We start from the raw sequence: 57671 nt of genomic DNA on the forward strand, positions 1-57671 counted from the left end.
GTCGGGTGCCGTTCTCAGAGCGATTCCGCAGGGAGGCGAAGGCCGGACGAGGACTTAGCGAACGAGAATGGCACCCGGCGGCTCCCCCTGCCTCGACGCAGAAAACGCGATGGCGAAGCCGAGCCGTGGTGTCCCGGCCCCAAAGGAAACGTTTTTCTTCAGCGCCCACCATGCGCTCAGTTGTACAGCGAACCGGCGTTGACCACCGGTTGCGTCGAGCGGTCGCCGCAGAGGACGACGAGCAGGTTGGAGACCATCGCCGCCTTGCGCTCCTCGTCCAGTTCCACGACGCCTTGTGCCCGAAGCTGGTCGAGTGCCATGGCCACCATGCCCACGGCGCCTTCCACGATGCGCTCGCGGGCGGCGACGATGGCGCTGGCCTGCTGGCGCTGGAGCATCGCCTGGGCGATTTCCTGTGCGTAGGCGAGGTGGCTGATCCGGGCTTCGATCACCTGGACGCCCGCCTTCGTGAGACGCGCTTCCACTTCCTGGCGCAAGTGGTTGTTGATCTCCTCGCCGTGGCTGCGCAAGGACGGCTTCGAATCGTCGTGGGCATCGTAGGCATAGCTCTGCGCCATCTGCCGCAGCGCCGACTCGCTCTGGATCTGCACGAAGTTCTCGTAGTCGTCGACGCAGAACACCGCTTCCGCCGTATCCACCACCTGCCATACGACGATCGCCGCGATCTCGATCGGGTTGCCGTCGTTGTCGTTGACCTTCAGGCGGCTACTCTCGAAGTTGCGCACGCGCAGGCTCACCGGACGGCGGGAATAGAACGGGTTGGTCCAGCGCAGGCCCTCGCGGCGTTCCGTGCCGGCGTATTTGCCGAAGAGTTGCATCACCTGGCCCTGGTTGGGCTGGACCTGGAAAAAACCCTTGGCGAGGAAGGCGAAGATGGGTATCAGGACCACGGCGCCCGCTGCCGCCGGGTTACCCCCGGGAGTCACCTGGGACAACACCCCCAAGCCCGTAAGTAAGACGATGACGATCAGTACGAGGGCGGCCGGGATTCCCGGCAGGGAAGAGGCGGGACGTTCGTTCATGACGGAATGACCCCTGGAATGGTGGGGTCATATGATATCAATGTGATATCAAAGTCAAGTGACCTGCGTCATGGGGCCCCGCGTCCGCCCCCCACCGGACCGGCTGCGTTGCTCGGGGGCGGCAGGTCGAGAAGCGCCGCGCCGGGCAGGGCGCGGTCGATCCTGATCTTGCCCAGCGCATTCATCGCGGCGAAGAAACGCCACGGTTCGCCGTTGCCGGTACCGAGGGCGATGTGGCTCGAATCGAAACGGCGCTGCGCGGAATCGAAGCTGATCCAGCGATTGTCGATCCACGCCTGGGCCCACGCGTGGGGCACGAAGACGCGGCTGGCGCCACCCATGCGATCGGCGTAGACGACGCCGGTCACCACGCGGGCGGGAATGCCCAGCGCCCGCGCCATCGCGGTGAGGAGGACGGCGTGTTCGGTGCAGTCCCCGCGCCGCGTCGCGATCGTCTCGAGGGCCGAGGCGTAGCCCACGTCGAGACCCTTCACGTTGATGTAGTCGGACAGGAAGGAGCGCAGCCGGCGCATGCGTTGCAGGTCGGTCGCCGCGTCGCCCACAGCGTCCCGGGCCAGCGAGCGCACCTCGTCGGAGTCCGATTGCACCCACGCATTGGCGGCCGTGTCCTCGGCCAGCGGGCCGGGTTCGTCGCCGTGCCGGGAACCGAACCCGACGTCGACCACATACACACCATCGCCCAGTGGCCTCACCCGTTGCTCGTCGGTGTCGATGAATGGGTTCGGGATCGCGCCACGCACGGTGATCGTGTAGCGGATGGGAGCCACGCGCATCGCAGCGAAGATAGGGCGGGGCGCCGTGATCATCGCGGCGCGCAGCAGGTCGATGTCCTGGTCGGGCGCCTGTGCGCAGGCGATGTCGCAGGCCGCCATTTCCAGGCGGAAACCGAGCAGGGGAGCGAGGCTGCGATGGATGAAGCCGTTGTCGTCGACCCAGATGTCGACGCTGCGATCGCTCCCTGCGCCCGCGATCGACTGGCGCAGGTGATGGAGGGTCCGCCGGGTCTCGTCCGGCATGACGACGACTTCGTCGCCGATGACTTCCACGTCGACGTTCGCCACCTGTTGCCTGATCGAGTCGAAGTTGCGCAGGCGATACGACGTGCCGGGCTTGAATCCATGGGTCGCCATGGTGAGGCGCTGGCCTTCCGCGAGCGTCGCCCCGGTCGGCCAGATGAGCAGGTTGACCTTCGATTGCCCGCCGACGGTATTCGCCACCTGGAACGTACCGTCGTCACGCGCCTCGCCGGTCGCCAGGTTTTCCTGGGTCGACATCCGGGTACTGGCGTAGAAGGCGAGGGGCGCTCCGCTTTGCGATTCCGTGGAGCGCAGTTCGGTGCGCAAGGCCAGCGGCGTGCGCGCCCGCGTCAGCCGGAAATCCAGCACCTGCGTGGTGACCACGCGATCGTCCTGGACCTGGCGGTCGATTCGCAGGCTCCCCACCTTCCGGCCGTCCAGCAGGACGGTCATCCAGCGCTCCTCCGCCAGGAGGGTCGAAGGGGCCAGGCACAGTACGGCGAGGACGGCAAGATAGCGTCTCATGAGCGTACTTCCGGATTGTTGGGGACGGCTCCATCACATCACGTTCGCGGCGCGAGTCAATCCCCCCTTTGGACGGGTGGCCGGGCGGCTAGAATGGCGGCTTCGTCTCCCCTGGATTCCCCCGCATGAAGACCTTCGGCACCCCGCATTCCCACACCGCGCTCAAGGTGCTCCTGCTGGGGTCGGGCGAGCTGGGCAAGGAAGTGGCCATCGAGTTGCAGCGCTTCGCCGTCGAGGTGGTGGCCGTGGACCGGTATCCGAACGCGCCGGCGATGCAGGTGGCCCACCGCAGCCATGTGATCGACATGCTCGATGGCGCGGCGCTGCGCGCCGTGATCGAGCAGGAGGAGCCGGACCTGGTGGTGCCGGAGATCGAGGCCATCCACACGCCCACCCTGGTCGCGATGGAGAAGGAAGGACTCAAGGTCGTGCCCACGGCGAAAGCCGCGTGGCTCACCATGGATCGCGAAGGCATCCGCCGCCTCGCCGCCGAGGAACTGGGCCTGCCCACGTCGCCTTACCGCTTCTGCGACACGCGCGAGGACTTCCTGGCCGCGGTCGCGGAGCTGGGCACGCCATGCGTGGTCAAGCCGGTGATGAGTTCCTCCGGCAAGGGGCAGAGCGTGGTGCGCTCGCCGGACGATGCCCCCGGGGCGTGGGAGTACGCGCAGTCGGGCGGACGCGCCGGGCGCGGTCGCGTCATCGTGGAAGGCTTCGTCGACTTCGACTACGAGATCACGCTGTTGACGGTGCGCCATCGCGACGGCGTCTCGTTCTGCGCGCCCATCGGCCATCGCCAGGAGGATGGCGACTATCGCGAGTCATGGCAGCCGCAGCCGATGAGCGATGCCGCGCGCGCCGACGCCGAACGCCAGGCCGACGCGGTCACGGCGGCCCTCGGTGGCTGGGGCGTCTTCGGCGTGGAATTCTTCGTGCGCGGCGACGAGGTGATCTTCTCGGAGGTGAGCCCGCGTCCGCACGACACGGGGCTGGTCACGCTGATCTCGCAGGATCTCTCGGAATTCGCCCTGCACGCGCGGGCCATCCTCGGCTTGCCGGTGCCCGAGATCCACGCCTTCGCTCCCGCCGCCTCGTGCGCGGTGCTCGTCGAGGGAGAGGGCAGTGCGCCGAGATACCACGGCATCGGCGACGCCCTGGCGGAAACGGGCACGATGCTTCGCATCTTCGGCAAGCCGGAGGTCCATGGCCGCCGGCGCATGGCGGTGACGCTGGCACGCGCGGCCACGGTGGAAGAAGCCCTGGAGAAAGCCAAGCGGGCGGCCAGCCGCATCCGCGTGGAACTCTGACGATCCCGCCTACAACGGCCGTTCACGCCCGAATGTTAAGCTGCGACGCTCCTATGGAAGATGCCTTGCCATGAGCGGACGCAGAGACAATAACGACCGCGAATCGCGCGGTCGCACCGAGCCCACGCTGGGCCGCCTCGACGACCTCGACGCACCGGTGCCGTCGGTCGACGACGGCTTGCCGCACATCGTCGTCGACGTGGAGCGCCGGCGTGGCGGCACGCCGCCGCCTTCCCCCCAGCGTCGCCCACCGCGCAAGCGCGGTTGGTTGATTCCGGTGCTCGTGCTCGTCCTGATCGGCGCCGCCACGGCCTTGTGGCTGCAACAGGACAGGCTGCGCAACATGGTGCCGGCCACCGAACTCAACGACACGCTCGCCCAGGCCAACCACGCGCTGGACGAGGGGCATCTCGACGGTACCCATGGCGATAGCGCCCGCGAACTCTTCGAGAAGGCGCGCGACCAGCAACCCGACAGCGACGCCGCCCGCGATGGCTTGCGCCGCGTCGGGCAGGCGGAAGTCTCAAGAGCGGACGCGGCGCTGAACGCGGGCAAGCTCGACGAGGCGGAAGCCGCTCTCAATGTGGCCCGCGAACTGCTCGGCGGTGGCAACGACGTGGAGCGCATCGCGCAGCGGCTGTCGGAGGCGCGCAACCCGCAAGGCCGCACGGAGTCGCTCATCGACCAGGCACAGCAGGCCTTCGCCGCCGGGAAATTCGATGGCGACGACGGTGCCGGCGCGCTGTACCGGCGCGTGCTGGACGCGGACAAGACCAATGCGGTGGCGGCGCGCGGGCTCGACAAGGTGGGCGACGCGCTCGCGGGGCAGGCGCGCCAGGCCATCGCGGCGGGCGACAAGGCCAAGGCCAACGCACTGGTGGATCGCATCGCCCTCCTGGTGCCGGGTTACGGCGACCTGCCGTCGCTTCGGGCGGCGCTCGCGGAAACCAGGAAACAGGACGACCAGGCGGTCAACGCGCTGATCCAGCAAGGCAACGACGCGATGCGTGCGGGCCGCTTCATCGGCGAAGGCGACGACAACGCCCTGGCGCGGTTCCGCGCCGCCCTCGCCGCCGATCCCGACAACGCCGACGCCAAGGCGGGGCTCGGCCGGGTAGCGCAGGCGCTCATCGTCCAGGCCAATGCCGCGCTCGACAGCGAGGACGACGTCCAGGCGACGCGCTTGCTCGACCAGGCGGCGAAGCTCGCGCCGAAGTCGGCGGAGCTGGCCGCGGCGCGGGCACGCATCGGTGGCGGCGAAGCGAAGACGGCGACGCCTGCCGTCGCCGGGCAAGCCGCTGGCGACGACACCGCCATGCCGGAAGCCTCCATGGCGGTCACGCCGGAGCAGAAGGCTAAGGTCGCCGATCTCGTGCGTCGCGCCCAGGCCGCCGCGTCGCGCGGCGACATCATGGACCCGCCGGGCGACAGCGCCTACGACCTGTACCGCAACGCCCTCGCCATCGACGGCAACGACGCCTCCGCACGCGCGGGTTTGCAGGGCCTGCCCACCCAGGTGGAAAAGCAGATGCAGCAGGCGGTGGCCAGCGGCAACGTCCAGCGTGCGGAGAACCTCTTCGCCACCTTGTCCGACCTCGCGCCCGGCGGCACCTCGCAGGCTGACCTGCGCCACCGGCTGGGCAGTGCCTGGATCGACAACGCCCTCCAGCGGGCCGGCCAAGGCGACCGCCAGGGCGCTTTCCAGGCGCTGGACCACGCCCGCCGCTACGCGCCGGACGATCCACGCCTGCAAAGCGCGTACGAGCGCATCGCGACCGGCCGTTGAGCGGTGGCATGACGGTTCTCGTTATCGGCGCCTCGGGTCAGATCGGCCAGTTCCTGCTTCCCCGGCTCGCCGATGCGGGTGCGGATGTCCTCGCGGTCAGCCGGCAGCCGCCGGCCGATTCCCGATGGCTCGTGGGCGCGCTGCCGGATGCCATGCCCGAATTGCCGGCGCTCGACGCCGTGATCAGCCTCGGGCCGCTCGACCACCTCGCGCCGTGGCTCTCGGCGACCCGGCTGGCGGGTACACCGCATGTCATCGCCACCTCGTCGATGAGCGCCGAGACCAAGCGCGATTCCGATGTGCCGGAAGAGAGGGAACTCTCGCGTCGCCTGCGCGATGCGGAAACGACCCTGATCGCCACCTGTGCCTCGCGCGGGATGCCGTGGACGCTGTTCCGTCCGACGTTGATCTACGGAGCCGGCGTCGACAAGAGCCTCACTCCGATCGTCCATGCGGCGTTGCGCCGCCGCGTATTCCCGATTCCCGCCGGCCGCGGCCAGCGGCAACCGGTGCACGCCGAGGACATCGCGGAGGCGATCATGGCCGCGCTCGGCTCGCCCTTCGCCCGCGGCCATACGTTCCCGATCGGTGGCGGCGAGCGCATGAGCGCCGCGGAAATGTTCCGCCGCGTCCGTCGCAGCGCGGGTGGGCCCACGCTGCCCGCGCCGATACCCCGCCTGGCCCTCGATCTCGCGGCCCTGGTCTCGCCGGCCATGCGCGGCCCGATCCGCCGGCTGGATAGCGACCTGATCGCCGACAATCGGGAGCTCGAGCGGGTCCTGGACGTCCATCCGCGACCGTTCCGGCCCCGCCCGGAGACCTGGTGGCCGCCGCGCTGACACGCGGCGCCACGGTCCTGCCAGCGTTCGTTCAGATGAGCGCCGGGGGAGTGCCCCTATCATCCGGGTACGTCTTCTTCCCCAGGATTTCCCCGCGTTGGCTTTCTTGACCCGTCTCGGCTCCCTCCTGCGCACCGCCTGGCCCTGGCTGCGCATTCCCTTCTGGCTGGTGATGGGCCTGGTGTTCGGCTTCCTCCTGCCGTACACGCTGATCCTCAACGCGCGCCTGCAGGAACGCTTCAACGACCTCGTGTTCGCCGTGCCCACGCGCGTCTACGCGCGACCGCTGCCGCTGGCGCAGGGTCTGCCGATGACGCCCGCGGCACTCGAACTGGAACTCACCTTCGCCGGCTACACCACCGAAGGTGGCGGCAAGGTGCAGGGCAGCTATTCGAAGAACGGCTCGCGCTTCGTGATCGCCTCGCATGGCTACGCCGGGCCCGACGGTGGCGAACTGCCGCATCGTATCCGCGTGGCGCTGTCCGACGGGCAGGTCGCCTCGGTGGTGGACGACACCAACAACAAGCCGGTCAAGTCGATCCACCTCGATCCCGCCCGCATCGCCACCCTGTACGGCGCGCAGCAGGAAGAGCGCCGCATCGTGCGACTCGAGAACGTGCCGCCGTTGCTCGTGCAGGGCCTGCAGGCCGTGGAAGACCGCGACTTCAAGAGCCACATCGGCCTCGACTTCTCCGCGATCGCGCGCGCGTCGTTCGCCAACCTCCGCGCCGGACACACCGTGCAGGGCGGTTCGACGCTCACCCAGCAGCTGGTGCGCAACCTGTTCCTCGATCGCAGCCAGAACATGCTGCGCAAGGTGAACGAGGCGATCCTGTCGCTGCTGATGGAGGCGCATTATTCCAAGGGCCGTATCCTCGAGGCCTACGTCAACGAGGTCTTCCTCGGCCAGCAAGGCAACCAGGCCGTGCACGGTTTCGCCGCCGGTGGCGAGTTCTTCTTCGGCCGCCGCCTCGAAGACCTGCGGCCGCAGGAGATCGCCTTGCTCATCGGCCTGGTGAAGGGTCCGAGCTATTACGATCCGCGCCGTTATCCGGACCGTGCGCTGGCGCGGCGCAATCTCGTGCTCCAGCAGTTCCACGATACGGGGCTGATGGACGATGCGCAGACCAAGGCCGCGCAGGCGACGCCGCTGGGCATCGCGGCCAACGCGCAGCTGCCGCACAACCGCTTCCCGGCGTTCATGCAGCTGGTCCGTTCGCAGATCACCGCCGACTTCGACGAAGCCGCGCTGCGCGACGGCAGCCTGTCGATCTTCACCACGCTCGATCCCTCCGCGCAGCTGTACACGGAGCAGGCGATCCTCGGCACGATGAAATCGTTGGGCAAGCGTGGCGCCGCCGCGCAAGCCGCGGCGGTCGTCACCGATACCAGCAATGGCAGCGTGCTCGCCGTCGTCGGGTCGCGCGATCCCGGCGACCAGGGTTTCAACCGTGCACTCGACGCGCGCCGTCCCATCGGTTCGCTGGTGAAGCCGCTGGTCTACCTCGTGGCGCTCGCGCAGCCCTCGAAATGGTCGCTGGCCTCGATCGTCGACGATTCGCCGATCAACCTTCGCCAGCCCGACGGCAAGCCGTGGACACCGCAGAACGACGATCGCGAGATCCATGGCCAGGTGCCGATGCTTGATGCCCTGGTCCACTCGTGGAACCTCGCCACCGTGAACCTGGGCATGCAGGTGGGCGTGCCGCGGATCAAGGGTTTCCTCGAGTCGTTCGGATTGGAGGACGTGAACCCGAGTCCGTCCTTGCTGCTGGGCGCGGTGGACCTCTCGCCGTTGCAGGTGGCGCAGTTGTACGAGTACATCGCGGCGGACGGCCACGCCTTGCCGCTGGTGGCGGTGCGCGGCGTGATGGACGACAAGGGCCAGGCGATCAAGCGCTACGAGGTGAAGGGTGGCGACGGCGAATACCAGACCGCGGCGCGTCTCACCACTTGGGCGATGCAGCAGGTGGTGAATGGCGGTACCGCCGCGGCCATCGGCAACTCGGGGCTCTCGTGGCTGCATGCGGCCGGCAAGACCGGTACCAGCGACAGCCAGCGCGACAGCTGGTTCGCCGGTTTCACGGGGGACCGTCTCGCCATCGTCTGGATGGGCCGCGACGACAACAAGCCCACCGGCCTGTACGGCGCCACCGGCAGCATGCGGGTATGGCAGGAGCTTTTCCGCAAGCTGCCGACCCGCCCGCTGTCGGCCACGCCCGGCGAAGGCCTGGAAATGGCCTACGTGAATACGCAGACCGGCAAGCGCACCGATCCCTCGTGTGAAGGCGCCCGCCAGTTCCCGTTCGTCGCCGGTTACGTGCCGGAAGCGGAAGAGGGCTGTTTCTGGCAGCGATTCAAGGGTATGTTCGGCGGCGGCGATGAGCAGCAGCCCACGCCGGCCGTTCCCAGTAATCCTACGGATTGACCCATGCATCGCCTTCGTTTCTGTGCCCTCGCCACCGTCGCCCTCGTTGCCGCCTGCAGCCAGCCCGCTCCGCCGCAGGCCACCCGTCCCAGCAAACCCACCTACGACATCGTCGCCCAGGTCCGCGCGGCGGGTGAGCGCGAGAAGTCGGCGATCGAGGTCGCGCCGCTGCGCGATCCGGGCGTGCAGGGCCTCGAGCACGCCGCCCAGGCCGACGAACGCGCGGGCAAGTACGCCGATGCCGACGCCAAGCTGGTGCAGGCGTTGAAGATGGCGCCGGAAGCCCCGGAGCTTATCCAGGACCGCGCCGAAATCGCGATCCGCATGCAGGACTATCCGCTGGCGGAGAAGCTGGCGAAGCAGTCGTTCGAGATGGGCCCGAAATCGGGCAGCCTCTGCGCACGCAACTGGCAGACGGTGGTGGAGATGCGCTTGCAGGCCGGCGACCAGAACGGCGCGAACGTGGCGCGTGGCGAACTGGCGAAGTGCCATATCGCCGGGCCGAATCGCTTCTAGGCGGGTTTTCGCCGCTGAAGCGGCTCCCACAGTATCCACCGACTCCTCAGGGCGCGGTCCCAACAGCACCAAGGGGTGCTTCAGGGCCCATGTGGGAGCCGCTTCAGCGGCGATAGCGCCTGCCGAACATCAACCGCCCCGGATCACCCGGCCATGCTCGTGCACCGTATCCACGAGCACCTTCACGTTCTCCGGGTCCACTTCCGGCGTGATGCCATGGCCGAGGTTGAACACGTGTCCCGGGTGATTGCCGAACGCATCCAGCACCGCGCGCGCCTCGCGCGCGACCACCTCGGGCGACGCGCGCAGCACCGCCGGATCGAGATTGCCCTGTAGCGCCACCCGGCCGCCCACGCGGCGGCGTGCCTCGCCGATATCCAGGGTCCAGTCGACACCAAGGCCGGTGCAGCCCGTGTCCGCGAGGGCCTCGAGCTGACCGCCCGCGCCCTTGGAAAACAGGATCACCGGGAGATCGCGACTGGCAGGGTCGGACTTCAACGCGTCCACCACCTGCGCCATGTAGCGCAGCGAGAATTCGCGGAACGGCGCCGGGCCGAGCAGGCCGCCCCAGGTGTCGAAGATCATCAGCGCCTGCGCGCCGGCATGCGCCTGTGCGACGAGGTAGGCCGCCACGGAGCGGGCCACGGTGTCGAGCAGGCGATGGGCGAGGGCCGGATCGTTCCAGGCCAGGGCCTTCACCCGCGCGAAGTCACGCGAACCTTCGCCTTCCACCATGTAGCAGGCGAGTGTCCACGGGCTGCCGGAGAAGCCGATCAGGGGTACGCGTCCGCCGAGCTCCTTGCGGATCAGGCGCACCGCGTCCATCACATAGCGCAACTCACCATCCATGTCCGGCACGGTGAGCTTGTCGATCGCCGCCGCGTCGCGCACCGGCTTGGCGAAGCGTGGGCCTTCGCCTTGCTCGAACGAAAGGCCCAGGCCCATGGCATCGGGAATGGTGAGGATGTCGGAGAACAGGATCGCGGCGTCCAGTTCGAACCGGTCGAGCGGCTGCAGCGTGACTTCGCAGGCGTATTCCGGATTCGTCGCCAGGCCCATGAAGCTGCCGGCCCTGGCGCGCGTCGCGCGGTATTCCGGCAGGTAACGACCGGCCTGTCGCATGACCCAGATGGGCGTCGTATCGGTGGGTTCGCGGCGCAGCGCGCGCAGGAAGCGGTCGTTGCGGAGCACGTCAGCGGCCATGCGCCGACTCCTGTCCCTGGCTGAACATCAGTTTGAAGCCTTTCTTGATCTGGGCGTCGCGCGCCTTGGTGAACGCGGCCAAGGCGGCATCGCGGTCGACGTAGACTTCGCGCTTGAGCATCGCCTTGCCGCCTTGCACGCCACTTTCGCGGTACAGGGTCCAGCCGCCGAGCAGGTCCTGTTCGAGCGTTATCTGGACGTAGCGGGGCGCTTCCGTCCCCGCTTCGGGCATGGTTTGCAGGTAGATCCGCATCGAGCGATCCGGGCTGGCGCAGGGCCGATCATTGTAGGCGGTTTGCCTGCGGACTGCTTCAGGGGAGTACGGCCAGCACGTCGGCGTCGGGGACGCCGGAGACGATCTCGGCCTTGCCGATGCCGCGCCAGAGGATCAGGCGCGTCGTACCGGCCGTGTTCTTCTTGTCCAGGCGCATCAGTTCGAGCAGGCGGCTGGCGGCATGCGCTTTCGAGGGCTCGGTGGGCAGGCCGAGCCGTTGCAGCAGGGCGACGAGGCGCCCGGTATCACCGCTGGGCGACATGCCCAGGCGCTCGGACAGGCGGGCGGCGAGCACCATGCCGATGGCCACGCCCTCGCCGTGCAGGATCTCGCTGTAGTTGCCGGCGGTCTCCAGTGCGTGTCCAAAGGTATGGCCGAGGTTCAACAGGGCGCGCTCGCCTTGCTCGGTTTCGTCGCGCGCCACCACGCCCGCCTTGTAACGGCACTTACGCGCGATCGCTTCGATCAGCGGCGCGGTCTCGCGGGCGGCGAGTTCGTCCGCATGCGCTTCCAGCCAGGCGAAGAACTCCGGGTCGCCGATGGCCGCGCCTTTCACGACTTCGGCCAGGCCCGCGCGGTACTCGCGCTGCGGCAGCGTGGCCAGGACATCGACGTCGGCGACCACCGCGCGCGGTTGGTGGAAGGCTCCCGCCAGGTTCTTCCCCACCGGCAGGTTCACGCCGGTCTTGCCGCCGACGGATGAGTCGACCATCGAGAGCAAGGTGGTCGGCACCTGGATGAAGTCGATGCCGCGCATCCAGCATGCGGCGGCGAAACCGGCGAGATCGCCGACCACCCCACCGCCGAGCGCGATCACGCAGGCGTCGCGCGTGGCGCCGAGTTCGCCCAGCGCTTCCAGCACGCGCTCCACGTTGGCGAACGTCTTGTGGGTTTCGCCATCACCGATCAGGTGGGACGACCAGCGCAGTCCATCGAGGCCTTTCGCCAACGCATCCAGATACAGCGGCGCCACGGTGGTGTTGCTCACCACCAGCACGTGCCTGCCGCGAATCGCCGCGCGCCAGCGTGCGCTATCGGCGATCAAGCCCGGTCCGATCCAGACGGGGTAGCTGCGTCCGGCAAGGTCGACGTCGACGGTTTCCATCAGCTGCGTTTCCAGTGGCGGTCGAGGAGGGCGATCGCACGCGGCACCGCATCGTCCACGCTTTCATGGCGCCCGTGGAAGATCAGGTCGGCGATGTCCTCGTAGAGGTAGTTGCGGTGTTCCGCGAGTGCCTTCAGGCGGCCGAGACGGTCGGGGCCCGCGATTATCGGTCGCACGGTATCGTGTTCGAGCCGGGCGAGTTGTTCTTCCACGCTCACGCCGAGCATGAGCACCGTGCCACGTGACGTCAGCGCTTGCCGGTTCACCGGGTCGAGCACGGCGCCGGCGCCGGTGGCGAGCACGATGCCCTCGCGCAGACTAAACTCGTTCAGGTGCGCACATTCACGTGCACGAAACCCTATCTCGCCCTCGCGTTCGAAGATGTCGGCGATCGTCACGCCGCAGCGCGCCTCGATCTCCACGTCCAGGTCGACGAAGGGCAGGCCGTAGTGCGCCGCGAGGCGCTGTCCGATCGAGGTCTTGCCGGCGCCCGTGGGGCCGACGAGGAACAGGTTGGGCGAAGGATTCATCACGCTCATGCTAGCAACAAGCCCAGCACAGAGATACGAGACCGTCCTGGTGGCCGGCGCCGGCGATGTCGGCACGCGTCTGGCGCGGCGTTTGGCCGTGGAAGGGCGCCGCGTCTTCGCCCTGCGCCGCGGGGAGATGCCCGCTGGCGACGGCATCGCCTGGTTGCGTGGCGACCTCACCCGGCCGGAGACGCTTGCCGGATTGCCGAAAATCGATGCCCTGGTCTTCGCGCCGGCGCCGGACGCACGCGAGGAAGCCGCGTACCGCGCCGTCTTCGTGGATGGCCTGCGGCACGTGATCGAGGCCTTGCCGGACATGCCGAAGCGCACGGTGTTCGTCTCCTCGTCGGCCGTGTATGGCGAGCACGGCGGCGATTGGATCGACGAAGACACGCAGCCCTCGCCGCCCGGCTTCAATGGCCGCGTGTTGATCGAGGCCGAGGCCTGGCTGGCGTCCCGGCCGGTGGGCGGGATATCGCTTCGACTGGCGGGGCTGTACGGGCCTGGCCGCACGCAATTGTTCGACCGGCTGCGCGAAGGCAAGGCGGCCGTGCCTCGGGGACGGCAGGTCTACGCCAACCGCATCCATGTCGACGACGCGGCGGCGGCGATCGCTTGCCTGCTCGACGTCGCCGCACCCGAGCGGGTTTATATCGGCGTGGACGACACTCCCTTGCCTATCGACGAACTCTACGACCATCTCGCGCGCTTGATCGGCGCGCCGCCGCCCCCGGATGGTCCGGCACCGGCGGGCGTGGGCAACAAGCGGTTGTCGAACGCGCGTCTTCGCGCGACGGGCTTCCGCTGCGCGTGGCCGGATGCGCGGGATGGTTACGCCGCGCTGGCTTGAATCGCCGACAGGGTCGGCTCCCACCGGAGCAGCGCGCGCCGGCCTGATGGGAAGACAGCCTGGTGGGAGCCGACTTGTCGGCGATCCCCGCGGCAGCGGGCCAGCTTGAGGCAAGCACCCATCGCCGCTGAAGCGGCTCCCACCGAAAGCCTCGTCATGTGGCCCAGGCCGGCTTGGTAGGAGCCGACCCTGTCGGCGATTGCTCTTGTGGGAAGCCGCTTCAGCGGCGATGGACGCGCCGCCGCTCATCCAGCGAAAGCACGACATCGGCCTTCCCCGCCAGCGACCTCAGCGCCCGCCGGCTGATCCGCTCGTAATGCTGCAGGAACCTCGAAAGCTCCACCTCATTCATCGCCCGCGGTTCGCCACGCTCACGCAGCGGGCGTTCGGCTTCGTCGCGCCATGTCGCCACCACGCCCCATGAGGGCGCTTGCAGGAGCACCAAAGCATCGAGGCGTTCCCAGATCGAACGGTAATCAGCGAGCCGCTCATCGACCCAGCGCCGCCACCGGCCATCCGCATCTTCCTCGCGCTCCAACGCATTCAACGGCTCGGCGAGTTCGTCCGGCCCGGCCGGCTCCACGCCCAGGCACCATCCTTCCAGGACGACCAGCCGCGGCGGTTCCGCGATCGCCGGCCATTGCGCCTCCTCGTAGCGGTCGTCACGTCCCTTGTCGAATCGGGGTATCGGTACCGGCCGTTCGGGCGACGCCCTCTCCAATGCGTCGAGCGTGGAGCCGAGCAGGGCCAGGTCATGCGTGCCGGGAACGCCGCGGGTACGCAGCAAGGGATGCACCCCGACGGCCAGCGTTTCCCTCTCCGCCCGGGTCAGGTAGACATCGTCGAGCGACATCGCCACCGCACCCCAGCCGTGCTCGCGCGCGGCCTCGATCAGCGCCGCGGCGAGGGTGCTCTTGCCACTGCCTTGCAAGCCGGAAACGCCCAGGACGAAGGGCCGGGACGCATGCTCGATCGCTGCGGCGAAACGTCCGAGGACGGTGGTGGCCAGCGTGCTAGCATCGGTGGATTCCATGGCCGACAGCATAGTCCATCGTCATGCTCACCCCAGAGATACTCGACACCTTTCGCGGCCTGCTCGACGAGGCCAAGGCCAGCGGCGATCGTGAACCCACGGCGATGACCCTCGCCACGGCGGACCGCACCGGCCGCGTGCATTCGCGCATCGTCCTGCTCAAGGCGATCGACGAGAAAGGCCTGCGTTTCTTCACCAACTACGAAAGCGCCAAGGCCGGCGAAATCGCGGAGAACGCGCAGGTGGCACTGTGCTTCCACTGGAAGCAGGTCCGCGAGGGTATCCAGGTTCGCTTCGAGGGTCGCGCCACCAAGGTTGGCGAGGCCGAGTCCGACGCCTATTTCGCCAGCCGCCCGCGCGGCAGCCAGATCGGTGCCTGGGCCTCGAAGCAGAGCCAGGAACTACCTGACCGGCAGACCTTCGAAGACCGCGTGGCCCATTACGAGAAGGAGTTCGCGGGCCGCGAAGTGACTCGTCCCCCGCATTGGGGCGGCTATCTCGTCGAGCCGGATCGCGTCGAGTTCTGGTATGGCGCCACGTTCCGGTTGCACGAACGGATCGTGCACGCGGCCGGCGGTACAAGCTGGTCCAGCCACCTGCTTTACCCGTGACCGGAGCTTTCCCATGAGCCGAGCCCAGCCCGTCCAGCACGTCGCGCAGACCACGTTCACCGTGCATACGCGTGGACGCTCGTTGAGCGAGGTGACCGACCGTATCGCCGAGGTCGTCTCGGCCAGCGGGGTGTCGACCGGCATCGCGCACGTCTTCGTGCAGCACACCAGCGCTTCGCTGCTGATCGGCGAAAACGCCGATCCCACCGTCGTCGCCGACCTCGAACGTTTCTTCGCGCGGCTCGTTCCCGACGGTGACCCGCTGTTCCGCCACCGCGACGAAGGTCCCGACGACATGCCCGCGCATGTGCGCTCGGTGCTCACGGGGGTATCGCTTTCCCTTCCCGTGCACAACGGCAAGCCGCTGCTGGGAACCTGGCAGGGCGTGTTTCTCTACGAGCACCGCCACGAGGCGCACCAGCGCAAGATCACCGTGACCGTGTCGGGACATTGATGTCGGACGCCTATCCGCAACGCATCGTCTGCCTCACGGAAGAACCGACCGAAGTCCTCTACGCCATCGGCGAGGACCATCGCATCGTCGGTATTTCCGGCTTCACCGTTCGGCCGCCACGGGCGCGCAAGGAGAAGCCCAAGGTATCGGCGTTCACCAGCGCGAAGATCGGCCAGATCCTCGACCTGAAGCCCGACCTCGCGATTGGGTTCTCCGACCTCCAGGCCGACATCGCCCAGGAGCTGATTCGAGCGGGCGTGGAAGTGTGGATCAGCAACCACCGCAGTGTGGATGGCATCGTCGCGTACATTCGCCGCCTTGGCGCGATGGTGGGTGCGACGGCGAAGGCCGAGGCGCTGGCGGCGCGTGCCGAGGAAAACCTGGCGCGAATCGCCGCGCTTGCCGCGGCGTTACCGCGCCGGCCGAAGGTGTACTTCGAGGAATGGGACGATCCTCTCATCACGGGCATTCGCTGGGTGGGAGAGCTCGTGCGCATCGCGGGCGGCGACGATGTCTTCCCCGAGTTGCTCGAAGAGCCGTTGGCGAAGCAGCGCATCCTGGCCGATCCGCTCGAGGTGGTGCGTCGCGCGCCGGATATCGTGTTCGGTTCGTGGTGCGGCAAGCGCTTCCGGCCGGAGCATGTCGCTTCGCGGCCTGGCTGGGCCGATGTGCCGGCCGTGCGTGACGGTGAACTGCACGAGATCAAGTCGCCGATCATCCTGCAACCGGGGCCAGCGGCCCTCTTCGACGGCATCGAGGCCCTGCACGCGGTGATCGCGCGATGGGCCGCGCGTGGTGCGGAAGCCGCTTAGAGCAAAAGCCGCTTAGAGCAAAAAGCCGCTTCGTGTGGGAGCCGCTTCAGCGGCGATGGGTGCTAGCCGTAACCTGGCCCGCTGCCGCGGGATCGCCGCTGAAGCGGCTCCCACAGAGGTAGCTCCCATATGAGGTGGCTCCCACGGAGGTGGCTCCCATATGAATCGGCTCCCGCAGGAAGTGGTTCCCACAAAGTCCAAGTGAGTCTTGTAACTGCACGGTCAGGGCATCGCGATCCAGCGGCCGTGTTTGCGGATTTCGAGTGGCCGGAAGCGGCGCTTGTAATCCATCTTCGGATGGCCGGCTATCCAGAAACCCAGGTACACGTACGGTATCCCTCGGCGCTTCGCCAGCTCCACCTGTTGCAGGATGCCGAAGGTGCCGAGGCTGCGCGCGTCTTCGTCGGGATCGAAAAACGTATAGACGGCCGAAATGCCGGCCAGCGCCACATCCGTCACGGCGACGCCGAGCAGGCGCTGGCCGAGACGGAACTCGAGGAAGAGGGTGGGGCTCCATGGCGCGGCGAGGAATCGCTGGAAGTCTTCCGCATCCGCCGCGTCCATGCCGCCGCCGCTGTGCCGGGCTTGCAGGTAGCGTTGATATAGCGCATGCCGCTCGTGGGTGAAGCCGGGCAACTGCTCGGTGACCGTGATATCCGCGTTACGTTTCAGGCAGCGCTTCTGGCCGCGGTCCGCGACGAAACCTTCGACATCGATGCGGCAGGGCACGCAGGCCTGGCAGGCGGCGCACTGAGGCAGGTAAAGGTGCCCGCCGGCGCGGCGGAAACCCTTCGCGAGGGCCGGGCCGTAGAGCCTGTCGAGGTGCGGCGCGCCGGGATCGACCACGAGGTTCTGCGCCGTCCGCTCGGCGAAATAGCCGCAGGTGTGCGGCAGGGTCTGGAACAGGCGGACACGGTCGGTCATGGTGCGATGTTATAGCGCCATGCGCGCCCGTAGCGTGTTAGAGCACCTGCGTGGCCTTGAGCACGACGATGAGCATCACTCCCGCGACGATCGCCAGCACCATGAGGCGGACACGCGAGGCGGTGCGCTGGGCGGCGGGGCGGCGGTCCGGCTGGCGGTGCAGCTGGAGTTCTTCCTGGAAGCGGACCACCGGCTCGATGCCGATCTCCTTGAGCAGGGCACGCGCCTTCGGGAAGTCGTCGGCGCTCTGCACCCAGACCTTCGGCCAGGAGTCGCGGTCGTCCTGGCGCTGCGAATAGCTGAAGCGCTGGTAGGTGGGCCGGTTCCAGCTCGAGCGGTTGGTCACCGAGGTATCGATGCCGTTCTCGGTGAGCAGGGCGACGATCCGGTCGATGTTGTCCTGGCGGGGTGACGTATAGATTTCGCGCATGGCCGGATTCTACGGGATTTGCCCGTCCGGCGACGTCAGTGGCCCGCCGGGGCCAGCGCGGCCTTCACCCGCTCCAGGTGGCCGTCGTTCGGCAACGGCGCGATGCCGAGCAGGTGGGCGAGCAAGGGGTAGATGTCGACGTTCGGGAAGGGAGCGATCGTCACCCCGCGCCCGAAGGCCGGCCCGTGGGCCACGAACAGCGCGCGCATGGTCGGATCGAGGTTGTCGTAGCCGTGCTCGCCGCGTGACATGGGCATTGTCCGCTTGGCCAGCACCTCGTGGCTGATGATCGCCCAGCCGGTATCGGCGAGGCAGATGTACGCCGGTACGCGCGGGTTCCTGCCGTAGTCCAGGCGCGCGGGCAGGTCTTCCTTGCGGTAGCAGCGCATGTGTTCGTGCGGGCCCAGGAGACGTGCCACCGCCCGGGAGCCATCGACGCCGGGCTTCGGATTGAAAGTGGACACCACCCCGTACGACACCGGGTCGAGCGCATCGAGATCGGTTTCCTGGTCGGCGAACACGATATTCCCGCGAGGAACGTCGGCCATGCCGTGATCGGAGACCACGACGATGTTCATCGTGTCGTAGAGCCCGCGCTGGCGCAGTTGCGCGACCAGGTAGCCCATGGCGTCGTCGACCTCGCGCAGCGCCGCATTCAGTGGCTCCGAATCCGGTCCGAATTCATGGCCGGCGTGGTCCACGGCATCGAAATACAAGGTGTCGAACATCGGCTTCGGGCCGGGCTCGTCGATCCATGACATGAGCTTGTCGACGCGCTGGCGCGAGGTCAGCGAATCGTCGAACGGAATCCAGTGGTCCGGGCGCAGGCCATGGATGGCCGCTTCCGTACCGGGCCAGAACATCGTCGCCGTGCGCAGCCCGTGTTTCTGTGCCGTCACCCAGATCGGCTCGGCTTCGTCCCACCAGCGTCCGTCGCTCGTGGCGGCATGGTTGGACAGGCTGAAATTGCCCAGCTTCGCGTCCCACATCGTGTTGTTGACGATGCCTTGGCGGTCGGGCACGCGACCGGTCACCAGGGTGTAGTGGTTCGGGAAGGTGAGCGATGGAAACGACGGCAACATGTATGGCGCGGTCACGCCATCGCGCGCCATCGCCGCGAGGTTGGGAGTCAGGCCACGGTCGATGTAGTCGGCGCGGAAGGCGTCGATGGAAACCAGCAGGACGGCCTGCGGCGTCGGCGGCGATACAGCGGGCTTGGCGGGACGCGTCGCGCATCCGGACAGGGCCACCAGGAGCAACGCGAGGAATGCGCCGCAGCGGGGCAACGTGACGTTCATGGGCGGGGACTTACGCTATGTGGCAGAACAATCCTCCTATGATGGACGAGTCCCATGACCAATTCATCACGCAATATCCTGCTGGCATGGCTGGTCGCCATGCTGCCCGCATTGGCGCTCGCGCAAACCCAGCCGGCGAAGCCCGCTGCGCCTCCACCGCGGCCGAAACCAGTCGTCATCAGCACGCCCACGCCCAGCCAGCAATGGCAGCGGCAGGTCGACCGGCAGCAGGTGCAGAACCGCCTGAACCAGAACGCGCTGCGTGAACAGCTGCGCCAGGACAACCTCGATCGCCAACGCACCAACGCCGCCGATCCGGCCCTGCGCAACCAGCTGGATAACGCGGACCGCAGCCAGCAACAGCTGTACCGGGCGCGCCAGGACGACACGGTGCGCCGGTACCAGACCCTGCAACGGCCGGAAGCGACGCAAACCGTGCCCGCGCGGAGCGGTTCCGCCAGCCATTGAGCGGCATTGCTGCGACGCGTATGGCGGGGTGTCGCGGCGCGGGACCATAATCGGCGATTCCCTGGATCGACGGAGTCTCCCCCGATGACCGCAGTCACGCGCATCGACACCACCCGCACCGTCCGTGCCCCGCGCGGCAGCGAACTGACCTGCCGCAGCTGGCTGACGGAGGCACCGTTCCGCATGCTGCAGAACAACCTCGATCCGGAGGTCGCCGAAAACCCGGCGGAACTGGTGGTGTACGGCGGCATCGGCCGTGCCGCGCGCAACTGGGAATGCTTCGACGCCATCCTGCGCAGCCTGCGCGACCTGCGCGACGACGAGACGCTGCTGGTGCAGTCGGGCAAGCCCGTGGGCGTGTTTCCCTCGCACCCGGACGCGCCGCGCGTGCTCATCGCCAATTCCAACCTCGTGCCGGCATGGGCGAACTGGGAGCACTTCAACGAGCTCGATCGCAAGGGCTTGATGATGTACGGCCAGATGACCGCGGGATCGTGGATCTACATCGGTTCGCAGGGCATCGTGCAAGGCACCTACGAGACCTTCGTGGAGATGGGCCGCCAGCATTACGGTGGGAGCCTCGCCGGCCGCTGGATACTCACGGCCGGCCTGGGCGGCATGGGTGGGGCGCAGCCTTTGGCCGCCAGCCTGGCGGGCGCCTCGTCGCTCACCATCGAGTGCCAGCAGAGCCGCATCGATTTCCGCCTGAAGACGCGCTATGTCGACGAGCAGGCCGCCGACCTGGACGACGCCCTGGCGCGTCTTGCGCGCTATGCGAAGGAAGGACGCGCCGTTTCCGTGGCGCTGCTCGGCAACGCGGCCGACGTGCTTCCCGAGCTGGTCCGCCGCGGCGTGCGTCCGGATGCCGTCACCGACCAGACCAGCGCGCACGATCCGGTCAACGGCTACCTGCCTTCCGGCTGGACGGTGGAGGAGTGGTTCGAGCGTCGCAAGTCCGATCCCGCCGGCACCTCGCGGGCGGCGAAGGCTTCCATGCGCAAGCACGTGGAAGCGATGCTGGCGTTCCACGCGATGGGCGTGCCGACGTTCGACTACGGCAACAACATCCGCCAGATGGCCAAGGACGAGGGCCTGGCCGAGGCCTTCGCTTTCCCCGGCTTCGTGCCCGCCTTCGTCCGTCCGTTGTTCTGCCGCGGCGTGGGCCCGTTCCGCTGGGTGGCGCTGTCGGGCGATCCGGAAGACATCTACAAGACCGACGCCAAGGTGAAGGAGCTGATTCCGGACGATCCGCACCTGCACCGCTGGCTGGACATGGCGCGCGAGCGGATCAGCTTCCAGGGCTTGCCGGCGCGCATCTGCTGGGTCGGCCTGGGCCAGCGCCACCGTCTGGGATTGGCCTTCAACGAGATGGTCCGTAACGGTGAGCTGAAGGCGCCGGTGGTCATCGGCCGCGACCACCTGGATTCCGGGTCCGTGGCCAGCCCGAACCGCGAGACCGAGGCCATGCGCGATGGCAGCGACGCCGTCAGCGACTGGCCGCTGCTCAACGCGATGCTCAACGTGGCTGGCGGCGCGACCTGGGTCAGCCTGCACCATGGCGGCGGCGTGGGCATGGGTTACAGCCAGCACAGCGGCGTGGTGATCGTCTGCGACGGCAGCGAGGCGGCGGACAAGCGGCTTGCGCGGGTGCTGTGGAACGATCCGGGGACCGGTGTGATGCGGCATGCGGATGCGGGGTATGAGGAGGCGGTCGCCTGTGCGCGGGAGCAGGGGTTGAACCTGCCGATGGTGGGGTGAGGGCGTCGCCGTTGGTGGACAGAGGACATCGCCGCTGAAGCGGCTCCCACAAAAGCATCGCCGACAGGGTCGGTTCCCACCAGGTCCTGTGGGAGCCGACTTGTCGGCGATTCGAGCCGCCTCAGCGCCTGTCAGTCTCGCCTCAGCGCCCGTTAGCCCACCCAGCCACATACCGCTGCGGATACAGCCGCTGTAGCGCCAGCACCTTCGGCCGGTCGTTCACCACGATGTACATCGCATCGGGGTTCAGCCGCATGTAGTCCTGGTGATAATCCTCGGCGGGGTAGAACGCCTTCAGCGGCGTCACCTCGGTCACGATCGGCGCCGGGAACGCGTGCGCCGCCGTGAGCTGGGCCACGTACGCCTCGGCCACCTTCTTCTGCTCCGGCGTCGCGTAGAACACCGCCGAACGATACTGCGTGCCCACGTCCGGCCCCTGCCGGTTCAGCAGGGTCGGGTCCTGGGCCACCGAGAAGAACACCTGCAGCAACTGGCCATAGGTGACCTGGGCGGGGTCGTACACCACCCGCACGGATTCAGCGTGGCCGGTATCGCCGTCGCTGACGTCGTCATAGTTGGCATGCGCCGCGTCGCCACCGGCGTAACCGGCACGCACGCTCTTCACGCCACGCACGTGCTGGAACACGCCTTCGACGCCCCAGAAACAGCCGCCGGCGAACACGGCGGTGGCCTCGCCGGTGGCCGGCGACGCGTCGACGGTGGGGGCGGGCAGGGAAACGCCTTCCTCCCGGGCCGAGGCGGCCGTACAGGCGGTGAGGGCGAGGAACAGAACGGGAAGCAAGCGACGGCGCATGGCGATCTCCCAGGGAGGTGTGAGTCTGCCTATAGGACCGGGGATATGCCCTTTACCTCACAGGCGGCTACAGGATTCCGTGAAGCTGCCGCTAACCTTTGGATCACCGTGCGTGGGCGGCCGCCGCATGGGAAGGCAGTGTTCGGAAGGGGGGACAGGAGAGTGGCGTACGACCTGGTGGAGAGACGCGTGTTCGTGGCCGATCTGGAGGTCGGCATGTACGTGAGCCGTCTCGATTGCGACTGGTCCGACACGCCGTTCCCGTTGCAAGGGCTGCCGATCGCGTCGCAGGCCGACATCGACCGCCTGAGCCGGTTCTGCAAGTACGTCTTCGTGGACATGCACCGGCGTGTCACGCCCGCGCGCATCGTGCCCGTCGTGGCGCCCCGGCCGGTAGCGAACCCGCGCCTGGTCGCCCGCCACAGCTATACGGACACGGTGCCGTTCGAAGAAGAACTGCCGCGGGCCCGCGAGGCTTTCGATGGCATGTCACGTTTCGCCGAGCGATTGGTGGACGACATCCACGGCGGCCGGGCGATCGAGCCGGGCGCGGTCGAAGAGGCCGTGCGGCCGATGGTCGCCAGCGTCCTGCGCAGTGGCGACGCCTTCTTCTGGATCGAGAGCCTGCGCCGGCGCGACAGCTACACCTACCAGCACGCCGTCGCCTGCAGCACGCTGGCGGCGGCCTTCGGCAGGCACATGGGGTTCGCTGGCGAGGCCATCGTCAGCCTTGCCGCGGGCGGCCTGCTGATGGACGTGGGCAAGGCCCAACTGCCCGATGAACTGCTCGGACGCGGCGGTCCGCTGAGCGACGAGGAATGGGAGCTGGCGCGCCAGCACGTGAGCGAAGGCATGGCCATCCTCGACCATGCCGGCGTCAGCGACCCGGAGGTGCGCGACATGGTGTTCACCCACCATGAGCGCTTCGACGGCAGTGGGTACCCAGCGGGCTTGGCCGGCACCGCCATTCCGCTGTCCGGCCGGATGGCCGCGATCATCGACACGTACCACGCGATGTCCACGCCGCGTCCGTACCGCCCGGCCGTGTCCCAGCACCTTGCCCTCCGCCAGCTGTATGCGGGGCGCGACCGCGAGTTCCAGGGCGAGTTGGTGGAACAGTTCCAGGCCTGCCTGGGCGTCTATCCGACCGGCTCGCTGGTGGAGTTGAATACGGGCGAGGTCGCGATCGTCATGATGCAGAACCAGGCGCGCCGTCTTCAGCCCCGCGTGGCGATCCTTACGCGAAAGGACAAGGCAGCGCTCGAGGAATTCCTTATTATCGATCTCATGAACCAATCGGACAGCATCCGCCGTGAGATCCTGCGTACCTTGCCCGCGGGCAGCCATGGAATCGACCCCCGGGAGTATTTCGTCCAATGAGCGAGCGTGCCGACATCCTGCCCGCGGTGCAGATCATCCTCGACCGGGTCGTTCCCGATTCGGGATGGCGCGCCGTGCTCGTCGTGCGGCTGCAGGGCATGCGCGAGGCGCAGCTCCGCTTCGGCTACGACTTCGGCAATGCCATCATGCTGGCCGCGCGCGAACGCCTGGTGGAGGCGGTTCGCCATGTGGACACGGTCTTCGTCGCCGGTGACGACAGCTTCGTCGTGGTGCTGCCCTCGGTACGCAACCGCACCCATGCCCTGCTGGCGGCCACGCGCATCGTCGGTGCCTTCGACACGCCCCTGTTGCGCGGCGAGCGGCCGTGGCACGGACGGCCCGTGGTCGGCGTGGCGGTGCATCCCGAACACGGCACCTCGGCGGAACTGCTCTATCGCCGCGCCGAACTGGCCCACGACGAAGCGCAGCGCGTGGGCGAGCCGTTCGCGCTCTACCAGCCGGACGCCACGCCCGTGGAGATCCTCTACGGCGAACTCCGCGAGGACATCGAGGCCAATCGCCTGCACGTGGCCTTCCAGCCGCTTCGCGACCTGCGTTCCGGCGAGGTGGTGCGGGTGGAGTCGCTTTCCCGCTGGACCACGACCGCCCAGATCCACGTGGCGCCTGCCGATTTCGTGCAATTCGCCGAACGCAGCGACCTGATCGTGCCGCTGACCCGCTGGAGCCTCAACGCCTCGCTGCGCCATGCCGCGGCGCTGCACCGGGGCGGATGCCCGCTGGACGTCGCGATCAACCTGTCGCCGCGCGTGTTCGCCGAGCAGGGTTTCGCGGAACAGATGATCGGTGCCATGGACATCTGGGGCGTGCCGCCGGAAGCGGTGATCGTCGAGATCACGGAAACGGCCCTGCTCACCGACCTGGACATGAGCGTGCGGGTATTGCGCTCCCTGCGCGACCGCGGCGTGCGCGTGGCCATCGACGATTTCGGTACCGGCTACGCATCGTTCGCCTACCTGCGGCATTTCCCGGCCACCGAACTGAAGATCGACCGCACCTTCGTCGACGCCATGAATACCGACCGCCGCACCGAACTGCTGGTGCAGGCCATGGTCGACGTCGCCCACCGCCTGGGCATGGAAGCGGTCGCCGAGGGCGTGGAGAACGAAGAGACCCTGCTGCGCCTGGTCGAGATGGACTGCGACCTGGTGCAGGGCTACCACATCGGCCAGCCGGTGCGGGCGGAGGACTTCGTCGCGGAGCGGCTGGCGGCCGTGTCGCTGATGTGAGGCGGGGGGCGCGGCGTCAGGCGGCCAGTTCGCGGTAACGCCGGTCCAGCGCCGCCACCTTCGCGTCCAGCGCCGCTTCATCGCCGTCGTTGACGATCACGTCGTCGGCGATGGCCAGGCGCCGCTCGCGGGACGCCTGCGCTTTGATCATTTTCGTGGCCAGGCCGGCGTCGATGCCATCGCGGTGGGTCAGACGCTCGATCCGCACCGCTTCAGGCGCGTCCACCACCAGCACGCGGTCCACCCACGCGTAGTGCTCGCGGTTCTCCACGAGCAACGGGATCGAGAGGATGCAGTACGGCCCGCGATCGGCCGCCACGGCATCGCGCAGCCAGCTGCGGATGCGCGGATGCAGGATGCCTTCCAGCGTCGCGCGTGCCGAAGGATCGTCGAAGACGCGCTGGCGCATCGCCGCGCGGTCGAGCCTTCCTTCGGCGTCGAGCGCCCCTGGCCCGAACGTCCGCGCCACTTCGGCCAAGGCCTCGGAACCGGGCTCGACCACCGCCCGCGCCGCCACGTCGGCGTCGTAGGCGTGGATGCCGCGTGCCTCGAAACACCGTTCCACGGCGCTCTTGCCCGAGGCGATGCCGCCGGTCAGCGCGACGACGAAGCCGCTCATTGCAGGCCGGTGAAGCGCGCGTAGGCGGCGAACAACCGATCGCCCGCCAGGAACCAGACCCAGCCCGCCGCGGCGATGTACGGACCGAAGGGGATCGGCACGTCGCGCTGGTGGTTGCGGAACAGCATGAGCCCGCCGCCGACCAAGGCGCCGATCAGCGAGGACAACATGATGACCGGGAGCAGCGACACCGGGCCCATCCACGCGCCCAGTGCGGCGAGCAGCTTGAAATCGCCATGGCCCATGCCTTCCTTGCCGGTGAGCAGCTTGAACAGCCAGTACACGCTCCACAGGCTGAGGTAGCCGATCAGCGCGCCGAGGATCGCCGACGACGGCCCCACGGGCAGCGGTTGCCACGCCGGGATCAGGGTGAGTCCGAGGCCGATCCAGAGCAGGGGATAGGTCAGTTCGTCCGGCAGCAGCTGGGTACGGACGTCGATGCCGGACAGCGCGATGAGGAAGAAGGTGAACAGCAGGCCGGCGAGGGCGGCCGGCGTCGGCCCGAAGTGCCAGACCACCAGGGCGCTGGCGAGACCCGTGAAGAACTCCACCAGCGGGTACTGCGCCGAGATGGTCGTGCCGCAATAGCGGCAGCGCCCGCGCAGGAACAACCAGCCGAACAGGGGGATGTTGTCGTGGGCGGCGAGGCGATGCTTGCACTGCGGGCAGTGCGAGGCCTCGAGCGCGATGCCCGGGGGCTTGGGCTCGTCGACCGGCTCGAGCGCCAGGACGTCCCGCGCCTGCTTGCGCCATTCCCACTCCATGCGCGGCGGCGTGCGCAGGATGACCACGTTGAGGAAGCTGCCCACGAGCAGGCCGAAGACGGCGGCGAAGGTGGTCCAGAGGGCGATGGGTAAGTCGGGCATGGGCTCGGCCGTGGTCAAAGAAAAGCCCTCCCCCGTGAGGGAGAGGGCTCGTATTGTGCATGGAGTGGAGCGTCAGGTCGTACCGGCGATCTTGAAGATAGGCAGGTAAAGCGAGATGACCATGCCGCCCACGAGACCACCCAGGATCACCATGATGAAGGGCTCGAGCAGGCTGCTCAGCGTGTCCACCGCGTTGTTGACCTCTTCCTCGTAGAACTCGGCCACCTTGAACAGCATGTGGTCGAGCGAGCCCGATTCTTCGCCGATCGCGGTCATTTGCACGACCATGTTCGGGAACAGGTTGGTCTGGCGCATGGCCAATTGCAGCTGGTGGCCGACGGAAACGTCGTCACGCATCTGCAGCACCGCTTCGCCGTAGATGATGCTGCCGGTGGCGCCGGACACGGCTTCGAGAGCTTCCACCAGCGGTACGCCCGCCTGGAATGTCACGCCCAGCGTACGTGCGAATCGAGCCAGGGCGGACTGGCGGAGGATATTTCCGATGACGGGGATCTTCATCGAAAACCGGTCGAGGAAGTGAGCGAACCGGGGAGAGCGTTTCTTCGCCATCACGAAGATCACGCCCAAGCCGACGACGATGGCAATGACGAGCCACCAGTAGCTCTGCATGAACTCGGAAGCCTTGACCACCACCATGGTGGGCACCGGCAGCTCGGCGCCCGCGTCCCGGAAGGTCTGCTGGAATACCGGTACGACGAAAAGGAGCAGGATCATCGTGACCACGAAGGCGACCACGAGCACCATCGCCGGATAGAACAAGGCCTTCTTGATCTTCGACTTGATGCCTTCCACGCGTTCCTTGTACGTCGCCACCGTATCCAGGATGGTATCCAGCACGCCGGCAGACTCGCCCGCGTGGACCAGGTTTCGGTACAGCTCGTCGAACTGGACCGGGTACTGGCCAAGCGCCTCGTGCAACGATGCGCCGCCCTCGATGTTGGTCTTCACATCGATGAGCATGTTCTTGAACCGGACGTTCTTTTGTCCGTTCGCGATGATGTCGAAAGCCTGCACCATCGGTACGCCCGAGGCCATCATCGTCGCGATCTGGCGGCTGAAGATGGCGACGTCCCGGGGTTTGACCGTGCTTCCGGACGAGCCGAAGAGCGGCTTCGCACGCTCGCGCACGGTCTGGGGATTCATCCCCTGGCGGCGCAGTTCAGCCTTGACCAGGGCGGCGTTCTTGGCCTGCATTTCGCCGGTCATGCGCTTGCCGCGCTTGTCCAGCGCGGTCCAGTCGTACATCACCAGCTTATTGACCTGGGCCCTCGCTGCGCCGACGGCGCGCGAATTCTTGTTGGCGGTGGCTACTGCCATGGCGCGATGTTCCCCCCGGATTCAACTATTGCGGGGATGCCCATGGGCACCCCGCACCGGCGGATAGTCTGAACGACTTTCCGCTTATTTTTCTGCCATCTGGCGCACATCCTGACGGTGCCGTCGCCGAACATCAATCCTTTGTGACGCGATTGATCTCCGCCAGGCTGGTGACCCCGTTTCTGACCTTCAGCAGGGCCGAAGCCCGGAGGTCGTTGATGCCTGCCTTCCGGGCCACCTCGGCGATCTGCATGGCGTTGCCGCCCTCGAGGACGATCTTCTGGATGTCCTCGACCATCGGCATTACCTGATAGATGCCCACGCGGCCCTTATAGCCTTCGTTGCAGCTATCGCAGCCCACGGGCTCGTAGATAGTGATCCCCGCATCGATTTCCTCCTGGGTAAAACCTTCCGCGAGGAGCGCCGCCGGCGGGAGCTGGATCGGTCTCTTGCAGTCGTGGAGGCGCCGGGCCAGGCGCTGGGCGATGATCAGGGTGACCGACGAGGTGATGTTGTAGGGGGCGATACCCATGTTCATCAGGCGGGCGACCGTCTGGGGGGCGTCGTTGGTGTGCAGGGTGGAGAGCACCATGTGGCCGGTCTGGGCCGCCTTGATCGCGATCTCGGCAGTCTCTAGGTCGCGGATTTCGCCGACCATGATCACGTCCGGATCCTGGCGCAGGAAGGAGCGCAGGGCCGCGGCGAAGGTCATGCCGCGCTTGGTGTTCTGCTGGACCTGATTGATGCCCTCGACGCGGATTTCGACCGGGTCTTCCACCGTGGAGATGTTGCGGCCCTCGGTGTTGAGGATGTTCAGTGCGGTGTACAGCGACACGGTCTTACCGGAGCCCGTGGGGCCGGTGACCAGGACCATGCCGTAAGGTTTTTCGATCGCGTCTAGATAGAGCTTCTTCTGGAAATCCTCGTACCCGAGCTTGTCGATGCCCAGCTTGGCCGAGGAACCGTCCAGGATACGCAGCACGATCTTTTCGCCGAACAGGGTCGGCAGCGTGCTGACGCGGAAGTCGATCGCACGGGTCTTGGTCAGGTTGAGCTTGATACGGCCGTCCTGAGGGACGCGCCGCTCGGCGATATCCAGGCCGCTCATGACCTTCAGGCGCGAGGCGATGCGGTTGCCCAGCTTGATCGGGGCCGTGGCAACGACGCGCAGGATGCCGTCCATGCGCAGGCGGACGCGATAGACCGCCTCGAAGGGCTCGAAGTGGATGTCGGAGGCGCCACGCTTGATGGCGTCGACCAGGATCTTGTTGACGAACTTGACGACGGGGGCGTCGTCGTTGGCGTTGGCGTCGATGCCGGTGGAGCCATCGCCGTCGTCGTCACCGGACTCCAGAACCAGCTCGTCGAGGCCACCGTCCGCGAAACCCGGGACATTGGCGCTCATGGCCGAGAGGGCGGTGTCGATCACCCTTCGAAGTTGCCCGCGCTCGACCAGCACCGGCTCGACCATGTGGTTCGAGTGGAACTTGATCTCGTCCAGGGCGTGGGACTGCATGGGGTCGGCGATGCCGACGAACAGGCGCTTTCCCCGCTTGAACAGAGGCAGGGCCTGGTGCTTGGTGATCAGGGCTTCGGTGACCAGGTCCAGAGGCATGTTGGCGGCAGCCATGCCGCTGATGTCCATCAGGGGCATGCCGAATTCGGCTGAGGCGACTTGGGATAGCTTTGGGCTGTCGACGAGGTTGTGGTCGACCAGCCAGGCCGCCAGGGACACACGCTTATCGGCGGCGTCCTGCACAGCTTTCCGAACGTCGGCCTCGGCCATGACTGACTCAGTCACAAGCCGGCGCGCCATCCCAGTCAGACCCGCCAGCATGGGCGAATGCATTTGTGAAGCCATGTTGGGTCCCGTTTCCCCGAGATACGCGCCTGAATCTACTCCAGATTGTGCAGATGGTCACGCGGGGTCACGTGAAGGCGCGCGCCGCCGTCGGTGCATCCGGTATCATTTGACGAAGAGCGGCGTGCACCGTGGCACTCCTTAACCTGCCGGATTAATAGTGCTCCAGGGGGAGCTAGGTGCTTTTTAATTCACTGAGTTTCCTGGTTTTTTTTGCAATCGTCTTTCCGGCCTACCTGTCACTCCGCAGTTGGGGTGCTAAGAAGACGTTCCTGCTCCTGGCGAGTTACGTCTTCTACGCCGCCTGGAATCCCGCCTACGTTTTCATTCTCGCTTTCTCCACAGGAGTCGACTGGTGGTTGGCACGTCAGCTCGGTAGGGAGACGTCGCAAGTCCGCCGGAAATGCTTGCTTGTGGTGAGTCTGACAGCGAATCTCGGCATGCTGGTTTTTTTCAAGTATGGCGGCTTTACCTTGCATACGGTGCAGGAGTTACTAGGTCTACTCGCCGTGACGTACGTTCCACCAGTCTGGAATATCATTCTTCCAGTAGGTATATCTTTCTATACGTTCGCCTCGCTCTCTTACACCATCGACGTCTATCGCCGCGAGATTTCCGCGGATGCTTCATTACGTGATTACGCGCTATTCGTGGCGTTCTTCCCGCATCTCGTTGCTGGACCAATCGTACGTGCGCGGGCGCTGTTGCCGCAAATCTCCACGCCGCGGACCGTTACTCCAGAACAGGTTGGCTATGGCATGGTGCTGGTGCTGATCGGACTCTTCTGCAAGGACGTTTTCGCGGACCGATTGTTCGCGCCAGTGGTGGATGCGGTTTACGGAAGTCCGGCTGCTTTCGGTGTCGTCGGCGGATTGGCGGCATTCTTCGGCTTTGCCGCTCAGATCTATTTTGACTTTGGCGGTTACTCGTTGTGTGCCATTGGACTCGCGCTGTGCTTTGGATTTGCATTCCCCGACAATTTTCACTTTCCATACGGGGCGCGTGGATTCTCGGATTTCTGGCGACGGTGGCACATCTCACTATCAACTTGGCTACGTGACTATCTTTATATTCCATTAGGTGGCAGCAACGGCGGTCAGTGGCAGACCTGCCGGAACCTCATGATTACAATGCTCCTGGGCGGTCTTTGGCATGGGGCTTCATGGATGTTCGTCATATGGGGCGCTCTTCATGGAGCTTATCTCGTTGCCGAGCGTGGCATCAGAAACCGCTGGCGTGGCGGCAAAAATTTGTTCACCGACGCGGTGGTGACCGTCGGCACGTTCGTGTTCGTGTGCGTTGCGTGGATTGCGTTTCGTGCACCCACGCTTGAGTCAGCTTCTGCGTTCCTGAGTACGTTCGGGCGGTGGCGCGGCGGATTTTCGATGGAGTGGTTTGCCTTGGCGGCGGCCTTGTCCATGTTTGCCTGGCAATGGCGCATGCGCGATCAGACCCTTGATGGCTGGTTGGCGCAGCTAGGGCAGGTTCCCCGCATTTCAGTGGCGACGGCGTGCATGATCGGTATCTACCTGGCGTCGGGAGGTGACGACCGTGCGTTCATCTACTTCCAATTCTGATATTCATCTGATTCGGCGGTATCTGCCAGGCGGTCGGTGGGTACTTCCCTTTGTCGTAGCGCTATGCATCGCCCTATCGGTTATCGCCATCGAAGAGTTTTTGCTGGCCAAGCGTGGCTTTGAGCCCACTATCGTCGACTCTCCCTCCACTTGGGCGCGCGAGCGTGCACGGGTGAATCACCTTGGTGGCCGCGCCATCGTCATGATCGGCGCGTCGCGCATGCAACTCGATGTTGATCTTCCCACCCTTCGCGAAGAAACCGGAAGAGAGCCGGTGCAACTGGCCATCGATGGAAGTTCATTCGTCCCCGTGCTTGCGAATCTGGCGAATGACGTCGGTGTGACTGGCACAATCCTGGTCGATTATCAGGATCATGTCGTGGGAGACTTGCATCGGATAGATGGCGCGACTACGTATTTGGCCGAGTGGGATCGCCGTGGAAACGACGATGCAATTCCCGACTTTGCCATGAGTGAGGCCTGGCTGGGGGGAATTCTTCACCGTCACTTGCGTAGCTTCTCCGACGGTGCCAGTCCATTCGCGTCGCTGGTACTGCGGGTATTCGACCATACGGCCACGCCTCAATACTTAGTCACCATGCCAGATCGGGAGCGCCAGGCCGACTATCGCAAGGTGGCAATGCCGCAGTTCTATTACGCACGAGTACTGCGCAACGCCGGCATCAAAGAAGTCCCGAGCGCACCCAACTGGAATGCTTTCGATGTCGAGGTATCGCGTCGCATTCATGCCATATCGCCTGTCGACTTCCCACAGTTCGATGACAATGCGCGAGAGATTGGGGCTATGGTACGCAAGATCGAGCAGCGCGGCGGGAAGGTCGTCTTCATTATGTTTCCCCGGAGCGGTCTCGTTCGGGTGGCCGACGAGCGTATGTTTCCCCGTGACCAGTATTGGGATCGCTTCCTGCGGATAGTCCAGGCCCCAGGCTTAAACTATGCCGACGTGCCGGCGCTGTCCGCATTTGTATGTCCAGACGGTTCTCATCTCGATGTGCGCGACCAAAAGGCCTTCACCCGAGAACTTCTGCAGGCGCTGCCCGATCTCCGAATCGGTCCGTCTGCCTCGTTTACTCATGTAGCTCGGGTAGATACACAAGAAAATAAAAGACTGGAGCATGTCCGTTGACACGACTTAGCGTAATTATCCCTGCCAAAAATGAGGCCGCGGCGCTCGTGGAATTGCTCCCTCGCGTACGAGCAGTACTGCCAGAGGCGGAGATCGTGGTGGTGGACGATGGGTCGACCGACGACACTCGCTTGATCTGTACGGAAGCCGGGGTTCGCTGTTTGTCGTCTCCGTATTCCATGGGTAACGGGGCCGCCATCAAACGCGGTGCAAGGGCTGCGTCCGGAGAGGTATTGGCGTTCATGGATGGAGATGGACAACACGATCCAGCGGATGTCCGGCGCCTGATTGCGCGGCTCGATGAAGGTTTCGATATGGTGGTCGGGGCCCGTGATTGGGGTAGCCAGGCGGGTGTTGGCCGCGGAGTGGCTAATACATTCTACAACTGGCTTGCAAGTCGAATGACGGGGCATGTCGTGGAGGACTTAACATCAGGGTTTCGTGTGGTTCGCGCAACTCGCTTTCGTGAGTTTCTGCATCTACTTCCTAATGGATTCTCATACCCCACTACGAGTACGATGGCATTCTTCCGCAGTGCCTATGGCGTAGCGTACGAACCGATCAAAGCGGCACAACGCGTGGGGAAGAGTCATATTAAGCCGTTCAAAGATGGAATCCGCTTTCTTCTCATCATCTTCAAGATTGCGACCCTCTACTCTCCCCTGAAGCTATTCGCTCCCGTGAGTTTTGCGTTCCTGCTGCTGGGTTGCCTCAATTATCTTTATACCTATCTCTCGTACGGGCGGCTCACCAACGGCAGCACACTCATGTGGAGCGCGTCTGTCATCGTATTCCTGATTGGCCTCATCTCCGAGCAGATCACGGCATTGACCTATCGACGCGATGACTGACTGTCCGCAAAAGCCCAGGCTGATCGTGCTCGCCTCGACCTATCCACGCTGGAAAGATGACCATGAACCGTCGTTTGTCCACGAATTGGCGCGGCGGCTCGTACACTGGTTTGAGGTAATCGTAGTGTGCCCGCATGCCGCCGGTGCGGCGCGTCGAGAAATGCTCGATGGCGTACAGGTAGAGCGTTACCGATATGCTCCGGCCGCCTGGGAAACATTGGTCAACAATGGGGGCATCACCACAAATCTCCGCAGCTCACCGTGGAAGTGGTGGCTTGTGCCTTCATTTATCGCGGCGCAATGGCTTCTCGCGCGCAGACTGCTGAAGCCACGCGCCATCGTGCACGCGCACTGGCTACTTACGCCTGGTCTTGTAGCGAGTGGGCTGGGAATGCCCTTCGTGGTCACGTCCCACGGTGCAGACCTGTTTGCGCTGCGCGGCTCTCTTGCGATGGGTTTGAAACGCCGGGTCGTACGTCGTTGCCGCGGATTCACTGTCGTCAGCCAAGCCATGCTGCCGCCAGCGCGGAATCTTGACGATTCTATCGCTCCTGTCGTTGCGCCGATGGGAGTTGATCTTCAGCATGTTTTCACTCCAGACCCTCGCATTCCGAGGGAGCCGGATAGACTGCTTTTTGTTGGGAGGTTGGTAGAAAAAAAGGGACTCGATGTTCTGCTTGAGGCTCTTCCGGACGTGCTGGCGATGCGTCCCGGCACGCGGCTGACGGTCGTGGGCTTTGGTCCTCTTGAAAAAGATCTAAGAGCTCAATGTGCCCGTCTTGGACTGGAGGGTGTTGTTACCTTCGCAGGGGCAATGCCGTCAGCCTCCTTGGCGATGTATTACCGCTCCGCTGCAGCCTTCGTGGCGCCATTTCGCCCGGCATCCTCGGGAGACCAGGAAGGTCTCGGATTGGTTTTGGTCGAGGCACTCGGTTGCGGCTGCCCGGTCGTGGCATCGGACCTTCCGGCTGTGCGTGACGTTCTGACCGATATGCCGGGAGTATTCCCCGTGAAGGTGGCTGACTCCAAGGCGTTGGTAGAAGGTGTCCTCGCAGCACTCGACAGCAGTGCCGCCAAGGTCATCGAAGGGAGACAGCGCCTCGTGGACCGTTTCGATTGGGAGGCAGTCGCAAAACGTTATGCAGGAATTCTAATGGCTGCCAGCGATGGGGGATCTGCGGACGTCTAAGTCTTATCGCTGCAGTGTGCCGTAGAGATAGCTAAGCGCGCTCATAAGCCGCACCGCGGACGCTCTTGCCGCAAAAGGCAGGCCGGACCAATGAAGCCATGCGTCGTGTCGAGCCAGCAGGCGTAGCGGCGGCCACGCGACCCTTGCGACGAGTCCTCGCCATGGATGTCGTCGTGCATCTATGGCTTCGTAGCCCAAAGCACGATATTCAAATGGGTGTCTTTCGGCGAATATAGTTGACGTGGTCGCTCCCGCCTCCAGCATCTTCGCGCAAACGCGATCGAGAGCAAGATTGTCGCGGTGGATGACGCATGCTTCCCCTGCTGTGGCAAATCGGCCACCTTCCTTGGCAAGGCGTATAGCGAGATCGCGATCTTCAAATCCGTAACCCTTGAAGGTTTCATCGAAGCCTCCGATGCGAGCGAAGAGTCGTGCGTCAATCATCACGTTCTGGGTCGTGAAACGAGCAATGGGCGTACGGCGTGCGAGCCGGATCCTGCGCGCCACCGAAGCTTCCTGATAGCTATGCCAGAAGCCATCATTCTGTCCGAGGATCGTGCCCATCGATACATCGGATGCCTGGATCGCTTCAAGATGATGGATGATGAAGTTCGCGTCGATCGGTTCGCAGTCCGCGTCGACAAAAAGAAGCAGATCCGCCTCTGCCTTTGCGGCGCCTGCATTGCGGGCGAACGATCTCCCCATGTTCCTGGTCAATTGCAGGACGTCGGCTCGTCCGCTGAACTGGAAAGTCAGTCGCTCCCCCGTGCCGTCCTGCGAACCATCGTCCACCACCTGCACACGAAGCAAAAAGGGGGCAGGGACAATACAGCGGAGGAGGGCATCGACGGTCGCCTTCGCTCTTATCGCATCGCGATACACCGGGACGACGGCAACGATTCGTTTGTATTTCATGTTCAAAAGGGAAGATTGAACGCGCGGGCAATCGGATATCGCCAGATCTTGTCAAGCCATACTACCCATGCTTTAACTGGCCCAATCCTGGGGCAGGCCGTGAGGGCTCGTCGCTGCTCACGAAGCCGTCGCAGGACCTGGGCACGACTAATACCTGCGTTCTCCACGGTTACTGTCACCCGGTTCAGGTGGAGAGAGCGCGTCGACATCGGTAAGCGCAGGAGGAAGTCGAGATCGCCTGTGATCCTGTAGCTTGCATCGAAGCAGCCGTGATGATCGAACAGTGCACGTGCATGCCAGAGGCCGGGATGGCATATAGGCATATGGCGGCCGAGCTTGCGAAAGTCCCAGGCATCTCCACCTTCGCCGGTAAAGATACCGTCAGCATCTATCCAGCGGCAGCGCGAAGATATCAGGTCGAACGAATCGCCTGCCATCGCGTCAATCACCGAGGCTATAGCCTCTTGATCCGAGAACGCGTCGTCGGCACCAAGGAAACATACATAATGCCCTCGGGCTAGCGCCAACGCCTTGTTCCACGCATCATAGATACCATTATCTGGTTCCGACACAGCGTGCGTGACGTCACTCGCGAAACGCTCGACGATAGTCATCGTGCTATCTGTCGATGCGCCGTCCATTACGATCAGTTCCCAGTTCCGAGATGACTGGGCAACGACCGAAGCGAGGCATCGCTCGACGGTTCGTGCGGCGTTGAACGTGGCGACGATAATCGAGAGGAGGGGTTGGGCGGCTGGCGGTTGACTGGACATGGCGGCATTATGGCGGCGACTGGACGGCTGAGGAAGTTCGCCCGGGTATGTCGTCGTTTTGATAGCTCAAGAGGGACGGGGTCCCTGAAAGGATAGTCCATTGATACCAGGGGTGATTTTTGATCATGGAATTTTCGTGATCCAGCGATTTGGCGGCGTTTCCCGGTATTTCGTGGAGCTGGCGCGGGCATTGTCGCGGGCCGGCGTTCCGACGACGGTCGACAGCCCCATCTACGTCACCGATGCCTTGGATGGGCTCGCGAAGGATGGCGTTTCCGTCAGAGGTGCCCATGTTCCCGTGTTCCCAGGGATAACCTGGCTTGGCCACCGGGTCGCGCGGACTCTAAGTAGGCCTGGACCAGAAGGCATCATGCATGAGACGTGGTATCTGGAGCATTCTTCGCGGCGAAAGGGGGGGCGGCTCGCGGTGACAGTCCACGATACGATCAGCGAGCGTTTCCCGACGGAGGTGCGCGGCGCAGACGTGCAGTCGATGCGCAAGAGAAAAGCTGTGGATCGCGCGGACCTGATCTTCTGTGTATCGGAAACCACGCGTAACGACGCGGTCGAGTACCTGGGGATTTCTCCAGAGCGGCTGGTAGTTACTCCGTTGGCGCCGTCGCTACCGGTGTATCCGCGTCGTAAGCCCGAGAGGCCCTTCATTCTATACGTGGGGCATCGGGCGGGTTACAAGAATTTCGAACTTCTGCTGCGTGCGTATCAATCGTGCCCGCGACTTCATTCGGACTTCGCTCTGATATGTTTCGGAGGCCCGGCGTTTGGAGACGACGAGAGGCAGATGGTGAGGCGGGTCGGGAACGTGTCGCACGTGGCTGGAGGTGATCAAATGCTTGCTGAACTCTATGCAAGCGCGTGTGTCCTCGTCTGTACGTCCCGTTATGAGGGCTTTGGTCTGCCCTTGCTGGAAGCGATGTCCGCCGGATGCCCAGTCGTTGCCGTAAGTGGCGGCGCGACTCCGGAGGTCGGGGAGGCCGCGGTGCGCTACGTCCATGGTGCCGATCCGGCTGAACTGAGCGATACGCTTCAGACACTTTTGTATGACGATGTGGCACTGGGGGATCTCGCGGAAAGAGGACGTACGCGAAGCGGAGACTTTTCTTGGGAGCAGACGGCGGCGCTCACGATCGAAGGCTATAAAAGGCTCGCTTCATGAGATCTTCTTGGATCGCGTCACGCATTCTCGAGCGTGCAACTCCAAAGTCGCTTGATACTTCGGCGGTAGACCGGTTTATCCAGAAGCTGTCGTTAGGGGCCCGTAGTTTGTGCCTGTCACTTGGCTGGGACGCTCCCTGTTATGTTGAAGTGGAAGGTCTTCCGGATCCGCTTTGGCTACCGTTGTCGCACCAATTGCCGATGTATCGCGCCAGACATGCCCACTACGACAGGCTGATAGGCGAAGTAGCAACATTCATTAGGTCGACGCAGCCCCTGCGAATGATCGATGTCGGCGCCAACGTGGGCGATTCCATTCTCGCCGCATCCGCGGCCGAGTCTGACGCTTTTCTGGCGTTTGAGCCTCATCCCGCCTTCATTCGATATCTGCGGGCGAATCTCAGCAATCTCGAGAATGTAATCTTCTCAGACGTGGCGTGCGGTGCTGACGAAGGATCGGTTGTGCTGCCTCAAGCCGCGCGGGGCACGGCAGGAACGGTGGTAGCGGGAAACGCTGCCGCGGCTCAGGTATCTCTGGCGTCGTTGGATGCGTCCGTTCCACTTCTTTGGAAGGGACTGACACCGAACTTTGTCAAAATTGACACTGACGGATTTGATATCGATGTGATCGAAGGCGGTGGTGTCCTTTTGCGAGACACTCGGCCATGGTTACTGTACGAAGCAGATCCGCGGTTGACCGCTACAGGCATCGAAAGGCACATCGATGGTTTGGCCTTGCTGAATGATGCGGGCTACAGGTGCGCCGCCGCCTTTACGAACCTTGGGCACTTCAGCATGAGGTTGGCCACCGCCGACGCGCCGTCTTGGCGTAAGCTCTTTGAAACGCACTCTGCGAAGGGACCCGTGTACTATCACGACGTCCTATTAGCGCCGTCCGAGGCAGAACTCACGCATTTCCTCGTTCAGTTGGGTGCAAAGCGTTGGCCTGGTGTAGAAGCCTAGGTAGCCTGATGATTGTTGGCACCAAACTCGCGGCGGTATACGCTAAAACTGTACTCCAAGGTACGAGGGATGTACTCGCCACGGTGAGCGCCGTCACTTTAAGCCCGATGGCTAGAATGGCTAGCAAGACCACCACGTAGACCTGGAACTCGAGAATCCCCGCTGCATTGAGGAAGGTGGCAAACGCCTGTCCTATGGCCTCGATCGCGATCCATACAGCGAACCCGGCGAGAAGGACCGATGAGACCGGGAAGTCTCGATGAAGCCACCTAGGCGCAATGAAAGGAAAGATAAGTGCGAAGAGTGACGCGGCGACGAATGCGTATGCACCCGCTCCCGCTACTGTCCAGCCGAGTGTCCTTCGCGCCCACCTGAAATCCTTGGCAGCCAATGCTTGACGGTAAATAGGCCATAGGGGCACCCACAGTAGTGACAGGGAAAGAGGGATAAGAGAAAAAAATCTCTGCACGACGGCGTATTCACCGGCGTCCACAGGGCCGCGGATCGCCGTGATCAATGGCAAATCGATAGTGAACGCAAGTGCGCCGCCGAGCTGGAGGACGAAAAACAGTATGCCGTCTCGGCGAATCCTGGCCCTGATATCCGGCCGCCGAGGGCTGGACGAGCGCAGACGTCGTCCGTAGGTAGGATGCCGCCATAACGTGAGGGCGTTGATACTGGCAGGCAGTGCCGTTGAAGACAGGGATGCAGCGACGATCCAGGCGAGTCCGGCATCTGTCAATGCCGCCACGATGGTTGCTCCGAGGGCGAAGACCTGACCGAAAGTCTGCCACCGAAAAGCCACATGCCCCAGACCGAGGCCGAGCTGTGCCCGAGTTGCCAGGCTCAGTGGCACGCTACACGCAACGACTGTGAGCGCCACCAAAGCCGCGTTCCGGGCATCCGGGGCCACCGCGTGCGAAAGGCCGAATATCCGCCACCACGGCAACCATGCCGTCGCCGCCACGACAACCAGCATAATAATGGCTATACCTTTCAGTACGGTGGCAGCTTCGCGGAGCACGATCCTCACTTCATCAGGGCGATCCCGCCCACGTGCATCGGCGATCATGTTCATCGCACCATTGCCAATACCGAAGTCGAGGAAACCAGCGAACGTAGTGACGGACACGAGCGTGGCCCACACGCCGAACTCCGCTGGCCCGAGTGAGCGCAGCACGAACGGCAGCGCAGCGAATACGTTGACCGCCGCAACACATTTCGCGGCTAGTGACCAGCCGCCTGCGCGCAGCACGAGGAGGCCGCGGGGCCCTAACCACTTCGCTACGGGCCAATGCTTCCGAACACTTTTCATGGGTAGTGCTGGCGGAACCATGCGACGACCTCGTCGATACCTTCCTTTAGAGGTATCGATGGCCTCCACCCCAGATCGAGCAATCGAGTCGAGTCGAGTCGCTTGCGTGGCGTCCCATCAGGCTTACTAGCGTCCCAGATGATGTCGCCCCTGAACCCGGCGGTGCTAGCCACGATCTGTGCTAGCGAAGCAATGCTCACTTCGTCGTTGCTACCGATATTCATCGGGGCGACGTCAGAGTAATTGTTCATGAGGAAGAGGGCCGCATCAGCCATGTCGTCCGAATGCATGAACTCCCGCAATGGCTTTCCACTGCCCCAAACGGTAACGTTATCCGTTTTGTGGTCAGCCGCTCCGACGAAGCGACGGATGAGTGCCGGTAGGACGTGGGAGTTCTCTGGGTGGAAGTTGTCGTTCGGTCCGTACAAGTTCGTCGGCATGGCGCTGATCGCATCGAACCCATGTTGCCGCCTGTACGCTTGGCACATCGCGAGCCCGGCGATCTTCGCGATGGCATAGGCCTCGTTCGTCGCTTCGAGAGGGCCAGTCAGGAGATAATCTTCCTTGATGGGTTGCGGGCAGTCGCGCGGATAGATACAGGACGATCCGAGAAAGAGAAGTTTTCGGGCGCCATGTTGCCATGCCGAATGGATGACATTCGTCTGAATGGCAAGGTTGTCGCCGATGAAGTCTGCGGGATACGAAGAATTTGCGTAGATGCCGCCGACCTTGGCCGCCGCCAAGAAAACGTACGCCGGTCGTTCGGTTTTAAAGAACGCATTGGTAGCTTCCTGGTTGCGCAGGTCGAGTTCCTTCCGGTCGCGCGTGAGGATGCGAGTAGCACCTTCGCGCTGTAGCCTCCGCACGATGGCTGATCCCGCCAGGCCGCGATGGCCGGCGACATAGATCGGCGCCTCGAGGTCGAGTGGCATCATTCGTAGCGCTCCGAAGTGGCAAAGCCGGCTGTCTTCACCAGCGCATCCCTCCGCGCTTCGCGAAGGTCGTTCGACATCATTTCCGCGACCAGATCCCCGAAAGATGTCCGCGGCGACCATCCTAGTTTTTCGCGAGCTTTGCTCGCGTCGCCGAGCAGGGTTTCTACTTCAGCAGGGCGAAAATAGCGAGGATCAACCTCGACGATGATGTCGCCCTGCTTTACGGCGGAATCTGGAGGGGACTTCGCAACGCGTGCTCGTTCGTTTATGCCGTCGCCTTCCCACGCAAGCTCCAGGCCCAGCCATGCCGCAGCGAGAACAACGAAGTCACGAACCGAATTCTGAGCGCCCGTAGCGACAACGAAATCTTCAGGCTCGTCTTGCTGCAGCATCAACCACTGCGCTTCGACAAAGTCCCGCGCGTGCCCCCAGTCTCGGCGTGCGTCCAGGTTTCCGAGGAATAGACGATCCTGTAGCCCAGTATGGATGCGAGTCAGGCCGCGCGTAATCTTGCGCGTGACGAACGTCTCACCCCTTCGTGGCGACTCATGGTTGAAGAGAATGCCGTTGCAGGCATATATGCCATACGATTCGCGGTAATTTACTACCGTCCAGTAGGCGTATAACTTAGCAACTCCATAGGGCGACCGAGGATAAAACGGCGTCGTCTCACTCTGCGGTGTTTCGCGGACCTTGCCGTACAATTCGGACGTCGAAGCTTGGTAGAAGCGTGTTGTCTTTTCCATGCCGAGTATGCGGAGTGCCTCGAGCATGCGAAGCGTACCTAGCGCGTCGGTATCTGCGGTGTACTCCGGTGTTTCGAAAGAGACCTGTACATGGCTTTGCGCACCAAGGTTATAGATTTCGTCCGGGCGGACTTGCTGAATTATTCGGATGAGGTTCGTTGCATCCGTGAGATCGCCGTAGTGCAGGACGAAACGACGATCGCTTTCATGCGGGTCTCGGTATAGGTGATCCACCCGTTCTGTATTGAAGGACGAGGCACGTCGTTTAATGCCGTGAACCTCGTAGCCTTTTTCTAACAGGAATTCCGCCAGATAGGCTCCGTCCTGACCGGTAATTCCCGAAATAAGAGCTCGCTTCACGAAATTTTCCAATTAATACAGTGGCTTGTTGTCTTGGACCTGGGTCGGCCGGCCCTGCGGGGGATTGTAGTATGGGTCGGCGGTCATCTCTCGCCTGAGTCCTCTCCATTCCGAATCTTTGCCTCCAGGCGGTTTCGCAAGGAGGAGAGGTCTCCTTCCAGCCGACCTCCCATATTCATGCTCTCCAACACCGTCAGTTGCCGCCGAGCCTCGTTGAGTTCGCCGTGTGCGATTAGGACTTGCGCATAATGGACGCGATAGGCGGGTTCGTCGGGAGCCGCCGTCACGGCCTCTTGAGCCATTCTGAAGGCCAGCCCGTCATCGTGGAGAATCTGCGAAGCGAAGATCCCATAGGCCGCCTTGAGCCGGGCACTCACACCTGGCTTTGCCAGAGCGACCCGAAAGGTCTTATCAAGATCAGTCGTATCGAACCTGCAAAGTTCTTGTTCTACGCAGGTGGCTAGAGCTAGCAGCGAACTATCGTCTTGTACCGTTACGGGCTGCTGCGAGAGTTTACGTTGCATGCCTATCCACCATTCGCTTCGCACGGGGAGGTTCATGCGGCCGTACATGAACACGAGCGCCTGTTCGGCGAGAATCGACGAGCCAGGCAGGGCAGCTGCCCGTTCCAATGCTTCGCGTGCCTTCGCAACGTAGGGCGAGTCAGGCTCATAGCGCGATGCAATGATATAGGCGCGGCCAAGTTCATATTGGGCGCGTGGCGATTCCGGCCCCCGTGCGGCGAGCTCTTCCGCAAGCGAAAGGGGTGTCCCCCACGCCTGCGCAGTCCGTGCAGTAAGCGCGGCTGCCCATATGGTCAGTGCTATCCCCACCATGAGTGGAAGGTGGCGAAATGTCAGATGGTATTTACTTGCGGTTGAAAGTCTAACGGATGCATATCGAAGCGCTTCACTTACGGCGAGCACGATGCCTATGCTCGCAAAGTAGTTCCGGTGCTCGTATACGAGCTCAAGCGGAAGTACCGTTCCCGTCAAAGTGTGACAGGCGAAGAACCAGAAAACTCCCAAGGTGACAAGCGGTGCATGATTTCTGGCTGACCAAGCAAGGCCGATGATCGTCGCCAGCCCGATTGCGCTCCACAGCGTCGATGGTGGATTCAGCCATCCCGTGCTTTGAACGAATGCATCGTGGTAGAAGCTGAGGTTCCCTGCTGTGGGAAACACGGTCCAACTAATATAATCGAGGACGATCCTGGCTTCACTGAGAAGGCGCGTCCATAAGGTGAAGTTGCGCGTCCCCCACGTCCTTGCATCGAGTAGGCCTGGCCCGATCCAGGTCAGACCCACCACAAGAGGGACTCCGAGGATCACGACATAAAACCAGACGAACCGCCAGTCCACCTTGAAGGACTGACGGTCGAGACGGAAACCGAAGACGAACGATTCAACACACAACGCATAAAGTGGAAGTAGTACCGAAGTCTCCTTGGCCGCAGTTCCCAGCAGGGTAGGCACGACGAGCCAGGTCGCACTTTGCAGGAATCCCTGTCCCCCTTGCTGCATTCGAATTCTTGAATGTACATAGCCGAACAAGCCAGCCAGGACGAACAGGTTTGCGAGCGATTCCATGCGCTGTACCACGTAGAGGACAGCGGTCAGGTTTATGGGAAGCAGTAGCCACGCCATAGCTGCGAATACCGCCCATAGAATGGCATTTGCCCATTCTCGCTCGTCGCGGGCTCGAAAGCGGAAGAGTGCCGTGAACAGAAAATAGAGGAGGACACCATTCATCGCGTGCAGCACGATGTTCGTTGCTTTCATCGACGATGAGTTCAAGCCCCCGTTGGCCACGTAATCGAGAGCAAACGTTAGCGATGACAATGGCCGCTTCAGCTCGCTGGATGGCGACGACATGGCAGCGCCAACCAAGGAAGCTAGGGAGAGCGATTGCGGTTGGACCTGAGCGTTATCAACGATGTTTGGGTAGTCGTCAAACACGAAGCCGCCCCCGAGCCCAGGTGCGTATACGACGATTGTCGCCAGGACCAACGCCGTAAGCACGGACAGGTGTCGCACCACTTTCGGCAGGTTTGGTGATTGCACTATTTCGAATCTCCGCCTACTGCGCCGTTTTCGAGGGCCTCCCGGAATGTCCGAATCGCGAGAGTCAAGCGCCGATCTGCCCCGCCTTCCGCACGACTGAGGAAGGCGAGTACCTCGCGGCATCCTGCGATGTCGTTCAATGATGCATCCAATTGAAACAGAATGACCCCAATACCGTTGTTGCGACCGCTATCTATCCACGCCCGCTTGATCACGTCTCGCGCCACTGCCAAATTTCCGGATTCGGCGATGATGCGGCCACTGTTGTAGCGGGTTCGCCAGACGGGCTGGTCAACGGATGGTTGGGGGGTGGCATCAAGCCATTGCAGGGCGATCAATGCGACGCGCGGGCCGTTTACGGTTTTGCATCCTTCCGAAATTCTTTCGGCCAGCAGTTCCCAACCTACCATGGCATAGGTCGTGATTCTTCCACGTGCCCGCGCCTGGAACTCCCCATACATATCCTCCGGCGCGGGTTTTGCATTAACCGTACAGTACGCGACGAACCGCCAGATTGTCGCGGTTGCTTGTTCGGAGGCGGGAGCGGCCCGTTCTCCCTTCGCGATGTAGGCCAGTGCACCTTCGAGATCTCCTGCCGCAAGTGCGTGGCCGGTGAGGTTGGACAGTAACCGCGGGGAGTCGGGATTGTATCCATATTGCGTCGAATAGAACGTCTGTGCGTCCTTCCACCCCTCGGCCTGACTCCAGGTACCCAAGCCGTAGATAGCGAGACAGGTGGTGCCGCATGCTAACAGGACACGACGCACGCGAGGCTTTTCAATACTGGCAGTGACGATGAACCGCAGGAGTCCCACGATTGCGATCAAAGCAAAGAGAGCTGCTCCGTAGTTGCGGTGCTCGAAATAGAGCTCGAGCCCGATAGGACCTGCTTCAAGCGCGTGAGCGATCAGATAGCCGGCTACGCCAAGCGTGAATAACGGGATTCTGCGGCGCCACATGATAGCTACACCCACGACGCAGATCCATGCGATCAACGATAAGAGAGTACTTATCGGTGTGCCCAGCGTAATGGAAACAGGATAGTTGTCATGAAACAGACCCATTCTGGGACCGACTGGGAAGAAGGTCGTCTGCAGATAGCTCCAGAGGACGCGCGGCTCCGTCAATAATCGTTGTACAAGTGTGAAATCGCGCGCAGCGTAACCGCCCAGTATCCAGTCGGGGCGAAACAGGATAAAGAGCAGCGCGCTGAAAATGGGAAGAGCAACGGTCAACCCAAAGAAGATCTTGATATTGCGTGGCCGGGCTCGGTCCGGGAATAACATGTACTCAAGAGCCGCCGCCAATGGAAGCGCGAGTACTCCAGTTTCCTTTGCTGCGGTAGCCAAAAGCGTCAGGATTGGCACAACAATCCATACGGCGGCAACCGAAGCGCGCGATCCATGCACCATTCGCCGCCTCGCAGCCATGTACGTGACGAGAGTCGCGAACGTTAGCAGCGTGGCCAGCTGAGCCATGCGCTGGATCACGTACAGTACCGTGCTGACGTGCATCGGTAGCCACAGCCAAGCCACGGCTACAAATGTGGCAAGCCAGTGTCCTCGCCGCCGTTCGATGCCGACCTGTTGGAATACAAACAAGCTCAGTACAAGAGCAAGTCCTCCGCAGGCAAGATGGATGGCGAGGTTGGTGGCCTTGAAGGCGAGCGTGTCTAACGCCGGATCGAACCAGGCATTCACAAGGAAGGTGAGCATGCTCAATGGTCGTCCGCCTGGACCGGACCGGTTGTCGAGCACGACGCCCTGCCAAGCTAGCGTACCGTCGACCCAGCTCTTTAGCGGTTTGAGATTGCCGATATCATCGAGGAGGTACGGGCCGTGTAGCCCCGGCGCATACATCGCAATTGTCAGGCTCACGATGACTAAAGCGACGAGCCAGTTGCGATTGGGCCTGAGAAAGGCGCCGGGTGCAGGTTGGTTGGACAAGTAAGCTCCGAGTGGCAAGGCACGTCGGAGCCGATAATCAACTACGACAGGTGCCGGGGAGGAATTTAGCGGTGAGGCTACCCGGCGTTCCAAATCCCGCGGCGCCGTTGCAACTCCAGGTGATGATGCCACCGGAGGCGGTGGGCGTCAGCGTGAAATTCTTGCCATCAATCTGATTGGGGTCGATATTACGGAATGTTACCTCAATGATGCCATGGTCCTTGATGGTCACCTGACTCACGTAAGTGCTGGCACCTGTTTGGTAGCCGGCTTCGGCCGGTGTTGTGGGGAAACTGCCGCGGGAGCCATAGGATTCTGCAACCGCATATTTAGCGGCGTCAGCGAGAACAATTCCCTCGGAAACCTTCGCTCGCTTCGCATAATCTTGGTACTGGGGAATTGCGATTGCCGCCAGAATTGCGATGATCGCCACAACGATCATCAGTTCAATGAGTGTGAAACCTCTCGCTGCTGCCTTCATCGCCTTCCCCTTTCATGCCCCCTGTAGGCATGGCTTGTGGATAAGAAGAAGGCTCCCGAAGGAGCCTTCTTTTCGCCGCGGAAGAACGTTGTTTCCCTTCCAAGGCATTTTTTCGGTGTCGCTTAGCTCGTCTTGCGGCAATTGGCCGGCACGAACTTGGTGCCGATGCTGCCGGTGCTGCCGCCCAGACCTGCCGCGCCGTTGCAGTCCCACTGGATCGAGCCGCTGGTGGCCGTCGGGGTCAGGATGACCGTCTGCTGGTCGATCGCGCCGTCCTTGATGTTCTTGTATTTGACGGTGATCACACCCTTCCCAGTAATGCCGACACTGTCGACATATGTGCTGGTTGCAGTCTGATATCCCGCTTCAGTATTGCTGGCCGGCCATGCACCCTTAGCTTGATACGTCTCCGACACAGCCAGCTTTGCAGCATCGGCCAGCACCAGGCCTTCCGAAACCTTCGCGCGCTTGGTGTAGTCCTGGTACTGCGGGATGGCGATAGCCGCAAGGATCGCGATGATCGCGACCACGATCATCAGTTCAATGAGCGTAAAGCCCTTCTGCACGTTCTTCATGGATGTTCCTCAAATGGTTAGCTAACCGTAGTGTTTGACGCCCCCTGAGCCCTAGCACCGGGCCTCCTAGGCTGGCCCGGCTCCCCCTCGTCATGTTGAGGAAAAACGACCAGGAAGCTCGCCGTGAATGAAGCACGTAACGTGCCACTTTCCCGGTGGCTTGCCCTGAATAGCAGGCGGGGCAGATTTTCCACACTCACAGCGGTTGCACAATACCGGTCATTACGAGAATGACGAGCGCATCACGGACGAGTCGCTGATAGTGACGAGGTGCGTCACTATGTGACGCTCCGGGGCATGCTTCTTTCGTCGATTCAAGCGGATGCGGACGCTCGCCGATGGGCGATCGCTCGGCAAAGGGTTATCGCAGCGGTGATCGCAAGAATGATTTCCATGCCACGGTAGGGGACGGCGTAGCGGGGTTCGGCCTGGAGGAGGACGAAGGTCACCGTTGCTAGTACGACGATGGCTCCCGTCCACCGGATGACGAGTGGGACCTGGTGGGATCGGAGTGTCTGAGCGACGCCTAACAGAGCCAGGAGGGCGAGCCACGGGTTCAGGACGAAGCAGACGCCTTCCCATGCACGGAGCCAGACGTTTTCCTCAAACGGTGAGTGGCCGGTCGGAAAGACGTAGATATCCCCCTGTCCGACGGCAACATCCCAGCTCCACAGTAGCGCTGGCTTCTGCGTGTACCACCGGACATATTTCAGTGGGTCAGCCGAAAACCGGTGCCAGAGCAGCGGCAGGCCCTGCGACCAACTGAACTGCATCGCGCTGGCCTCACGATCGATGGTTGCCATCACGATCTGCGCGTGGGGATCGTGCAACTGGATAGCGCTGAAGGCCGCGGTATGGTATTCCGGCCACGAGCCTTGAACGAGGTTGATCGCTGCCCGGCCATTCGCGCTCGTACCTGTCGGGAGTGTCGTGTTTCGTGCTATCCACATGGCGGACGGTAACGTGCAGGCGATCAGAAAGGTTAGCCAAAACGCACGCCGCGAGGGGTCTTTCCATAGCATGATTACGGCGAGTAGGGGCGCCATCGGTAGGACGACCGCGTTTGTGAGGGCCGCAGCGGAAAATGCCAAACCGCTGGCCGTGGCTATGATTCTGGACCGCCGCCGCAGCGCTGTATCCAGCAACCAAAGTGCAGATGCGAGCAGGAAACCCAGGAATGTTTCACTAAGCACGTAACCGGTAAAACTCACTAGGTGAGGCCAGGCTCCCAGCAAAATGCCCGTCGCAAAGGCGGCAGCAAAACCAAGGTAGCGATTTGCCAGCGAAATCCAAATTGCCACTGTGGCAGTCCCGAGCAGGCATTGGACGAGAAGGAGCGTGTCGTAGACCTCGCGACCGGTCCCGCGTATTGCCATCAGGCTAGCGAAGAAGACGGGGTACCCGGGGTCGCGGAAACTGTCTGGCGTGACGGCTCCGGATAGTGGGCGAGCCAGCGAGAACGTGCCGTGCTTAAGCAGGTTCCAGGCGTAGCAAAAGTATTGCCATGCATCGCCGCGGAGCGGGTTGTCCACTACTGCGGTATGGACGTATACGTAGCGCAGGACAAAGGATGCAACCACGATCGCCGAAAGCATGAGGAGGCGTATGTGTGTCATCGGAGCGGCGGCTGTGTTGTTCAAGCGGATTTCCCATCCCGGTTACGGACCGGCGCAGGAGCAAGCTTATCCGATGGCGTTGGCTGCCTCACCGCGCTTGCACCAGCGACGAAGCCCCCGTACCGTGCCCAGCAGATCAAGCAAGGGAGCCCACCATGAAACCCCTCCTAGCCGCGCTAGCCCTGGCCCTAGCGTCCGGCCCGGTCCTGTCCGCCGACGCCGACAGCACCACCCCCCATCCATTCTCCATCCGCGACCTGGTCATGATGGATCGCGTCGGGGACCCCCAGCTGTCCCCCGATGGCCGCTACGCACTGTTCTCCGTCCGCGCCACGGACTACGCGGCCAATAAGGGAGTCACCTCCCTCTATGTCGTCGACCTCAACAAGCCACCGCAACCGGTCATGGTCGTGGAGAAGGGCTCCTCCCCCCGCTGGGCGCCGGATGGCAAGTCGATCTATTACACGGCCCCGAAGGAAGGCACGGCGCAGGTCTGGCATCGCTCGTTCGACGCCGACAATTCCGGCAAGGGTCTGGCGCTGACGGTTCGTACCGGTGAAGCAGTCACTGATGCCCCTCTGGACGTCAACGCCTTCAAGCTGTCGCCGGATGGTTCCAGGCTGCTCCTAAGCTACGACGTATTCACCGACTGCCCCGACCTCGCATGTACCAAGGAGCGCCTGGACGGCCGCGAGAAGGACAAGTCCACCGGCACGGTCTACAACAAGCTCTTCGTTCGGCATTGGGACACCTGGGTGGACGGTCGCCGCTCCCAGCTCTACATCGCCGACGCCAACGCACCTTCGCAGCCGGTACTGCTGAGCCGCGACATCGACGGCGACGTGCCCAGCAAGCCTTTCGGTGGGGACGACGAGTTCTCCTTCTCGCCGGACGGCAAGACCGTCTACTTCGATGCCCGCATCGCAGGCAAGACCGAGCCCTGGTCGACCAACTTCGACATCTATAGCGTCCCGGCCGACGGCTCGGCCGCTCCGGTGAACCTCACCGCGGAGAACCTGGCGTGGGACGCCAATCCCCTGGTGTCGCCAGATGGCAAGACGTTGTTCTATACGGCGATGAAGGAACCGGGTTCCGAGGCCGATCGCTTCGGCATCATGGCCCTGGACCTCGCATCAGGCAGCAAGCGGGAAGTGGCGCCTTCGTGGGATAGCTCCGCCGGCGCCCTCCAGGTCTCGGCCGATGGCAAGACCCTCTACACCACCACCGACGACAAGGGCCAACATCCGCTGTTCGCCATCGACGTGGCGACGGGTAAGGCCAGCGTCCTCGTCACCGACGGCTCGGTGGGTGCGTTCTCGGCAGGCAGTTCAAAGGTCCTGCTGTCCCGCGACGACCTCAAGCGCCCGGCAGACCTCTACACCGCCGACCTGAAGGGCAAGGGCCTCAAGCAGGTCACCCACTTCAACGCCAAGCGCATCAAGGGCGCACAGACCGGCGATTTCGAGTTCTTCACCTTCAAGGGCTGGAACAACGAAACCGTGCAGGGCTACGTGGTGAAGCCGGTCGGTTACAAGCGCGGTAAGACCTATCCGGTCGCCTTCATCATCCACGGCGGCCCGCAAGGCGCGATGACCAACAGCTGGAGCTACCGCTGGAACGCCCAGACCTACGCGGGCCAAGGCTTCGCCGTGGTGACCATCAACTTCCACGGTTCGACGGGTTACGGCCAGGCCTTCACCGAATCCATCTCGGGTGACTGGGGCGGCAAGCCGCTCGAGGATCTGAAGGCCGGCTGGAGTGCCGCTCTGTCGAAGTACAACTTCCTCGATGGCAACCGTGCCTGCGCCCTCGGCGCCAGCTACGGCGGCTACATGGTCTATTGGATGGCGGGCAACTGGAACCAGCCGTGGAAGTGCTTCGTCGACCACGACGGTGTCTTCGACGCGCGCGCCATGTACTACGAAACCGAAGAGCTCTGGTTCGAGGAAAAGGAAAACGGCGGTACGCAGTTCGACCATCCGGAGAACTACGAGCGCTTCAATCCGGTCAATCATGTGAAGGACTGGCGCGTGCCGATGCTCGTCATCCACAGTGGCAAGGACTTCCGCATTCCCGATACCCAGGGTCTGGGCGCGTTCACGGCGCTGCAGCGTCGCGGCATCCCGAGCCAGCTATTGCACTTCCCTGATGAGAATCACTGGGTGCTCAAGCCGCAGAACAGCGTGCAGTGGCATGAGACGGTGAATGCTTGGTTGAAGGAGTGGACAGCTGCCGGGGTTAAATAGGGCGAAGGAGGCGGCGATCGATAGGTCGCCGCTTCCCAGTTAAAGCACCCCACCAAAATCTTAAGATCTGCGCGTTCCTGTACGATCAAAAGTGAACTGATGTATGGATGATGTCGAAATCTTTAAGTACAGGAAGATGCGTCCCTTAGGGTTCATCTTGGCCTCTACCTTCACGGCCATGACTACATGCATCTGTGTAGCTTCGATTCAGCGATACGAAGCCGATCAATATGTCTCGGTACTGATCGTATTTGTCCCCATAACCTTGTTCGTAATTGCTGTGCTGGCATACCGAAATATCGTCTTATCGGCGGACGGAATTCGTCAGCCTCTCCTTGGGCTGCGAGGCCGGCTTGTTTTGTGGGATGACATTACGTGTGTGCGCTGCGGTGTTCTGGCTGATGGTGAAGAGACAGTCGCGTCGTATCGAATCCGGACTAAGCGTTGGTCACCTGTTTTCGGGGTGACTATCATGTCGCTCATGGATAACGCGGAAAGGCTAATCGTAGCTATCGATGTCGAGATAGGTCGGCGCCAAGTACCCATCACGGCTTGGCATTCCAACGAGAGGATTACATTGACGCATCTACCAAAGCCAGAAAGAAGCTCGGGCTGGCCGAAGCACTAGGTGTGCTGACATCAGCGTCTATCTGAGGGGAAAAAGCGAAATTTTAGGGACTCTCACGTGCTCCGGACTAATCGGGCAGCCATGGTCGCCGGCTTTTAGGCTTCCCGTCCGTCGAATCTTTCGCCCACGCCATAGCTACCCACCGTCTACCCTTCTTTAGCTAGATCGAAATGCCGGCGGTGCAGCCACCTCGGCCTCCTCCGACGATCACCTTCCCTTGGGCGAACATGAACTTCTAATTCATATGGCTAATATCGAAACGTTCAAGTATAAAAAAATGCGTCCAGTGGGTTTCATTCTGGCCTCCGTAGTTGTGGCCATCTGTGCTTGGATTTCCATTCTCTCGATCCAGAGGTACCCAGTGGGTCAGTACCTTCCTGTGCTGCTCTTCTTCGTCCCTGTCGCCATATGTGTATCGGCCCTTTCAGTTTTCCTTTATCGGGACGTGGTCGTATCAAACTGTGGGATTCGAAGACCCTTCTTAGGCTCTAGAGGTCGGCTCGTTGCCTGGCATGAAATGACCTGCCTTCGTTGCGTTGGGGTAGCGAGCGATGGTAAGACCGCGAACGGGTACTTAATACTTACTAAGCTTGGATTCCCTGTGGTAGGAATACTTGTAATATCCCTCATCGACCGTGGTGAAAGACTGAGCGAAGTGATAGGTGCGGAATTCCTCAAACGGGAACTTCCCGTTGTGGCATGGCGTTCCGGAGTATGGATGCCATTGGACCATTTGCCACGGTTAAAACGAAGCTCTTATTGAACAGCGGGTGCAATACGGCGAAAGCGATTGCCGGCCATAAACGCAGATAGGATCATTCACGCGAAGCAGATGGTCGTAATTTATTCCTCACGGGTTGCCACGCACCTCACGCTCGGCAGCCTCCGCCCATCGATACGCCACCGCAGCGCCACTGAAATAAACAACCTCGGCAGTGCTTGCCGCGATAGCGCGTTCGAGGAGCAGCATGTCGGCCTCATGCGGATGGCTCACGCGCACATCATGGAAGAAGATCACCTGTTGGCATTGGCCCGAAAACACGAGGTCGGCGATCTGCACATCGCCGCCCATTGGGCCGCTTTCGTAGCAGGTGGCCCATGCTTCATCCCGCGACCAGCCCTGTTGTCGAGCGAGATCGTTCAATCGACGCCCCGTGGTCCCCGTGCAAATTCGGCGGGAAAAGCTTGATAGCAGCGCAAAGTGCCTCACGACGAATTCCACCATGCAAGGCTTCCAGGCGTCGTGCGCAATAAGAGCGATGGCTTGGTCCGCGAATCGGTGCTGCAACCCGTTCAGGGACCTTGATGGCAAGCCGCGAAGAATCCGCTCCGCTTCGATCCACTCAGCAGCGGACGCCGCCGTGACGAGATACGGCTTGGCTTGGATGAGACATAAACGTTTCAGCGCCCGTACCTCGGGGACAGGGGCCGATTCGTCGCCAGGTGCAGTTAAATGAATGATTCCGCCCAATGCATCACCACCGTCGGCATCGATGATGGCTGCTGCCATTCGTACGATGTCGTGAAGGTGGTCACCTAGATAAGACTTCAGGGCGGTGTGGTCAGCGAAACCAGAGATGCGTCGGACGGCGTCGTAGGAATCGGCAGGAACGCGTAAGGTGAGACCTAGTTCGCGACCGTCGTCTCGGCAGCGGTGCAGCAGCCGATGGAGCGGGGAGTCTTTGCTATCCAGGTATTCGTGACTTGCTATAAGCCCTAGTTGCATGACTTGCCATCCCGTCCTTGGGCGAAGTCATATTAGGACACGGATGCTGCCTCGGGAATATCCATTCCGTCGTAGGTGCGCTTCAAGAACAACCATTCCGACCGAAAGTCATGAAGTCCAAAATGCCTACTATATTTAGGCATGCCGTCGCCAAATAAGATCACTCGGATACGGCATGCCAACGCGCCACATCCAGGGATTTACTTCTTGTCTCGTTGGCAATCACGCGCCAATAACGATACGGAACGTAGAACGGTTCTAAAACGGCGCACAGATTCACGGAGGAGTTTCTCATGGAAGATCAATCGCGCGTTGTCGGCGGCCTTCCCGATTTTATGGAGCAGCGGTTAGCTAGGTTTCAGAACTTTGTCATATCCGAATGGGGAGGTAGACACATTTTTCGGAGCCAGCCCTTTACGCCTGGGGATCTTGTACTTTGCACCAATGATTATTTGAGTATTTCGAACAACAAGGACATCGTTGACGCGCAGTGTGCGTCGTTGAGGGAGCATGGTGCGGGTTTGATGATGTCGTCCCTCTTCAATCAGGACCCGAATGATGCGCTGCGACGTGTAGAGCAAACTTTAGCGGATGCGGTAGGTGCAGCAGAGGGTGTGCTTACGCAGTCCGGATACTGTGCGAATATCGGGCTAATGCAAGCGATCGCATGTCCGGGTCGTCCGGTCTACATCGATGTCATTGCGCATGCGTCACTGCATGCTGGTATACGGTTCGCGGGCGCGACGACGGTACTCTTTCGTCACAATGATATTAGCGACCTGAGTGCCAAGATATCGAAAGATGGGGCGGGGATTGTCGTTATAGACTCGATCTACAGCACAAATGGAAGTCTCGCGCCCATGCGCGATATCGTAGATTTGGCACATAACCGTGGTTGTCTAATGGTTGTGGACGAGTCGCATTCATTCGGTACGCACGGTCTGCACGGTCGCGGATTGGTGGCCGGCCTGGGTTTGGCAGGAAAAGTCGACTTTGTAACGGTGAGCCTGGCAAAGGCGTACTGCTCGCGGGCTGGCTTTATCGCGTGCCCAAGAGGGTTTCGTGACTATTTTGGGTTTGAATCACTTCCGGCCATTTTCAGCTCATCACTTCTGCCTCATGACGTCGCTGGTATCAGGGCGGCGCATGAAGTAGTAATCGGTGAGGAGCGACGGAGAGATCGGCTTCATAGTTTGACAAGATATATTCGGTGCGGACTGGCAAGTATGGGCTACCCCGTCGGTACCGATGGCGAGCAGATTGTCGCCCTAGAAGTCGGCAGCGATTTGAGGGCGGCTGAAGTTCGTGACATCCTTGAGGATCACGGAATCTTCGGGTCTCTGTTCACGCCGCCTGCAACGTCAAAGGGGCGATCACTCGTAAGGCTGAGCCTGCACGCCGGCTTGAGTGATTGCGACGTTGATAGACTCATGACTACTTTGCGCAATCTCCGCGTCGCCGTTCGATTGTCAACGTGGTCTGGGGTTGTGCGGACACACCATTGATGAACCGGTTAGAGCCAACGATTCCGCTTCAAAGCAATAAAAATCCCACCCACAATACAAGCCACCAAACACGTAATCGCCGGATAAGCCCAAGGCTTATCCAACTCCGGCATATGCGCGAAGTTCATCCCATACCAGCTCGTAATCAACGTAGGCGCAGCCAACATCGCCGCCCAGCCGGCGAGCTTCTTCATCACCTCATTCTGCCCAAAGGTGACAAGCGCAAGATTCACACTGATCGCCGCCCCGAGCATCTCGCGCATCGCAGAAATCGACTCGTTGACACGAAACACGTGGTCGTAGATATCGCGGAAATAAGCCCGCAACTCGTCATGGATCAAATGCGGATGCAAGCGAACCAGCTGCGCTACGAGGTCCTGCAGCGGCACGACCGCCAGGCGCAGGGTCATCAGTTCACGCTGCATGTCGTAGAGGCGCTTGATGGTCTGGCGGTTCAGCGTTTCGGCGAAAATGTCGTTTTCGAGTTCGTGCAGCTCTTCCCGGAAATCCCGGACGATCGGAAGGAAGTTGTCGACGATAAAATCGAGCACCGCGTACAGCGCATAGCTCGGTCCCATGGCCAGCAGTTCCGGCGTCTGTTCGCAGCTGCGCCGGGCCGGCGCATACGACAACGACGCACCATGGCGCACCGTCACGAAATAGCGTTGCCCGACGAAGATCTGCGTTTCACCGAAGGCGATGTTGCCGCCGACCAGCTGGGCCGTTTGCGCCACGATGAACAGCGAGTCGCCGTAGGCCTCGATCTTGGTGCGCTGATGTGCGTGCTGGGCATCTTCGATGGCCAGGTCGTGCAGGTCGAATTCCTCCTGCAGTTTCAGCAGCAAGGCCTCGTCGGGCTCGTGCAGGCCTACCCATACGAAGGTATCCGGCTCCTTCAGTACATCGCTGATGGCTTCGATGGTGGTGTCGCCGATGCGCTGGCCGGTGTTCCGGTAGGCGACGCAGTTGACGACCATGCCGCCGGAGGTGGAGGCGGGTGCGACTTCAGGGAGGAGCGATACGGATGCCATGGCGGGCATGATGCCGGTGTGCCTGTGGCACGGCAATCACGGCGTGCCGGCAGAACCTTTCAAACACCCCAATGGTTCGGCGTCGTTCAGTCGTGGCGGCGGCAGAAACTCGCGAAAAGCGCGGCCCAGCAGGGCAGGGCGAACAGTATCCAGGGCAGGTTCCGTTGCGGGAAATCCGGCCAGAGATGGAGCAGCAGGCCGATCGTGCAGGCACCCAGGGAGAGCGTGGCGATGCGGGGGGCGAGGCGCCCCATGGGCCTGCCCGCGCGACGCAGGCGCCAGATCGCCGGCAGCAACAGGAAGGCGAGTGGCTGGAAGGCGAGCAGGTTGAAATTGCCCCAGGCGGAGCGATGCAGGGTCAGGGCCCACAGGCCCAGCATGAACAGCCCCGCGATGCCGGCGAACACGGTGAACAGCGTACCGGCGGCCACGAAGATGCCGCGCGCCACGCGGTGCCTCGTGAAGAACGGCAGGGCGAGCGGAATCGCCAGGAGCAACCCGGCGCCAAACAGGGGCCAACGCAGGTCGGGTGCCTGCTCCGGCGGCGGATCGAGGCGGGCAGGCGCGATGGTGGTCTCATCCACGACCAACGGCCGCGCCGCATCGCCTTCGCCGATGCGCACGTTGCGTAGTTCCGCCTCGAGCGTCATGGGCAGGAAGGCTTCCTTCCACGCCGTCATCGGCTGGTCGGCGTAGGGCCCCAGGCCGAGGTCCATGCCGAGCATCAGCAAGGGCTGGTTGCTCATCAGCCGTGCGGTCTGCTCGCGGAAGGTCATGCCGCCGGGCTTGTCGATCAGCTGGTCGCTCAAGGCACCGTCGAGCGCGTCGTCGAGCGCGTCGCGCACGCGGGTGGTGCAATTGTCGACGTAGTAGTCGTAGTGGTAGCCGGCGTTCTCCGGACGAATGTTCCAGAGAAGGAAACGACGCAGCCGTTCCTTCTGCGCATCGTCCAGCGCCAGGCGCTGGCGGCGTACGTAGCGGCCTTCGCCGGCGTAGAAGTCGATGTCCGATTGCGTGTTCTCCGCATCCATGCGGTAAGCCATGATTCCCCGCGCGAAATTGAGCAGGAAACCCTTCTGGTCGAAATCGAACACGCCATAGTTGAACGCGACCGACTCGCCGCTGACCGTGTCCCGCACTTCCAGCGCGTCATGGCCGAAGCGCTCCCAGTAGATATCGCCCGGACCGTAGGTCATCAGCGATATCTCGAGGTTAGCCGCGGGTGCGTCGACGATGCCCGCGTGGGCCATCGGGGCGAAGCACAGGGCGAGCAGCAGGATCAGGGCAGGGCGCATCGGGAAGGGGTGGGTCCGTTTTTAGCTTAGATGGCAAACATCAGCTTGGTGGGAAGCATTAGCTTGTTGGAAGGCATCAACTTGGGTGGGAAGCGGCCTGGGCCGCGAATGGGGCTTGTCGCGAGTCCCATCGCGGCCTAGGCCGCTTCCCACCAGCACTCATACCCTTGGGGTGGGAGTGAAGTGATCGATCAGGCTGGGTTGGCGCGGGCGACGTGGAACTGCTGCACGCGACGATCGTCGGCTTCGGTCACGCGGAACTGGAAGCCGCCCACGGCGATTTCTTCCCCGGCGGCCGGAAGGTGGCCGAACTCCGAGGTGATCATGCCGCCAATGGTGTCGAATTCCTCGTCGGAGAAGTGCGCACCGGCCACTTCGTTGAAGTCGGCGATGGGGGTGAGCGCGCTCACCGAGAAGCCGCCTTCCTCGAGGGCCTCCACCAGCACCGGATCTTCCTCGTCGTCGTGCTCGTCATCGATCTCGCCGACGATCTGTTCGAGGACGTCCTCGATGGTGATGAGGCCGGCGACGCCGCCGTACTCGTCGACCACCAGCGCCATGTGGTTGCGCGTGAGGCGGAACTCCGCCAGCAGCACGTTCAGGCGCATCGATTCGGGAATCAGCACGGCGGGACGGAGCAGGGCGCGCACGTCGCAGCCGTCGCTCTGTCCGAAATACTTCAGGAGATCCTTGGCCAGGAGGATGCCAAGCACTTCGTCCTTGTCTTCGCCATGCACGGGGAAGCGCGAGTGACCGGATTCGACCACGGCGGCAAGGATTTCGGGGAGGGGCGCGTCGACCGGCAGGCTGACGATCTGGGCGCGGGGCACCATCACGTCGTCGACACTGAGCTCGGTCACCTTGATCGCACCCTCGACCATGGTCAGGGTGTCGTTCGAGAGCAGGCCGTTGACCTGGGCGTTGCGCAGTTCTTCGATCAGTTCGTCGCGGTTGCGCGGCTCGCCGGAAAACAGATGGCCCAGGCGGTCCCACCAGGATCGGTGAGCCGGGCCGTTGGTACTACCAGGGTCCTCGTTCATTACTCTTTGGAGTTCTGCCCTATGGGGCGGAAGGGTCAGTCTAGCGGAATTCGTGTGACGGTTCAGGAAGAGGGGTGGCCCGCTGCGCGTGCCATCGCCGACAGGGTCGGCTCCCACCAGAGCGGAAGAGCATCGCCGGCTAGCCGGCTTCCCACCCGATGGCGGCGAACCCGGTGGGAGCCGACCTTGTCGGCGATGGCTACGGAGCGAATCCCACCA

50 protein-coding genes are annotated in these 57671 nt (G+C 63.0%); 21 read left to right on the forward strand and 29 right to left on the reverse strand.

Annotated elements, in window-relative coordinates; translation table 11 throughout:
- Positions 1 to 176: 176 nt before the first annotated feature.
- Positions 177 to 1043: an SPFH domain-containing protein gene (locus tag AB6730_RS12185; protein WP_371023875.1), complete on the reverse strand. Its 867-nt coding sequence runs from the start codon at positions 1041 to 1043 to the stop codon at positions 177 to 179.
- Positions 1044 to 1111: 68 nt separating this feature from the next.
- Positions 1112 to 2605, reverse strand: a complete 1494-nt coding sequence (locus tag AB6730_RS12190) for a transglutaminase domain-containing protein (RefSeq protein ID WP_371023876.1) — start codon at positions 2603 to 2605, stop codon at positions 1112 to 1114.
- Between the two features lie 125 nt (positions 2606 to 2730).
- On the opposite strand from AB6730_RS12190, the gene purT reads away from it, so the two are divergent.
- The 5 genes from purT to AB6730_RS12215 all read left to right on the forward strand — a co-directional run bounded on the left by purT (position 2731) and on the right by AB6730_RS12215 (position 9481).
- Complete coding sequence (gene purT / locus AB6730_RS12195) at positions 2731 to 3912, forward strand: formate-dependent phosphoribosylglycinamide formyltransferase (RefSeq protein WP_371023877.1); 1182 nt, start codon at positions 2731 to 2733, stop codon at positions 3910 to 3912.
- 70 nt (positions 3913 to 3982) lie between these two features.
- Positions 3983 to 5698: a hypothetical protein gene (locus AB6730_RS12200; RefSeq protein WP_371023878.1), complete on the forward strand. Its 1716-nt coding sequence runs from the start codon at positions 3983 to 3985 to the stop codon at positions 5696 to 5698.
- Between the two features lie 8 nt (positions 5699 to 5706).
- On the forward strand, positions 5707 to 6537 hold the full coding sequence (locus tag AB6730_RS12205; protein ID WP_371023879.1) for an SDR family oxidoreductase: 831 nt from the start codon (positions 5707 to 5709) through the stop codon (positions 6535 to 6537).
- 97 nt (positions 6538 to 6634) lie between these two features.
- On the forward strand, positions 6635 to 8965 hold the full coding sequence (gene mrcB, locus AB6730_RS12210) for a penicillin-binding protein 1B (protein ID WP_371023880.1): 2331 nt from the start codon (positions 6635 to 6637) through the stop codon (positions 8963 to 8965).
- 3 nt (positions 8966 to 8968) lie between these two features.
- Positions 8969 to 9481: a tetratricopeptide repeat protein gene (locus AB6730_RS12215; RefSeq protein WP_371023881.1), complete on the forward strand. Its 513-nt coding sequence runs from the start codon at positions 8969 to 8971 to the stop codon at positions 9479 to 9481.
- Between the two features lie 129 nt (positions 9482 to 9610).
- Here AB6730_RS12215 and hemE read toward each other — a convergent pair whose 3' ends face one another.
- The 4 genes from hemE to AB6730_RS12235 are packed head-to-tail and all read right to left on the reverse strand — an operon-like array spanning position 9611 to position 12593.
- Positions 9611 to 10684: a uroporphyrinogen decarboxylase gene (gene hemE, locus AB6730_RS12220; RefSeq protein WP_371023882.1), complete on the reverse strand. Its 1074-nt coding sequence runs from the start codon at positions 10682 to 10684 to the stop codon at positions 9611 to 9613.
- Positions 10674 to 10937, reverse strand: coding sequence for a WGR domain-containing protein (locus tag AB6730_RS12225; protein ID WP_306850677.1), 264 nt, complete (start codon positions 10935 to 10937; stop codon positions 10674 to 10676). Before AB6730_RS12225 ends, hemE begins: the two co-directional genes overlap by 11 nt.
- Before the next feature lie 58 nt (positions 10938 to 10995).
- Positions 10996 to 12063 (reverse strand): 3-dehydroquinate synthase, encoded by a 1068-nt coding sequence (aroB, locus tag AB6730_RS12230; protein ID WP_371023883.1) that lies wholly within the window; start codon positions 12061 to 12063, stop codon positions 10996 to 10998.
- On the reverse strand, positions 12063 to 12593 hold the full coding sequence (locus AB6730_RS12235) for a shikimate kinase (RefSeq protein ID WP_371023884.1): 531 nt from the start codon (positions 12591 to 12593) through the stop codon (positions 12063 to 12065). Before AB6730_RS12235 ends, aroB begins: the two co-directional genes overlap by 1 nt.
- A 7-nt stretch (positions 12594 to 12600) precedes the next feature.
- Between AB6730_RS12235 and AB6730_RS12240 the strand changes: the two genes are divergently transcribed.
- Positions 12601 to 13443: an NAD-dependent epimerase/dehydratase family protein gene (locus AB6730_RS12240; protein ID WP_371023885.1), complete on the forward strand. Its 843-nt coding sequence runs from the start codon at positions 12601 to 12603 to the stop codon at positions 13441 to 13443.
- A gap of 220 nt (positions 13444 to 13663) precedes the next feature.
- Here AB6730_RS12240 and AB6730_RS12245 read toward each other — a convergent pair whose 3' ends face one another.
- Positions 13664 to 14476, reverse strand: a complete 813-nt coding sequence (locus tag AB6730_RS12245; protein ID WP_371023886.1) for a kinase — start codon at positions 14474 to 14476, stop codon at positions 13664 to 13666.
- Between the two features lie 23 nt (positions 14477 to 14499).
- Between AB6730_RS12245 and pdxH the strand changes: the two genes are divergently transcribed.
- The 3 genes from pdxH to AB6730_RS12260 are packed head-to-tail and all read left to right on the forward strand — an operon-like array spanning position 14500 to position 16353.
- A complete protein-coding gene (pdxH, locus tag AB6730_RS12250; RefSeq protein WP_371023887.1) occupies positions 14500 to 15087 on the forward strand; it encodes a pyridoxamine 5'-phosphate oxidase in 588 nt (195 codons plus the stop codon).
- Positions 15088 to 15100: 13 nt separating this feature from the next.
- Positions 15101 to 15541 carry a secondary thiamine-phosphate synthase enzyme YjbQ gene (locus AB6730_RS12255; protein WP_371023888.1) on the forward strand — a complete coding sequence of 147 codons (441 nt, stop codon included), beginning with the start codon at positions 15101 to 15103 and terminating at the stop codon, positions 15539 to 15541.
- Positions 15541 to 16353 carry an ABC transporter substrate-binding protein gene (locus AB6730_RS12260; RefSeq protein ID WP_371023889.1) on the forward strand — a complete coding sequence of 271 codons (813 nt, stop codon included), beginning with the start codon at positions 15541 to 15543 and terminating at the stop codon, positions 16351 to 16353. Before AB6730_RS12255 ends, AB6730_RS12260 begins: the two co-directional genes overlap by 1 nt.
- 222 nt (positions 16354 to 16575) lie before the next feature.
- Here AB6730_RS12260 and AB6730_RS12265 read toward each other — a convergent pair whose 3' ends face one another.
- The 3 genes from AB6730_RS12265 to AB6730_RS12275 are packed head-to-tail and all read right to left on the reverse strand — an operon-like array spanning position 16576 to position 19005.
- Positions 16576 to 17277, reverse strand: a complete 702-nt coding sequence (locus AB6730_RS12265; RefSeq protein ID WP_371023890.1) for an arginyltransferase — start codon at positions 17275 to 17277, stop codon at positions 16576 to 16578.
- Positions 17278 to 17314: 37 nt separating this feature from the next.
- Positions 17315 to 17707: a hypothetical protein gene (locus AB6730_RS12270; RefSeq protein WP_371023891.1), complete on the reverse strand. Its 393-nt coding sequence runs from the start codon at positions 17705 to 17707 to the stop codon at positions 17315 to 17317.
- Positions 17708 to 17742: 35 nt separating this feature from the next.
- Positions 17743 to 19005 (reverse strand): ectonucleotide pyrophosphatase/phosphodiesterase, encoded by a 1263-nt coding sequence (locus tag AB6730_RS12275; protein ID WP_371023892.1) that lies wholly within the window; start codon positions 19003 to 19005, stop codon positions 17743 to 17745.
- Between the two features lie 54 nt (positions 19006 to 19059).
- Between AB6730_RS12275 and AB6730_RS12280 the strand changes: the two genes are divergently transcribed.
- Positions 19060 to 19473 carry a hypothetical protein gene (locus AB6730_RS12280; protein WP_371023893.1) on the forward strand — a complete coding sequence of 138 codons (414 nt, stop codon included), beginning with the start codon at positions 19060 to 19062 and terminating at the stop codon, positions 19471 to 19473.
- An 84-nt stretch (positions 19474 to 19557) separates the two neighbouring features.
- Positions 19558 to 21231 (forward strand): urocanate hydratase, encoded by a 1674-nt coding sequence (gene hutU / locus AB6730_RS12285; RefSeq protein ID WP_371023894.1) that lies wholly within the window; start codon positions 19558 to 19560, stop codon positions 21229 to 21231.
- A gap of 142 nt (positions 21232 to 21373) precedes the next feature.
- Here hutU and msrA read toward each other — a convergent pair whose 3' ends face one another.
- Positions 21374 to 22045, reverse strand: a complete 672-nt coding sequence (gene msrA, locus AB6730_RS12290; protein WP_371023895.1) for a peptide-methionine (S)-S-oxide reductase MsrA — start codon at positions 22043 to 22045, stop codon at positions 21374 to 21376.
- A 162-nt stretch (positions 22046 to 22207) separates the two neighbouring features.
- Between msrA and AB6730_RS12295 the strand changes: the two genes are divergently transcribed.
- Positions 22208 to 23425, forward strand: coding sequence for an HD-GYP domain-containing protein (locus AB6730_RS12295; RefSeq protein ID WP_371023896.1), 1218 nt, complete (start codon positions 22208 to 22210; stop codon positions 23423 to 23425).
- Complete coding sequence (locus AB6730_RS12300; protein WP_371023897.1) at positions 23422 to 24672, forward strand: putative bifunctional diguanylate cyclase/phosphodiesterase; 1251 nt, start codon at positions 23422 to 23424, stop codon at positions 24670 to 24672. Before AB6730_RS12295 ends, AB6730_RS12300 begins: the two co-directional genes overlap by 4 nt.
- A gap of 16 nt (positions 24673 to 24688) precedes the next feature.
- Here the strand turns inward: AB6730_RS12300 and coaE are convergent, their stop codons facing one another.
- The 4 genes from coaE to pilB form a co-directional block, all read right to left on the reverse strand.
- Positions 24689 to 25291, reverse strand: a complete 603-nt coding sequence (gene coaE, locus AB6730_RS12305) for a dephospho-CoA kinase (protein WP_371023898.1) — start codon at positions 25289 to 25291, stop codon at positions 24689 to 24691.
- Positions 25288 to 26157, reverse strand: coding sequence for an A24 family peptidase (locus tag AB6730_RS12310; protein WP_371023899.1), 870 nt, complete (start codon positions 26155 to 26157; stop codon positions 25288 to 25290). Before AB6730_RS12310 ends, coaE begins: the two co-directional genes overlap by 4 nt.
- A 72-nt stretch (positions 26158 to 26229) precedes the next feature.
- Positions 26230 to 27495, reverse strand: a complete 1266-nt coding sequence (locus tag AB6730_RS12315) for a type II secretion system F family protein (protein WP_371023900.1) — start codon at positions 27493 to 27495, stop codon at positions 26230 to 26232.
- 133 nt (positions 27496 to 27628) lie between these two features.
- Positions 27629 to 29356, reverse strand: a complete 1728-nt coding sequence (gene pilB, locus AB6730_RS12320) for a type IV-A pilus assembly ATPase PilB (RefSeq protein ID WP_371023901.1) — start codon at positions 29354 to 29356, stop codon at positions 27629 to 27631.
- Positions 29357 to 29535: 179 nt separating this feature from the next.
- Between pilB and AB6730_RS12325 the strand changes: the two genes are divergently transcribed.
- From AB6730_RS12325 to AB6730_RS12340, 4 genes are read left to right on the forward strand one after another with little or no spacing between them, the layout of a single operon-like run.
- Complete coding sequence (locus AB6730_RS12325; protein WP_371023902.1) at positions 29536 to 30933, forward strand: MBOAT family protein; 1398 nt, start codon at positions 29536 to 29538, stop codon at positions 30931 to 30933.
- The gene (locus AB6730_RS12330; RefSeq protein WP_371023903.1) at positions 30908 to 32080 is read left to right on the forward strand and encodes a hypothetical protein; all 1173 of its coding nucleotides are present in this window, start codon (positions 30908 to 30910) and stop codon (positions 32078 to 32080) included. The genes AB6730_RS12325 and AB6730_RS12330 overlap by 26 nt, the downstream gene beginning before the upstream one ends.
- Entirely contained in the window at positions 32077 to 32931 is an 855-nt protein-coding gene (locus AB6730_RS12335) for a glycosyltransferase family 2 protein (RefSeq protein ID WP_371023904.1), read from the forward strand. Before AB6730_RS12330 ends, AB6730_RS12335 begins: the two co-directional genes overlap by 4 nt.
- Before the next feature lie 25 nt (positions 32932 to 32956).
- Complete coding sequence (locus AB6730_RS12340) at positions 32957 to 34120, forward strand: glycosyltransferase (protein ID WP_371023905.1); 1164 nt, start codon at positions 32957 to 32959, stop codon at positions 34118 to 34120.
- Positions 34121 to 34123: 3 nt separating this feature from the next.
- On the opposite strand, the gene AB6730_RS12345 is transcribed toward AB6730_RS12340, so the two are convergent.
- Both AB6730_RS12345 and AB6730_RS12350 read right to left on the reverse strand, forming a co-directional pair.
- Positions 34124 to 35035 (reverse strand): glycosyltransferase family 2 protein, encoded by a 912-nt coding sequence (locus AB6730_RS12345; protein ID WP_371023906.1) that lies wholly within the window; start codon positions 35033 to 35035, stop codon positions 34124 to 34126.
- Positions 35036 to 35037: 2 nt separating this feature from the next.
- Positions 35038 to 35808, reverse strand: a complete 771-nt coding sequence (locus tag AB6730_RS12350) for a glycosyltransferase family 2 protein (RefSeq protein ID WP_371023907.1) — start codon at positions 35806 to 35808, stop codon at positions 35038 to 35040.
- Positions 35809 to 35944: 136 nt separating this feature from the next.
- Between AB6730_RS12350 and AB6730_RS12355 the strand changes: the two genes are divergently transcribed.
- The gene (locus AB6730_RS12355; protein ID WP_371023908.1) at positions 35945 to 36982 is read left to right on the forward strand and encodes a glycosyltransferase family 4 protein; all 1038 of its coding nucleotides are present in this window, start codon (positions 35945 to 35947) and stop codon (positions 36980 to 36982) included.
- A gap of 281 nt (positions 36983 to 37263) precedes the next feature.
- The gene (locus tag AB6730_RS12360) at positions 37264 to 37944 is read left to right on the forward strand and encodes an FkbM family methyltransferase (protein WP_371023909.1); all 681 of its coding nucleotides are present in this window, start codon (positions 37264 to 37266) and stop codon (positions 37942 to 37944) included.
- Here AB6730_RS12360 and AB6730_RS12365 read toward each other — a convergent pair.
- The 8 genes from AB6730_RS12365 to AB6730_RS12400 all read right to left on the reverse strand — a co-directional run bounded on the left by AB6730_RS12365 (position 37889) and on the right by AB6730_RS12400 (position 48005).
- A complete protein-coding gene (locus AB6730_RS12365) occupies positions 37889 to 39199 on the reverse strand; it encodes a lipopolysaccharide biosynthesis protein (protein ID WP_371023910.1) in 1311 nt (436 codons plus the stop codon). The genes AB6730_RS12360 and AB6730_RS12365 overlap by 56 nt on opposite strands.
- A gap of 56 nt (positions 39200 to 39255) precedes the next feature.
- Positions 39256 to 40194: a GDP-L-fucose synthase family protein gene (locus tag AB6730_RS12370; protein WP_371023911.1), complete on the reverse strand. Its 939-nt coding sequence runs from the start codon at positions 40192 to 40194 to the stop codon at positions 39256 to 39258.
- Positions 40191 to 41300 (reverse strand): GDP-mannose 4,6-dehydratase, encoded by a 1110-nt coding sequence (gene gmd, locus AB6730_RS12375; RefSeq protein WP_371023912.1) that lies wholly within the window; start codon positions 41298 to 41300, stop codon positions 40191 to 40193. The genes AB6730_RS12370 and gmd overlap by 4 nt, the downstream gene beginning before the upstream one ends.
- 83 nt (positions 41301 to 41383) lie before the next feature.
- Positions 41384 to 43258, reverse strand: coding sequence for a hypothetical protein (locus tag AB6730_RS12380; RefSeq protein WP_371023913.1), 1875 nt, complete (start codon positions 43256 to 43258; stop codon positions 41384 to 41386).
- A gap of 104 nt (positions 43259 to 43362) precedes the next feature.
- Positions 43363 to 45309, reverse strand: a complete 1947-nt coding sequence (locus AB6730_RS12385; RefSeq protein WP_371023914.1) for a hypothetical protein — start codon at positions 45307 to 45309, stop codon at positions 43363 to 43365.
- Positions 45310 to 45346: 37 nt separating this feature from the next.
- Positions 45347 to 45790 carry a pilin gene (locus AB6730_RS12390; RefSeq protein ID WP_371023915.1) on the reverse strand — a complete coding sequence of 148 codons (444 nt, stop codon included), beginning with the start codon at positions 45788 to 45790 and terminating at the stop codon, positions 45347 to 45349.
- 122 nt (positions 45791 to 45912) lie between these two features.
- Positions 45913 to 46365 (reverse strand): pilin, encoded by a 453-nt coding sequence (locus AB6730_RS12395; RefSeq protein ID WP_371023916.1) that lies wholly within the window; start codon positions 46363 to 46365, stop codon positions 45913 to 45915.
- Positions 46366 to 46679: 314 nt separating this feature from the next.
- On the reverse strand, positions 46680 to 48005 hold the full coding sequence (locus tag AB6730_RS12400) for an ArnT family glycosyltransferase (RefSeq protein ID WP_371023917.1): 1326 nt from the start codon (positions 48003 to 48005) through the stop codon (positions 46680 to 46682).
- A gap of 131 nt (positions 48006 to 48136) precedes the next feature.
- Between AB6730_RS12400 and AB6730_RS12405 the strand changes: the two genes are divergently transcribed.
- Positions 48137 to 50227: a prolyl oligopeptidase family serine peptidase gene (locus tag AB6730_RS12405; RefSeq protein WP_371023918.1), complete on the forward strand. Its 2091-nt coding sequence runs from the start codon at positions 48137 to 48139 to the stop codon at positions 50225 to 50227.
- Positions 50228 to 51705: 1478 nt separating this feature from the next.
- Here AB6730_RS12405 and AB6730_RS12410 read toward each other — a convergent pair.
- Positions 51706 to 52365 (reverse strand): methylglyoxal synthase, encoded by a 660-nt coding sequence (locus AB6730_RS12410; RefSeq protein WP_371023919.1) that lies wholly within the window; start codon positions 52363 to 52365, stop codon positions 51706 to 51708.
- A 509-nt stretch (positions 52366 to 52874) separates the two neighbouring features.
- Here AB6730_RS12410 and cqsA point away from each other — a divergent pair.
- Complete coding sequence (gene cqsA / locus AB6730_RS12415; RefSeq protein WP_371023920.1) at positions 52875 to 54086, forward strand: alpha-hydroxyketone-type quorum-sensing autoinducer synthase; 1212 nt, start codon at positions 52875 to 52877, stop codon at positions 54084 to 54086.
- Between the two features lie 8 nt (positions 54087 to 54094).
- Here cqsA and AB6730_RS12420 read toward each other — a convergent pair whose 3' ends face one another.
- From AB6730_RS12420 to AB6730_RS12430, 3 genes are all read right to left on the reverse strand, one after another.
- Positions 54095 to 55117 carry a magnesium and cobalt transport protein CorA gene (locus tag AB6730_RS12420; RefSeq protein WP_371024006.1) on the reverse strand — a complete coding sequence of 341 codons (1023 nt, stop codon included), beginning with the start codon at positions 55115 to 55117 and terminating at the stop codon, positions 54095 to 54097.
- A gap of 86 nt (positions 55118 to 55203) precedes the next feature.
- On the reverse strand, positions 55204 to 56412 hold the full coding sequence (locus tag AB6730_RS12425; RefSeq protein WP_371023921.1) for a DUF4105 domain-containing protein: 1209 nt from the start codon (positions 56410 to 56412) through the stop codon (positions 55204 to 55206).
- Positions 56413 to 56603: 191 nt separating this feature from the next.
- Complete coding sequence (locus AB6730_RS12430) at positions 56604 to 57452, reverse strand: HlyC/CorC family transporter (protein ID WP_371023922.1); 849 nt, start codon at positions 57450 to 57452, stop codon at positions 56604 to 56606.
- Positions 57453 to 57671 lie beyond the last annotated feature (219 nt).

The sequence above is a fragment of the Luteibacter sp. RCC_6_2 genome, assembly GCF_041360655.1.
Classification (GTDB): Bacteria; Pseudomonadota; Gammaproteobacteria; order Xanthomonadales; family Rhodanobacteraceae; genus Luteibacter.

Excerpts from the sequence above, each read along its gene's own strand:
- AB6730_RS12185 (WP_371023875.1), bottom strand. The coding sequence starts at position 1,043 with ATGAACGAACGTCCCGCCTCTTCCCTGCCGGGAATCCCGGCCGCCCTC.
- AB6730_RS12190 (WP_371023876.1), bottom strand. The coding sequence starts at position 2,605 with ATGAGACGCTATCTTGCCGTCCTCGCCGTACTGTGCCTGGCCCCTTCG.
- purT (WP_371023877.1), top strand. The coding sequence starts at position 2,731 with ATGAAGACCTTCGGCACCCCGCATTCCCACACCGCGCTCAAGGTGCTC.
- AB6730_RS12200 (WP_371023878.1), top strand. The coding sequence starts at position 3,983 with ATGAGCGGACGCAGAGACAATAACGACCGCGAATCGCGCGGTCGCACC.
- AB6730_RS12205 (WP_371023879.1), top strand. The coding sequence starts at position 5,707 with ATGACGGTTCTCGTTATCGGCGCCTCGGGTCAGATCGGCCAGTTCCTG.
- AB6730_RS12215 (WP_371023881.1), top strand. The coding sequence starts at position 8,969 with ATGCATCGCCTTCGTTTCTGTGCCCTCGCCACCGTCGCCCTCGTTGCC.
- hemE (WP_371023882.1), bottom strand. The coding sequence starts at position 10,684 with ATGGCCGCTGACGTGCTCCGCAACGACCGCTTCCTGCGCGCGCTGCGC.
- AB6730_RS12225 (WP_306850677.1), bottom strand. The coding sequence starts at position 10,937 with ATGCGGATCTACCTGCAAACCATGCCCGAAGCGGGGACGGAAGCGCCC.
- aroB (WP_371023883.1), bottom strand. The coding sequence starts at position 12,063 with ATGGAAACCGTCGACGTCGACCTTGCCGGACGCAGCTACCCCGTCTGG.
- AB6730_RS12235 (WP_371023884.1), bottom strand. The coding sequence starts at position 12,593 with ATGAATCCTTCGCCCAACCTGTTCCTCGTCGGCCCCACGGGCGCCGGC.
- AB6730_RS12240 (WP_371023885.1), top strand. The coding sequence starts at position 12,601 with ATGCTAGCAACAAGCCCAGCACAGAGATACGAGACCGTCCTGGTGGCC.
- AB6730_RS12245 (WP_371023886.1), bottom strand. The coding sequence starts at position 14,476 with ATGGAATCCACCGATGCTAGCACGCTGGCCACCACCGTCCTCGGACGT.
- pdxH (WP_371023887.1), top strand. The coding sequence starts at position 14,500 with ATGCTCACCCCAGAGATACTCGACACCTTTCGCGGCCTGCTCGACGAG.
- AB6730_RS12255 (WP_371023888.1), top strand. The coding sequence starts at position 15,101 with ATGAGCCGAGCCCAGCCCGTCCAGCACGTCGCGCAGACCACGTTCACC.
- AB6730_RS12260 (WP_371023889.1), top strand. The coding sequence starts at position 15,541 with ATGTCGGACGCCTATCCGCAACGCATCGTCTGCCTCACGGAAGAACCG.
- AB6730_RS12265 (WP_371023890.1), bottom strand. The coding sequence starts at position 17,277 with ATGACCGACCGTGTCCGCCTGTTCCAGACCCTGCCGCACACCTGCGGC.
- AB6730_RS12270 (WP_371023891.1), bottom strand. The coding sequence starts at position 17,707 with ATGCGCGAAATCTATACGTCACCCCGCCAGGACAACATCGACCGGATC.
- AB6730_RS12275 (WP_371023892.1), bottom strand. The coding sequence starts at position 19,005 with ATGAACGTCACGTTGCCCCGCTGCGGCGCATTCCTCGCGTTGCTCCTG.
- AB6730_RS12280 (WP_371023893.1), top strand. The coding sequence starts at position 19,060 with ATGACCAATTCATCACGCAATATCCTGCTGGCATGGCTGGTCGCCATG.
- hutU (WP_371023894.1), top strand. The coding sequence starts at position 19,558 with ATGACCGCAGTCACGCGCATCGACACCACCCGCACCGTCCGTGCCCCG.
- msrA (WP_371023895.1), bottom strand. The coding sequence starts at position 22,045 with ATGCGCCGTCGCTTGCTTCCCGTTCTGTTCCTCGCCCTCACCGCCTGT.
- AB6730_RS12300 (WP_371023897.1), top strand. The coding sequence starts at position 23,422 with ATGAGCGAGCGTGCCGACATCCTGCCCGCGGTGCAGATCATCCTCGAC.
- coaE (WP_371023898.1), bottom strand. The coding sequence starts at position 25,291 with ATGAGCGGCTTCGTCGTCGCGCTGACCGGCGGCATCGCCTCGGGCAAG.
- AB6730_RS12310 (WP_371023899.1), bottom strand. The coding sequence starts at position 26,157 with ATGCCCGACTTACCCATCGCCCTCTGGACCACCTTCGCCGCCGTCTTC.
- AB6730_RS12315 (WP_371023900.1), bottom strand. The coding sequence starts at position 27,495 with ATGGCAGTAGCCACCGCCAACAAGAATTCGCGCGCCGTCGGCGCAGCG.
- pilB (WP_371023901.1), bottom strand. The coding sequence starts at position 29,356 with ATGGCTTCACAAATGCATTCGCCCATGCTGGCGGGTCTGACTGGGATG.
- AB6730_RS12345 (WP_371023906.1), bottom strand. The coding sequence starts at position 35,035 with ATGAAATACAAACGAATCGTTGCCGTCGTCCCGGTGTATCGCGATGCG.
- AB6730_RS12350 (WP_371023907.1), bottom strand. The coding sequence starts at position 35,808 with ATGTCCAGTCAACCGCCAGCCGCCCAACCCCTCCTCTCGATTATCGTC.
- AB6730_RS12360 (WP_371023909.1), top strand. The coding sequence starts at position 37,264 with ATGATCGATGTCGGCGCCAACGTGGGCGATTCCATTCTCGCCGCATCC.
- AB6730_RS12370 (WP_371023911.1), bottom strand. The coding sequence starts at position 40,194 with ATGATGCCACTCGACCTCGAGGCGCCGATCTATGTCGCCGGCCATCGC.
- AB6730_RS12390 (WP_371023915.1), bottom strand. The coding sequence starts at position 45,790 with ATGAAGGCAGCAGCGAGAGGTTTCACACTCATTGAACTGATGATCGTT.
- AB6730_RS12395 (WP_371023916.1), bottom strand. The coding sequence starts at position 46,365 with ATGAAGAACGTGCAGAAGGGCTTTACGCTCATTGAACTGATGATCGTG.
- AB6730_RS12405 (WP_371023918.1), top strand. The coding sequence starts at position 48,137 with ATGAAACCCCTCCTAGCCGCGCTAGCCCTGGCCCTAGCGTCCGGCCCG.
- AB6730_RS12410 (WP_371023919.1), bottom strand. The coding sequence starts at position 52,365 with ATGGCAGCAGCCATCATCGATGCCGACGGTGGTGATGCATTGGGCGGA.
- cqsA (WP_371023920.1), top strand. The coding sequence starts at position 52,875 with ATGGAAGATCAATCGCGCGTTGTCGGCGGCCTTCCCGATTTTATGGAG.
- AB6730_RS12420 (WP_371024006.1), bottom strand. The coding sequence starts at position 55,117 with ATGGCATCCGTATCGCTCCTCCCTGAAGTCGCACCCGCCTCCACCTCC.
- AB6730_RS12425 (WP_371023921.1), bottom strand. The coding sequence starts at position 56,412 with ATGCGCCCTGCCCTGATCCTGCTGCTCGCCCTGTGCTTCGCCCCGATG.
- AB6730_RS12430 (WP_371023922.1), bottom strand. The coding sequence starts at position 57,452 with ATGAACGAGGACCCTGGTAGTACCAACGGCCCGGCTCACCGATCCTGG.